43 protein-coding genes and 1 riboswitch (2 of these 44 running past the window's edge) are annotated in these 57,671 nt (G+C 27.8%); of the genes, 8 read left to right on the top strand and 35 right to left on the bottom strand.

Annotated elements, in window-relative coordinates; translation table 11 throughout:
• Positions 1–331: the 5' portion of a polyprenyl diphosphate synthase gene (gene uppS / locus JNUCC81_RS03120; protein WP_454095271.1), read on the bottom strand. 314 nt of this gene lie to the left of the window's left edge; the window shows 331 of its 645 coding nt (coding positions 1–331); its start codon is at positions 329–331; its stop codon lies beyond the left edge, outside the window.
• A 195-nt stretch (positions 332–526) separates the two neighbouring features.
• On the opposite strand from uppS, the gene JNUCC81_RS03115 reads away from it, so the two are divergent.
• The 4 genes from JNUCC81_RS03115 (at position 527) to JNUCC81_RS03100 (ending at position 4,309) form a co-directional block, all read left to right on the top strand.
• Entirely contained in the window at positions 527–991 is a 465-nt protein-coding gene (locus JNUCC81_RS03115; protein WP_454095270.1) for a DUF4358 domain-containing protein, read from the top strand.
• Between the two features lie 262 nt (positions 992–1,253).
• Positions 1,254–2,480: an MBOAT family O-acyltransferase gene (locus JNUCC81_RS03110; protein WP_454095269.1), complete on the top strand. Its 1,227-nt coding sequence runs from the start codon at positions 1,254–1,256 to the stop codon at positions 2,478–2,480.
• 17 nt (positions 2,481–2,497) lie between these two features.
• The gene (locus JNUCC81_RS03105) at positions 2,498–3,664 is read left to right on the top strand and encodes a DHHW family protein (protein WP_454095268.1); all 1,167 of its coding nucleotides are present in this window, start codon (positions 2,498–2,500) and stop codon (positions 3,662–3,664) included.
• 108 nt (positions 3,665–3,772) lie between these two features.
• Entirely contained in the window at positions 3,773–4,309 is a 537-nt protein-coding gene (locus tag JNUCC81_RS03100; protein ID WP_454095267.1) for a hypothetical protein, read from the top strand.
• 39 nt (positions 4,310–4,348) lie between these two features.
• On the opposite strand, the gene JNUCC81_RS03095 is transcribed toward JNUCC81_RS03100, so the two are convergent.
• The 3 genes from JNUCC81_RS03095 to JNUCC81_RS03085 all read right to left on the bottom strand — a co-directional run bounded on the left by JNUCC81_RS03095 (position 4,349) and on the right by JNUCC81_RS03085 (position 6,691).
• Complete coding sequence (locus JNUCC81_RS03095; RefSeq protein ID WP_454095266.1) at positions 4,349–5,140, bottom strand: HAD family hydrolase; 792 nt, start codon at positions 5,138–5,140, stop codon at positions 4,349–4,351.
• A 323-nt stretch (positions 5,141–5,463) separates the two neighbouring features.
• A complete protein-coding gene (locus tag JNUCC81_RS03090; protein WP_454095265.1) occupies positions 5,464–5,985 on the bottom strand; it encodes an amidase domain-containing protein in 522 nt (173 codons plus the stop codon).
• Between the two features lie 19 nt (positions 5,986–6,004).
• Positions 6,005–6,691 carry a PdaC/SigV domain-containing protein gene (locus JNUCC81_RS03085; RefSeq protein WP_454095264.1) on the bottom strand — a complete coding sequence of 229 codons (687 nt, stop codon included), beginning with the start codon at positions 6,689–6,691 and terminating at the stop codon, positions 6,005–6,007.
• A 205-nt stretch (positions 6,692–6,896) separates the two neighbouring features.
• Here JNUCC81_RS03085 and JNUCC81_RS03080 point away from each other — a divergent pair, with 205 nt between their 5' ends.
• The gene (locus tag JNUCC81_RS03080) at positions 6,897–7,892 is read left to right on the top strand and encodes an LCP family protein (RefSeq protein WP_454095263.1); all 996 of its coding nucleotides are present in this window, start codon (positions 6,897–6,899) and stop codon (positions 7,890–7,892) included.
• A 59-nt stretch (positions 7,893–7,951) separates the two neighbouring features.
• Here JNUCC81_RS03080 and JNUCC81_RS03075 read toward each other — a convergent pair whose 3' ends face one another.
• From JNUCC81_RS03075 to JNUCC81_RS03000, 16 genes are all read right to left on the bottom strand, one after another.
• On the bottom strand, positions 7,952–10,039 hold the full coding sequence (locus JNUCC81_RS03075) for a family 10 glycosylhydrolase (RefSeq protein ID WP_454095262.1): 2,088 nt from the start codon (positions 10,037–10,039) through the stop codon (positions 7,952–7,954).
• Between the two features lie 165 nt (positions 10,040–10,204).
• On the bottom strand, positions 10,205–10,957 hold the full coding sequence (locus JNUCC81_RS03070; RefSeq protein ID WP_454095261.1) for a C40 family peptidase: 753 nt from the start codon (positions 10,955–10,957) through the stop codon (positions 10,205–10,207).
• A gap of 261 nt (positions 10,958–11,218) precedes the next feature.
• The gene (locus JNUCC81_RS03065; RefSeq protein WP_454095260.1) at positions 11,219–12,514 is read right to left on the bottom strand and encodes a UDP-glucose dehydrogenase family protein; all 1,296 of its coding nucleotides are present in this window, start codon (positions 12,512–12,514) and stop codon (positions 11,219–11,221) included.
• A gap of 93 nt (positions 12,515–12,607) precedes the next feature.
• Positions 12,608–13,360 (bottom strand): glycosyltransferase family 2 protein, encoded by a 753-nt coding sequence (locus tag JNUCC81_RS03060; RefSeq protein WP_454095259.1) that lies wholly within the window; start codon positions 13,358–13,360, stop codon positions 12,608–12,610.
• Positions 13,361–13,405: 45 nt separating this feature from the next.
• Positions 13,406–14,308, bottom strand: a complete 903-nt coding sequence (locus JNUCC81_RS03055; protein ID WP_454095258.1) for a glycosyltransferase family A protein — start codon at positions 14,306–14,308, stop codon at positions 13,406–13,408.
• A 21-nt stretch (positions 14,309–14,329) separates the two neighbouring features.
• Positions 14,330–15,079: a glycosyltransferase family 2 protein gene (locus tag JNUCC81_RS03050; RefSeq protein ID WP_454095257.1), complete on the bottom strand. Its 750-nt coding sequence runs from the start codon at positions 15,077–15,079 to the stop codon at positions 14,330–14,332.
• Between the two features lie 22 nt (positions 15,080–15,101).
• Complete coding sequence (locus JNUCC81_RS03045) at positions 15,102–16,280, bottom strand: CDP-glycerol glycerophosphotransferase family protein (RefSeq protein ID WP_454095256.1); 1,179 nt, start codon at positions 16,278–16,280, stop codon at positions 15,102–15,104.
• 15 nt (positions 16,281–16,295) lie between these two features.
• Positions 16,296–17,135 carry a glycosyltransferase family 2 protein gene (locus JNUCC81_RS03040; RefSeq protein ID WP_454095255.1) on the bottom strand — a complete coding sequence of 280 codons (840 nt, stop codon included), beginning with the start codon at positions 17,133–17,135 and terminating at the stop codon, positions 16,296–16,298.
• Between the two features lie 2 nt (positions 17,136–17,137).
• Positions 17,138–18,289 (bottom strand): polysaccharide polymerase, encoded by a 1,152-nt coding sequence (locus tag JNUCC81_RS03035; RefSeq protein WP_454095254.1) that lies wholly within the window; start codon positions 18,287–18,289, stop codon positions 17,138–17,140.
• Between the two features lies 1 nt (position 18,290).
• On the bottom strand, positions 18,291–19,025 hold the full coding sequence (locus JNUCC81_RS03030; protein WP_454095253.1) for a glycosyltransferase: 735 nt from the start codon (positions 19,023–19,025) through the stop codon (positions 18,291–18,293).
• Positions 19,026–19,048: 23 nt separating this feature from the next.
• The gene (locus JNUCC81_RS03025) at positions 19,049–20,122 is read right to left on the bottom strand and encodes a mannose-1-phosphate guanylyltransferase (protein WP_454095252.1); all 1,074 of its coding nucleotides are present in this window, start codon (positions 20,120–20,122) and stop codon (positions 19,049–19,051) included.
• A gap of 21 nt (positions 20,123–20,143) precedes the next feature.
• Positions 20,144–21,847 carry a phospho-sugar mutase gene (locus JNUCC81_RS03020; protein WP_454095251.1) on the bottom strand — a complete coding sequence of 568 codons (1,704 nt, stop codon included), beginning with the start codon at positions 21,845–21,847 and terminating at the stop codon, positions 20,144–20,146.
• A 21-nt stretch (positions 21,848–21,868) separates the two neighbouring features.
• Positions 21,869–23,419, bottom strand: a complete 1,551-nt coding sequence (gene murJ / locus JNUCC81_RS03015; RefSeq protein ID WP_454095250.1) for a murein biosynthesis integral membrane protein MurJ — start codon at positions 23,417–23,419, stop codon at positions 21,869–21,871.
• 66 nt (positions 23,420–23,485) lie between these two features.
• Positions 23,486–24,547: a cell wall-binding repeat-containing protein gene (locus tag JNUCC81_RS03010; RefSeq protein WP_454095249.1), complete on the bottom strand. Its 1,062-nt coding sequence runs from the start codon at positions 24,545–24,547 to the stop codon at positions 23,486–23,488.
• Between the two features lie 92 nt (positions 24,548–24,639).
• Positions 24,640–25,302 (bottom strand): sugar transferase, encoded by a 663-nt coding sequence (locus JNUCC81_RS03005; protein ID WP_042271300.1) that lies wholly within the window; start codon positions 25,300–25,302, stop codon positions 24,640–24,642.
• A gap of 156 nt (positions 25,303–25,458) precedes the next feature.
• Positions 25,459–27,444 carry a cell wall-binding repeat-containing protein gene (locus tag JNUCC81_RS03000; protein WP_454095248.1) on the bottom strand — a complete coding sequence of 662 codons (1,986 nt, stop codon included), beginning with the start codon at positions 27,442–27,444 and terminating at the stop codon, positions 25,459–25,461.
• A gap of 228 nt (positions 27,445–27,672) precedes the next feature.
• Between JNUCC81_RS03000 and JNUCC81_RS02995 the strand changes: the two genes are divergently transcribed.
• Together JNUCC81_RS02995 and JNUCC81_RS02990 are read left to right on the top strand one after the other, a co-directional pair.
• On the top strand, positions 27,673–28,278 hold the full coding sequence (locus JNUCC81_RS02995; protein WP_454095247.1) for a superoxide dismutase: 606 nt from the start codon (positions 27,673–27,675) through the stop codon (positions 28,276–28,278).
• 223 nt (positions 28,279–28,501) lie between these two features.
• Positions 28,502–29,698 carry a S41 family peptidase gene (locus tag JNUCC81_RS02990; RefSeq protein ID WP_454095246.1) on the top strand — a complete coding sequence of 399 codons (1,197 nt, stop codon included), beginning with the start codon at positions 28,502–28,504 and terminating at the stop codon, positions 29,696–29,698.
• Between the two features lie 106 nt (positions 29,699–29,804).
• Here the strand turns inward: JNUCC81_RS02990 and JNUCC81_RS02985 are convergent, their stop codons facing one another.
• The 10 genes from JNUCC81_RS02985 to JNUCC81_RS02940 form a co-directional block, all read right to left on the bottom strand.
• On the bottom strand, positions 29,805–30,908 hold the full coding sequence (locus JNUCC81_RS02985) for an acyltransferase family protein (protein ID WP_454095245.1): 1,104 nt from the start codon (positions 30,906–30,908) through the stop codon (positions 29,805–29,807).
• A gap of 275 nt (positions 30,909–31,183) precedes the next feature.
• Positions 31,184–33,616, bottom strand: a complete 2,433-nt coding sequence (locus JNUCC81_RS02980; protein WP_454095244.1) for a cell wall-binding repeat-containing protein — start codon at positions 33,614–33,616, stop codon at positions 31,184–31,186.
• Positions 33,617–33,686: 70 nt separating this feature from the next.
• Positions 33,687–33,770: riboswitch (cyclic di-GMP riboswitch) on the bottom strand.
• A 391-nt stretch (positions 33,771–34,161) separates the two neighbouring features.
• Positions 34,162–36,381, bottom strand: a complete 2,220-nt coding sequence (locus JNUCC81_RS02975; RefSeq protein WP_454095243.1) for a cell wall-binding repeat-containing protein — start codon at positions 36,379–36,381, stop codon at positions 34,162–34,164.
• 161 nt (positions 36,382–36,542) lie between these two features.
• Positions 36,543–38,765 carry a cell wall-binding repeat-containing protein gene (locus tag JNUCC81_RS02970; protein WP_454095242.1) on the bottom strand — a complete coding sequence of 741 codons (2,223 nt, stop codon included), beginning with the start codon at positions 38,763–38,765 and terminating at the stop codon, positions 36,543–36,545.
• A 135-nt stretch (positions 38,766–38,900) separates the two neighbouring features.
• Positions 38,901–41,117, bottom strand: a complete 2,217-nt coding sequence (locus tag JNUCC81_RS02965) for a cell wall-binding repeat-containing protein (protein WP_454095241.1) — start codon at positions 41,115–41,117, stop codon at positions 38,901–38,903.
• Positions 41,118–41,460: 343 nt separating this feature from the next.
• Entirely contained in the window at positions 41,461–43,803 is a 2,343-nt protein-coding gene (secA, locus tag JNUCC81_RS02960; protein ID WP_454095240.1) for a preprotein translocase subunit SecA, read from the bottom strand.
• A 201-nt stretch (positions 43,804–44,004) separates the two neighbouring features.
• Positions 44,005–45,543, bottom strand: a complete 1,539-nt coding sequence (gene murJ, locus JNUCC81_RS02955) for a murein biosynthesis integral membrane protein MurJ (protein ID WP_454095239.1) — start codon at positions 45,541–45,543, stop codon at positions 44,005–44,007.
• Positions 45,536–46,741, bottom strand: a complete 1,206-nt coding sequence (locus JNUCC81_RS02950; protein ID WP_454095238.1) for a glycosyltransferase — start codon at positions 46,739–46,741, stop codon at positions 45,536–45,538. Before JNUCC81_RS02950 ends, murJ (JNUCC81_RS02955) begins: the two co-directional genes overlap by 8 nt.
• A gap of 4 nt (positions 46,742–46,745) precedes the next feature.
• A complete protein-coding gene (locus JNUCC81_RS02945) occupies positions 46,746–47,870 on the bottom strand; it encodes a glycosyltransferase family 4 protein (RefSeq protein WP_454095237.1) in 1,125 nt (374 codons plus the stop codon).
• An 11-nt stretch (positions 47,871–47,881) separates the two neighbouring features.
• Positions 47,882–49,192, bottom strand: coding sequence for a nucleotide sugar dehydrogenase (locus JNUCC81_RS02940; protein ID WP_454095236.1), 1,311 nt, complete (start codon positions 49,190–49,192; stop codon positions 47,882–47,884).
• A 293-nt stretch (positions 49,193–49,485) separates the two neighbouring features.
• On the opposite strand from JNUCC81_RS02940, the gene JNUCC81_RS02935 reads away from it, so the two are divergent.
• Entirely contained in the window at positions 49,486–49,902 is a 417-nt protein-coding gene (locus JNUCC81_RS02935; protein ID WP_454095235.1) for a YrvL family regulatory protein, read from the top strand.
• A gap of 78 nt (positions 49,903–49,980) precedes the next feature.
• Here JNUCC81_RS02935 and JNUCC81_RS02930 read toward each other — a convergent pair whose 3' ends face one another.
• The 5 genes from JNUCC81_RS02930 to JNUCC81_RS02910 all read right to left on the bottom strand — a co-directional run.
• Complete coding sequence (locus tag JNUCC81_RS02930; protein WP_454095234.1) at positions 49,981–51,357, bottom strand: cell wall-binding repeat-containing protein; 1,377 nt, start codon at positions 51,355–51,357, stop codon at positions 49,981–49,983.
• 164 nt (positions 51,358–51,521) lie between these two features.
• Positions 51,522–52,928: a YfcC family protein gene (locus JNUCC81_RS02925; RefSeq protein WP_454095233.1), complete on the bottom strand. Its 1,407-nt coding sequence runs from the start codon at positions 52,926–52,928 to the stop codon at positions 51,522–51,524.
• Positions 52,929–53,180: 252 nt separating this feature from the next.
• Entirely contained in the window at positions 53,181–55,820 is a 2,640-nt protein-coding gene (locus JNUCC81_RS02920) for a cell wall-binding repeat-containing protein (RefSeq protein ID WP_454096367.1), read from the bottom strand.
• The gene (locus tag JNUCC81_RS02915) at positions 55,821–56,105 is read right to left on the bottom strand and encodes a cell wall-binding repeat-containing protein (RefSeq protein WP_454095232.1); all 285 of its coding nucleotides are present in this window, start codon (positions 56,103–56,105) and stop codon (positions 55,821–55,823) included.
• Between the two features lie 342 nt (positions 56,106–56,447).
• Positions 56,448–57,671, bottom strand: partial view of a cell wall-binding repeat-containing protein gene (locus JNUCC81_RS02910; RefSeq protein ID WP_454095231.1) — the 3' portion only. It continues 657 nt past the right edge of the window; 1,224 of the gene's 1,881 nt are visible here — the last part of the coding sequence; its start codon lies off the right edge, out of view — the gene reads right to left on this strand; the stop codon is at positions 56,448–56,450.

The raw sequence follows: 57,671 nt of genomic DNA, 5'->3' as shown, positions 1-57,671 counted from the left end.
TACGTTTTGTGTAAGGCAACAATTCTTTTGGAAACATAGGAGATTTAGTATTTCCCATTACCAAAAGGGCCGCTCCTTCATTTACTAGCATATTTGCTGCATCTACACAAGCTTTAGTAAAAGCCTCTGTCTGATAAGATGGTCTTTTAGTATTATCTGTTGTAAATCCATAGAATGTAACTTCATCAACCCCCATATCCCTACATGCTCTATATGCATCTAGTCCTGGGTCTAAACCATTATCATATCCCATTTCCTTAGTCATTCCCTGATTTTGTGCCCATCTACGATTTCCATCAGGTATTATACCTACGTGCTTTGGTATTCTCATATATATACACCTCTTTCACTAGGAATTATTTACATTTTTTAGGAATAATACTCTTATTTTATCAAATAATATGTATAGTTCTTATTTTCACATTGATTTTTATATTATTTAATAGTAGACTATTATGTAAATTATTGTAATTATATTCATTTAAAAAATTGCATATAATATAAAATCTTACTAGGAGGTAGAATTATGAAAAAATTGTTAGTTTTATTTTCAGTTTTATTATCAATTGGATTAGTTGGATGTTCTTCTAAGTCTGATGTTAAAGATATTCCTGTTGAAGACATAAAAAAAGCTGTCAATAATGAAACTCTTTTACCTATCACACCAGTTTCAGATACTGATGCTAAAGAATTTCATGCTTTTGAAAATGTAAAAGATAATATTAAAGAAGGTTTTGCACTACAAGCTATGATAAATGTAAAATTACAAGATGTATTTGTAGTTAAGACTGATGATGTTGAAAAAATAAAATCAGCTATTGAGGACTATAAAGAAAATTCTTTAAGAATGTTTGCCGATGGATACGGTGGAGAGGAAAATTCTAAAGCCGTTTCTAATTCTATACTAGAAAGCAAAGGTAACTATGTTTACTTTATAGCTACTTCTAATGCAAAGGATATTGAAGCAAAAATACTTGAAGTAATAGAATAATTATATATGAAAAATTAAATTATTAGTTTTTCATTATCAACAAATTTTAAAAGACCTTTTATTAAAAAGGTCTTTTACTATATATTAAATAAAATTGAAAGTTGGTGATATATTGGTTTTTAGCAGTATAACATTTTTATTTTATTTTTTACCATTAGTAATAATTTGCTATTTTTTATCTCCTTATAAATTTAAAAATCTTGTTCTTCTAATTTTTAGTTTAATTTTTTACTCTTATGGAGAACCAATTTATATATTTATTATGATATTTTCGTGTATCTCAGATTATATACATGCTTTGATAATAGATAAAAACAGAAAAAAATTTAAAGCTAAGCTTGCTTTAATTTCATCTATTATTATAAATTTAAGTTTACTTGGATTTTTCAAGTACAGCGATTTTATTATATCAATCTTAAACAGCACTTTAAATACAAATATACCTTTACTTCAAATAACTCTCCCTATTGGAATAAGCTTTTATACATTTCAGACTATGTCCTATACTATAGATGTTTATAGAAATGATGCACCCGTTCAGAAAAGTATTATTTCTCTAGGTACTTTTGTTACATTATTTCCTCAGCTTGTGGCAGGTCCAATAGTTAGATACTTTGATATATGTAAAGATTTAAATAACAGGACTCATAATATAGATAAAGTTTATGAAGGTATCTATAGGTTTATAATCGGTCTATCTAAAAAAATAATACTTGCTAATAACCTTGGATTTATTTGGACTAGTATAAAAACTACTCCTTTTAGTTCACTTTCAAACTTAACTGCTTGGCTTGGAATTATATGTTTTACACTTCAGATATACTTTGACTTTTCTGGGTACTCTGATATGGCAATAGGTCTTGGTAAAATTTTTGGATTTGATTTTTTAGACAACTTTAATTTCCCCTATGTATCAAAATCAATTACAGAGTTTTGGAGAAGATGGCATATTTCTTTAGGAGTATGGTTTAAAGACTATGTTTATGTTCCTCTTGGTGGAAATAGATGCAAAAAATCTAAGTGGTTTTTTAATATTTTTGTTGTATGGTTTTTAACTGGACTTTGGCATGGAGCTAGCTTTAATTTCATTTTATGGGGGCTTTATTTTGGATTTATTTTAGTTTTGGAAAAGTTGTTTTTACTTAAGGTACTTGATAATATTCCTAAACTATTAAGACATTTATATGTTTTATTTTTAGTAATAGTTAGCTTTGTTATATTTGATATTCCTAATTTTAAGGATATTTTTAATTATTTAAATGCTATGTTTAATATAAACAATAGTTTTGTTGATAAACATTTTTATTATTACTTAGTTCCTAATATATTACTTTTAATACTTTCTATAATAGCTTCAACACCTATTATAAAAAATGTATTAGATAAAAATATATATATTAGATCCATAGTTTTAATATTTGGTTTTACTATTTCTTGTGCATTTTTAGTGGATTCTTCATTTAATCCATTTTTATATTTTAGATTTTAAAGAAAGGATAGTAACTTATGAATAAAAAATTAGCTTTTAACAGCTCATTATCAAAAAATTTCAAATCTAATATTTTAAAATATATTACTATTATATTTTTCTTTGTCTCTATTTTTATAGTTCCTATTATTACTCTATCTACTCCTGATAAAAAAATAAATGAAATTGAAAATAAAGTACTAACTCAGTTCCCTGAGTTTTCTCTTCCTAGCATAAAAAGTAAAAGATTTATGAAAAACTTTGATAATTATACTTCAGATCAATTTCCATTTAGGACAGATTTTATTAAATTAAAGAATATGTACAATTATACTATTGGAAATCGTGAATTTCGAGATATTTATATAGGTAAAAATGGTCGTCTTATGGAAAAGTTTATCTTTAATAAAGATATTATAGATAAAAATATTTCCCAGACAATAAATATATCTAAATATCTTTATGATAATTATAATATTAACTCTAAATTAATGGTAATACCTACATCAATAGCTTTTTATGAAGATTTACTTCCTTCTTGGTCATATACTGATAATCAAAAATCTTCACTTAATTATATTGAAGAAAATATAAATTCTAATTTATCAAAACTTAGTTTTTATACTCCTTACAATATATTGAGTAAAAATAAAGATAAATATATATACTTTAATACGGACCATCACTGGACACAACTTGGTGCTAAAATAACTTATGATGATATGTATAATAATAATTTAGATAATAAATTATATAGCAATTATTATAAAGTTGCAGATAATTTTTATGGAACCTATTATTCAAAAGCAATACTACCTCAAATAAAAGGTGATTCTATATCTGCTTATAAAGACTATAATAACTTTAAAATGAGTATGGATTTTAGTAAAAATTTTAACACTCTTTATGATGAAGATAAATTAAATTGTAAAAATAAGTATCAATATTTCCTTCATGGTGATCCAGGCTTTGCAGTTATTGAAGGAAACTCAAGTAAGCTTAGCGAGATACTAATTTTTAAAGATTCTTATGCTCATAGCTTTATACCTTTTTTAACAAATGATTATAGTAAAATTCATGTTGTAGATCCAAGGTATTATAATTTAAATCTTGAAGATTATTTAAATAATAATAAAAATATTAGAGAAGTACTCTTTATTAATAATTTACAAACTTTTAATTCCTATAAATTGTATAAAAAGTAAAATAATACAAATACTATATGATATTAATGAAATTTTTACAAATGAAATAGAAAAAATACTATAGATTAATAGTTAATATTATTTATTCTATTAGGTAAAGGAGAACAAATGAAAAAATTTAGTAAAATTATTTTATGCTTATGTACTATTATATTTTTTACAACGGGATGCTCAAAATCCAATGAAAAATTAGAAAAAATTAATATAAATGATATTAAAAATAATGAAAAAATGACTTCTGATATGATGTATAATATAAGTTATATAATTAAAAATCCATCCCATGATAAGTATACATTTAAATTCAGCCTAGAATCTGATAATGGTAGCTTAGATTTAGGAGAGCTATATAGCCCTGAACAAGATGCTAAAATAAAAGAAGATATTTTTATAACTTTAAGTATATCTAAAAATGAAAATGATGGTTATGTAATTACTAGAGGTGTCTCAACGATTAAAGATAATAAATTAATTGATGAAAGTATAGCTACTAGTGATTTTAGTGCTCTTGGAGTTAATAATGCTAGTTTTGAAGATATAAAATTAGAAAATAAAGAAATAGCTAGTAAAAAAATTCCTATTGTTAATATAAAATCTAAGGGCAGTAAAAATCTTGGAAAAATAAATGTACAAATCGAAAAATAATAGAAGAACCTACTTTTAGTATAAAGTAGGTTCTTTTCATTATAATGATAATTCAAATACTTCTCTTATTTTATCGATTACTCCATCTTCAGTATTTCTCTTAGCTCTAAATCTTGCTACTTTCTTTAAGTCATCATGAGCATTTTCCATAGCATAACTATGATATGCACTTCCCATCATTTCTAAGTCATTTAAATAATCTCCAAATACCATTGTTTCTTCATGTGCTATATTTAAAAGTTCTTGAAGTTTATTTATAGCTACTCCTTTATTTACTCCTTTTGCCATTATATCTAACCAAATAGCTCCAGAAATACTTACTTGTAATTTATCTCTATAATCTTTGTAATAATTGTGACTATTAGTTTCAGAACCTAGAAAATCACATATTGCTATTTTTAATATATCATCTTCTACTTTAGTTAAATCATCTACGATTTTATATTCTTCATAATACTTTTCTGTTTCTTCTATAAACCTTTCATCAGTACTTTCTATATATGCCGATTTTTTACCACATAATATAACATATGCACCCTCTATGGTTCTTCCTATTTTTATAAGCTCTCTTGCTACTTCTTTATCTAACGCATTTAGTAACAATTCTTCTCCTTTATACATTACGAAAGTTCCATTTTCAGCGATAAACATCATATCATCAGCTACATCTTCAAATCTTTTTAATAGATTATAATATTGCCTTCCACTTGCAGCTGCAAATATTACATCCTTCTTTTTTAATTCTTCAAACACTTTATAAAAATCTTTGCTTATTTCATTTTTATCATTTAATAAAGTTCCATCCATATCTGTGGCTATTAATTTTATCATGATTTTCACTCCTGATTTTTGTTAGTTTAAATTTTACTCTCCCTTATTATATACTATTTTAATTATTTTAGCTAAAATTGAAAAAGGCTATTAATTAAATATTTAATTAATAGCCTTTAAAAGTTAATTTTGAGCGACGAAATAATCTGAGCGAAGGTAAGCGTCATATTGCTACCAACATGAATAAATCTAATCTTGAGCAACGGATGTGGCCGAGCGAAGTCGAAATGACTCGCCAATACATTGCTCAAGTTCCATATCCTTGGCGACACGAGCAAAGCGAATCTTTGAGCCACGTGTGGGCGACACAAGCAACGCTAGTTTTACCAATTATAATATCCTAATATTTTTATATATCTTCTTTCTCCTTCTTTTAAACTTAATGGATAATTAAGTAAATCATATGTGTGTTGGCTTATAAGATAATCAATTAAATACTCTCCTTCTAAAATTATATCTGTAACTATCATAGTATGATATGCTCTTCCTTCATATACAAGCTGAACTATATCTCCTAGCTCAAGCTCATTATAATTAGCTAGCCTTGCATATATACCAAAGTTTTGAGTATTTTCATTGTTATTTCCTATTATATATTTGTAAAATGGTTCTGCTGCTGTCCATGTAGGCGTCCTTGAATATTCACTATACCAGTACCATTTTTTTAGCACATCAGTTCCATCATTATCAAATGGTATGTTTCCAGCTTTTATAGCCTGAGATATAAAATTTGTACAGTCGCCCCCATAATTCTCGTAATTTGCATATGCTGGATTATGTGATAATGCCCACCTTTGAGCATATTCTACTGCTTTTTCTCTATCATACCTTTGTAATTCTTTCATATATATCCCCTCTCTTAAATTAATTTGTTTTGCATATATTATTTATTGTATATTCACTTAAATAATCTTTGTATTCTTCAAATAAAATTTTAAATTCTGTAAAATAAGAACATCTTTTACTCATTTCATAACTAGAAAATGAAACTGTAATTCCATCTTCTTCAATATAAAACACTTGATTATTATCGATACCTAAAAAATCGTCATAGCTATAGAGTGATTCACCATCATTTTCATAGCTATAAACAATTTCATTATCATCTATACTTTCACAAGCTTCTTCTGTATTTTCAATAATTTCTAATATTTTATTATTAATTAAATCTATATAATTAACATCTTGTTTAAATATATCTCTTAATTTAATTTCTTTTTCTAAACTTATATCATAATTATAAGAATTTACATAAGTTATATCGTATAATCCTATTAATTGTGAGAATTCTATAGGTATACTAATAATATTATTTTGATTAAAAGTTACTCTATATTCAGTAATTGCATGAAATATATGGTCGCTAATTCTAAATATACAATTATCTATTTCATAACGCATTATGTCTTTAAAAGCTTTTATATCTTCATGTATTGCTTGATTTATATGTTTAATAATATTATTTTCTTCATATTTAATAACTGGATAGTTTATGTTGTACCTAACCAATTTACCTTCGTCTTCTATCACATATTTATTTATGGATAGCATAAGCATCCTCCTATTCATAGTTAATGTTATTTTAGATACATCACTAAATTTAATTTTGTGTATATTATTTAATATGAATAGTGCAAAGTTTTTGTTATATATTCATTGTATTTTTTTTGTAATACATATTCTATTGAATATATTTGTATATTTTAATATAATAAAATGTATATCATTGAAAAAAAACAAGAAAGAAGGGATTAATTTGTCGAAAAAAAGCAATAAAGGGTTAAAAAGGCTTGTTATACTTTTAATCGTTTTAGTATTAGCCTTCCCTGCTGCCGCTTTTGGATATGTTTATTTTAAATTAAATTCTATACATGACTCTAGTGCAGATCAATCTATATTAGATAATTTAAACTTTAAAAATGAAAAAGGTATAACTAACATATTATTAGCTGGAACAGATGGTAGACCTGGAGAAAAAAACTCAAGATCTGATGCTATGATGATACTTACGGTAGACAATAAAAATAAAAGTCTTAAGCTTACATCATTAGCCCGTGATTCTTATGTTGATATACCAGGACATGGAAAGCAAAAACTTACTCATGCCTACGTATATGGAGGAATAAACTTATTAACTGAGACTATAGAAAAAAACTTTGATTTAGATATACAAAACTATGCTGTAGTTGACTTTTTCTCTTTCATGGATATAGTTGATGCATTAGGCGGAGTTAGCGTCGAAGTTAAGAAAGATGAATTAAAAGAGTTAAACAAATTTATACCTGAGACATATGCTTGGAATGAAAGTTCTGACAAAGGTTCTATAGAATATGTAAATAGTGCTGGAAAACAAACTTTAAATGGATATCAAACTTTAGCATTCTCTCGTATTAGAAAAAATGATACTGCAATGGAAAGAGATAGAAGACAAAGAGAAGTTATTGAAGGTTTAATAAGTGGAGTTAATGATTTACCTATTACTAAATATCCTAATTTAGTTGATACAATACTTCCATATGTTAAAACTAATATGAAACCAACTCAAATACTTGCTCTTGGTGGAAAAGTTTTAAATATAGGGGATCTTAGTGTAAAACAAATGGAATTCCCTATTGATGATGATGTTCATAGTAAAGGCCACATACTAGGCAAAGCTGGTTGGGTTTTAGAATTTAAGCCAGAAACACTAGACGTACTTCACGATTTTATATTTAAAAACATAATGCCTAAAGACAATGAAAAATTAAAATAAATATTAAAAGGTATGAAATAGAATTTGACTTCTAATTTCATACCTTTTTTAATTATAAATTATTTTAATAAGTTTAAAATACTATTAAATGTATTTTGGTTAATGCCTCCACCAACTTGATATACTAAGTTCGTAGATTTTGGTTCTAAAACTGCCTTTTGAGTTGAATTAATGCTATTTCCTCCTAATACTATTGGAGATTTAAGTTTTGCTGCTAAAGGTCCAGCAGCTAATGCATCTACTAATATATCACCTTTTGTTACAAGTACTGAATTATAATTATTATTTGTATAGAATTTTTGCATTACTTTAGCATTAGTTTCATATCTATTTTGTCCATAAATTCTATTGTTTACTATGTTGTTAGTAGTTATAGAGTTTATTTTATTTACAACAGAATTTCCTAAAACTGTTTCTCCACCTATAAAGTAAGCATCTTGTAAGTGATTACTTTTTAACCATTCATAAGTGTCATTATTTAAACTATCTTTATTTGATAATATTATTGGTTGCTTATCTTCACCAGCTTTAGAAGCAATTGATAATGCATCAGCTTCTCCTATTCCACCAGCTATGTATACTTTGTTTATATCCTGAGTTTTACTTATTTCTTTAGCTACATTAAGTGATGTTTCATATCTATTTAATCCACCTACTCTATTTACATTAGCACTTGGGAGTGTACTTTTAACTTCACTTACTATATTATTATTAACTACAGCATTTCCGCCTATTACTATTATATTATTAGGCTTTAATCTAAGTAGTTCAGCTTTAGTAGATTCATGTACATTGTTCTTATCTACTAGTAATATTGGTGCATTTTTAGTAGTTGCAAGTGGTGTTGCAGTTACCCCATCAACTAAAGAGTATGCACTTGTAAGAACTACAGTATCTGAACCATCATTCCATCCTTCTTTACTTATTTTAACTGCTGTATCAAATCTTCTTTCTCCTTCAAGTTTTTTAACTGGAACAGAAGGTATTGGATTATTTATGTATAAATTTTTCATATCTTCTTGTAGTTTAGTATTTCTTATAATATCTCTTGCTGAGAAATATATACTACCTTTTACTTCACTATATTTTCTATTTAAATTTATTTGATCTTTTACTTCTGCCGCTATGTTTTGGTTAGAGTTACTTGCTTCTCCTTGCTTATATACTCCTTGACCTATGTATAAATCAACATTGGTTCCTTTTACTTCATTAGCCCACCAAGGAATTAACTTTGAATAATCAGCAGCTTTTGTTCCTATTGGCCAATATACCTGAGGAGTAATATAATCAACTAAACCTTGTCTTATCCAAGCTCTTGTATCTGCATAATCATATGAGTAACTTTCAGCTCCACTAGTATCTGAACCTGTTGAATCATTTCCTTTATTTCTCCATATACCTCTTGGACTAACTCCAAACCTTACATTTGACTTTATACTTTTAATAGATGACTTAACTTCTCTTAATAAAGTATTTACATTTTCTCTTCTCCAGTCACCTCTGTCTTTTCCATTTCCATATCTATTATATGCATCATCATCGTTTATTCCACCTGTATAGAAATAGTCATCAAAATGTACTCCATCTACATTATACTTTTTTACTACTTCAGATACAGTGTCTACTACATGTTTTCTAACTTCTGGTAATCCTGGATTATATATTAATGATTTTCCATTGTTTAATACCCAACCTGGATTTAATCTTGCTGGATGGTTTGAAGCTAATTTACTTGTGTCAGTACCTGATGTTGTTATTCTATATGGATTGAACCATGCATGAAACTCCATACCTCTTTTATGAGCTTCATCTATTAGAAATGGTAATGGATCATATCCTGGATTTTTGCCTTGCGTTCCAGTTAATACATCTGACCATGGATTTATACTTGATTGGTATAAGGCATCTGCCTTTGGTCTTACTTGCACTACTACTGCATTTATTCCCGTACTCTTTAACTTATCTAATAAATCTGTATACTCTTTCTTTTGCTGAGTTTGATTATTCTTTGTCTTAGGCCAGTCCATATTGTAAACTGTAGATACCCAAGCAGCTCTCATCTCTTCATTAGTTGCTGCAAATGCATCTAAACTAAGTGTTGTAAATACCATAACTAGCGATAACATTAATATTTTTAATTTCCTCATTGCTTCCCCCCATCAAATTTCTTATATTTTCTACAAAGTGTTACAATATAGAGTATACATAAACAAAATATTCTAGTCAAATGATAAAAGTTGATAAATATTTGATACAATTTGAAATTAATAAAATATAAAAAGCAGTAGATAATAAATCTACTGCTTCATATATTATAATATACGTTTTGCGCTTACATATGTTCTTGAATAGTATCCTGAGTTAATCTTATCGATTTTAACATTTTCACCAGGTCTTGGAGAGTGTACCATCTTAGAATCTCCTATATAAATGCCCACGTGATTTATACCATTTCCTGCAGATGAGAAGAATAGTAAGTCTCCAGCTTTTAAGTCTTTTTTACTAACTGACTTGCCAACTTTAGCTTGCTCTCTTGACGATCTTGGTAACTTTACATTTGCTCCATTTTTATATGCATATGAAGTAAGTCCTGAACAATCAAATGCACTAGGTCCTCCAGCTCCCCATTTATACGGTTTGCCCATTTGTTTTTTTGCTATATCTATAGTCTTATCTACTTTAGATATGATTGTATTAGTGTTACTAGTAGAATTTTGAATATTTATGTATGAACCACTAGCCCATCCTACTACTCCATTTGATAGCTTTATTTTATACCATCCATTACTGCCTTTTTCTAATATATTTACAGTTTCATTAGTGTACGCTTTTCCTACAACAGAATGTTTAGTACTTGCTCCACTTCTAATATTTAAATAATCGCATGGCTTGATTTTACCTGTTTGAGTGTTAGATCTTGTATAAGACTGTGATAAAACAGTTTCTTTAGGAAGTGCATAAGATGTTTCTAAATTTTGCCCTATATAAATAAAACTTGAAAGCATTGTTATAGTAATTACTTTAGGTAATACATTTTTAGTAAATTGCCTCTTTTTTATTCCCATAATTCCCCCCTTAAAATTCTAGATAATATAATTTTAGTATATTTTTACATTTTTTTCAATATTTTAATCATATTATATAATTTCAAGACTAAATTTAAATAAAATTATTTTATTCGAATATTCAAAATATGTTACTTTTTTGTAACTGATTAACATGCTGTATTATCTTACATTTAAACTTATTCTACTTTTATTATTTAATAAATAAAGCTTAGCTAATAAGTTTAAGTTTTATTAACTAAGCTTTATTTTAAATCATTATTATCTACCTATAGAATAATATTCAATTCCTAAATTTTTCATTTTATCTAATCTATAGCAGTTTCTTCCATCAAATAATAACGCTCTTTTCATTTTATCCTTATATTTAGATAAGTCATAATCTACTATATCTTTCCATTCTGTCATTATAAAGCAAATTTCAGCACCTTCTATTGCTTCGTCTATGCTTTCTGTATAAGATATAGTATCTTTAAAAATCTTTTTAGTATTTTCTATACCTATAGGATCATATGCTACTACATTAGCTCCTCTTTCTATTAAATACTTAATATTAGGTATAGAAGGCGCTTCTCTTAAATCGTCAGTTCCTGGCTTAAATGTAAGTCCTAGTATTGCTACTTTTACTCCATCAAAGCTATCAATTAGCTTAGACGCTTGTCTTACTAATTTAAGTTTTTGAGCCTCATTTACTTCTATTGCAGCTTTTACAGTTTTAAGCTCATATCCATTGTAGTTTGATAACCAATGAAGTGCTTTTGTGTCTTTAGGGAAACATGAGCCTCCATATCCAATACCTGCTTTTAAGAATTTATCTCCGATTCTCTCATCATAACTCATACCTTTTGCTACATCTTCAATATTTGCTCCAACTATTTCACAAAGGTTCGCTATATCATTCATAAAAGATATTTTAAGGGCTAAAAAATCGTTTGATGCATACTTTATCATTTCTGCACTATTTCTATTAGTAACCACTATTGGTTGATTAAATGGTGCATATATTTCTTCTAATATATCTTTTGCCCATTCACTTTCAACACCTATTACTATTCTAGATGCATATAAAGTGTCTTTTACAGCAGTTCCTTGTGATAAAAACTCTGGATTTGATGCAAGTTCAACTACTACATTATGTACTAGATTTTTTCTTATATATTTTTCAATTTCATCATTAGTTCCAATAGGTACAGTTGATTTAATTACTACTAAAGTATCTTTAGTTATAGTTTGTGCTACTTGTTTAGCTACTTGCTTTATATAATCTAAATTAGCTGAACCATCACTTCTTTCAGGGGTTCCAACTGCTATCATTATAACATCTGCATCTTCATAAGCACTTTTATAATTCGTTGTATAGTCTATTTTACCAAGCTCATAATTTTTAATCATAAGCTCCTCTAAACCTTCTTCATATATAGGTGATATTCCCGATTTCATACGTTCGATTTTTTTTTCATCTATATCAACACATACTACATTGGGATTTCCTACTTCAGCCAAACACACCCCTGTTACTAGGCCTACATATCCCGTTCCAGCTATAGCAATTTTCATGCCTATCTCCTCCAAAAACTCATATTCATTCGTTTTAAGCCACTGTGTGTGCGATAAACTTTTCGCCAACGAGCATGCTTCTTATTCGTAAACCTACATTCTTTTCTTTATTGCATTAAATACATAAAAACAAAATACATATGAACTTTTTACTATTCCTAAATTCTCTACATTTCTATATGTATTCCAAGTTCTTTTTAATGCTTTTATTTTATTACTAGATAAAGAGTCTCCTACTAATCTATAATTAACTAAATCCTGTTCTATTCCATAGGCATATTTTTCTTTTCTAAGTAACTTTAACCATGTTGCAGTATCTTGTCCTCTTCTAACTAGAGGCATATCAAAATCTCCAACAATATGTCGATCTACAACTACTGTAGAACATCCTATTATAGTATTTTTAAGTAAACCTTCATAGTTTATTTTATATGGAGCCTTTGCTATTTTATTAGTTTTTGCTCCATCCTCTCTCATATATCTATATGATGTAAATGTAAATCCTCTATTTTCTTTTAACATATAATTTACTTGAACCTCTAATTTATTCGGTTCCCATAAATCATCACTATCTACAAAAGCTATAAATCTACCTTTTGCATTTTTTATCCCTGTATTTCTACTTACAGATGCACCGGAGTTTTTTTCAAGCTTTATATATTTTATTCTATCATCATTTTTTTGAAATTCTTTTATAATATTAGCAGAATTATCTTTAGAACAGTCATCTACTAATAAAAGCTCCCAATTTTTATATGATTGTTTTTTTATTGACGTTATTGTCTCAGATAAAAATCTCTCAGCATTATATACAGGAGTAATTATCGATACTAAATATTCATTCATAATTTGTACTCTCCTTATATAGTATAAGTACCATACTAACAAGTTTTATTTAGATACTAAATCCTTTTGTTTTATATATTTATAGTATCCTAATGGGAATAATAAAAAACACATCATTTTATCAGATAATCTTTTTACTTCTCCATAATAATTACTCTCTGATAATAAAGAATATCTTGTTAAGTTTATATAATTCTTAATCCACATATATGGATATTTTTTTATTGGATAGGTATTTTGATTTATTAGATATAAGTACTCCACTGATCTACCTCTTAAAGAGCTTTTACTTAACACATTATTTGTTAGTCCATCTTCTAAATATTCTCTTATTATCATGTGTTTATTTATACATGTCACTTTATATGATTTAGATATTTCATTCCATACTATACTCTCTGGTATAAACTTTACATCTTTTCTATCTGGGAATGGATAATCCTTTAGTACATCTGTTAAAAATACTATTGTCTTATCTCCTTTTACACCAAACTTATAATATAAATCTGCAAAATGACATATCTTTTTATCCTCAGGCATTTTTGTTCCTAATGTTGTTTTATCCGGATTGGCGCAAAGACCTACTACTCCACAAAATCCTGTTTTATCTTTAACTTCATTCCACTCTCTATCAACGACCTCTATTGAATCTTTTATTAATCCATCATCGCTATCCACTATAAAGAATAATTCACCGTGTGCATTTTTAACACCTGTATTTATAGCAGTATGTTTTCCACCATTTTTTTTATATATATATCTTATATTTATTTTATTTTCAGCTATAAATTTATCTACTAATTTTTTTGTATTATCAGTACTCCCATCATCTACAATTAGCCACTCAAAATCTTTAAATGTTTGATTTTTTAAATCGTTATATAAATTAGTTAATATATAATCTCTATTGTATGTTGGAGTAAATATAGTAAATCTATATTTATACATTTATTAAGTCGTCCTTTCCTACTAGCTTTTTTTGATTCCATTAATGCCATAGTTTATAAAGTAATATATAGATTTGTGTAGTGGTATTTTTTCAACATTTCTATATATGTTCCACGTCCACATAGCAGATTTTACCTTATTTCCACTAAGTGAGGTACTAGATTTTCTGTATAAAGCTAAAACTTCATTTAAACCATAGGCAACATGACCACTCTTTAAGATAGCTAACCATAATACATAATCTTCATGTCTTACGCCACTCATTTTAACTTCAAAGTTTAACTTTGATTTATCTATTATTACTGTAAGGCATCCTAATACATTTCCTTTTAGTAAAGTGTTATAATCAACACTTTTAGGAACGTTTATTACTTTATCTAACCTATCATTATTTTCATCTATAAGCTCATATGCAGTAAAAGTTATTACATAATTATTTTTATCCATAAAGCTTATTTGCTTCTTAAGTTTATCTTTATCCCATATATCATCACTATCTAAAAAGGCTAAAAATTGTCCCTCTGCATTTTTTAGCGCTATATTACGAGCATGTGAAACACCTTGATTATTCTTAGTCTTTATATATTTTATCCTACTATCATTTTGTGCATATGATTTTGCTATGTCTGAACTATTGTCAGTTGAACAGTCATCAACTATTAGCATTTCCCAATTTTCATATGTTTGATTTAGTACTGATTCTATGGTTTTTTCGATAAATTTTTCAGAATTATACATGGGAGTAATTATAGATACTAAATTCTTCTTCATATTATCTTCCTCATCATTTATATTATTTATTAATTTTATTTACTATCGCGCTGTATATTCTATCACAGTTCTTATTATCATTGTATCTGAAAAACTTATTTCTTTCATTTTTTTGACTTTCTAAAATTTCAAAATCATTATCAATAATTTCTATAAGCTTATCTACAGCCTCATCCTTAGTATAAGCTAGAGAACCAAACATTTCATTATCTAAATCTATATATGAATCTATTTTTTCTTTATACTCATCTATATCAAATTGATAAAAAAGTATTGGTCTATTCATATATAAAAAATCTATAGCTACGCTTGAGTAATCAGTTATGTTTACAGATGATTTTCTTATTTCATCAGCTAAAGTTACACCTTTATCTAAAAATATAATTCTTTTTCCAGTTATATTCTCTCTTATATCATCTATAAATTCATGCATAAGATGATGTAGGTAAAACTTTATATTAACATCTTTTTCTTCTAAAATTTTATTTAACTTTTCATCATTTAAAAAGTTCATTATATTTATAAAATAATCGCTTTTTGTAAAATTATCACCATCAAACTTTATCCAGTCTCTCCAAGTTGGAGTATATAATATATCTCTAGTTTGCGCGACTTCATTAGTTGGAAGATTATCATATCTAGCATTTCCTACTATGCATACATTATCTTTATTCATACCCCATTCATTAACCATAACATTTTCTTCAAACTCTGAACTTGCAGTTACTACATCGTAGCTTTTTAAAAGATTATCTATAATATTTTTTAATCTACCGTCCATAGGTTTTCTCTTTTTAAAACTTATTGTCCCATGGTTTAAATAGACTTTAACTGTAGTTTTGTGGAAATTATTAAGTACTGGAACAACAAAATTATAAGGTGCAATGTCTGCTGAGGGTGCATGAGAAAATACTATAGCTTTTGAGTTATAATAGTATAAATAATTCTCAACGCTTCCTCTTATTAATTTCTTTCCTGGTATTTTATCTAATACCTTACTTTCTTTATTTATAACCCAATATATATCTACATCTTTGTGATTTTTTAACATATATTCATAAAAGAATTTTGAGTTGTCATTATATATGTCTCCTGCATGTCCACCTATAAGCCAAATATTTTTATCTCTAAATTTATTTTTCTTAAATGGATATAATACAAATGCAACTACCATATTTATTAAAAATTTAATTTTGTCCATAAAATATTTTCCTCACTATTTCTTATACGCTCTAAATCCATTTAATCTACCTTTTATAGTAGCACTATGATAATCTCTATTTGAGCTTAGTACAAATCCACCTACATTTCTTACTAATTTAGATGTCATTACTTTTAAAAACTTATAGTCTTTTCTATATACTATTTGCTTTTTACATAATGCACCAAACCCTCTACCATAATTGAAATCTCTTTGGTATTTTTCTTTTGATTTAGAGTGCTTCTTTGCTGGATGATAAATTATATCATCACCAAAATACCTTCCTTTAAATCCCTTGCTTATTAAATCTAGTATATAATCTATCTCTTCTCCAGATCCAAACTCTCCTCCTACACCTAGTTTTTCATCAAACCTAGTGTATTTAAAATCATTAAAGTTAATAAAGAAAGTTATTGAAGTTATAGTGTCTAATACATTTAAACTATTTATGTCACAAGTTCCATCATACATTTTCTTAAATGCATCAATTTTATTTGCATCCATAGTTTTGCAACTGTATATTTTATAATCTTTATTTTCATTAAAGAAGTTTATAACCTTTTCTAAGGTATCATATTCATAAACACAGTCATCATCAGGGAAACCTATAATTTGCCCTTTAGCCTTGTCTATACCTACATTTCTGTTATAACTTAATCCTATCTTATCGCTTTTTATATACTTTATATCTAACTTATCAACGTATTTATCAACTATCTCCTTAACTTTGTTATTATCATTTTGGTCTACTACTATAAGTTCAAAGTTTTTGTAAGTTTGATTTTCTAAGCTGTCCATAAGTAAGTATATATCATCATATCTATTTAATGTTGGCATTATTAATGATATTAACATTACTACCTCCTACTTTTTCTTTTCCACAATTCTATCTCTCTTTTATCATTTAATATCACTTCTTTTATTAGTAATACTATTGCAAAACTAAATGAAGCCTCTAATAATAAATTTTCTGCAAAAGAATATATTAAAAATATAAATAAAACTACTAAATACGCTTTTTTATCTTTCTCTATAAAACTTTCTATACCTTTATACATCAAATACATAAATAGTACGCAAGCAATTACTCCTAGCACACTAATTATATATACATAAGAACTGTCTAATGGATTAGTTGCTTTTATAGCGGGGCTATATGAATTTCCAAAAGGTTTGATAAAATTCCCCTCTTGAGCTAAGTATACATTCCAAAACTTAGGTCTACTTGCTAATAATCTATTTAATGCATTACTTTTATAAAACATCGTACCGATAATTACACTAGATAAAGTAAGTATTATCGGTGATGTCTTTATAAGTATTGATAGTCCTTTTATTTTTTTTATGTCTATCAATCTTATTATTTCTACAAATATTAATCCTGATAATATAGTTAAAAAACCAGTTCTACTATATGTAGTTTGATAAACAAAAAATGCAGATCCAAATAAAATTATTCTATCCCATTTATTATAGTTTTTATATCTTAAGAATATATATGCTGCATATATAGTAACCATATGATAAAATACTGCATTTGGATTACCAAGTCCAAAATCCATTCTTGGAACAAGCACATCTATTTTTTTTATATATCTATAGTGGACTTCCTGATTAAATTCTAATGAAGGAAATAAATTAAATAATAATATAGCTCCTATTAAAAAACATGCAGATATTATTAAATAATTTTTAACTATATATTTATCATCTATTTGCTTAGCTGATACAGCTAATAAAACAATTAATAATATAGCTCCTTCTCTATTTAATATATAAAGTAAGACACAAGCTCCAACTAGCACCATTTCTGTTATACTTTTTCTCTTATCAAATAAAAAAAGTAGCATTAGTATTCCTATTGAAGAATAAAATAACGCTGATTTAATTGTCCCTATATCCATATCTGGGTCAATAAATGATATCATATATTTTCTTAAGATAATAAAAAATAGTGCTGTAATAAAAGCTATTTTTCTCACATTTACCTTTTGTGATAAATCCATCATTTTATTTTCTCCCTTTTAGTCTTAATAAAGTGTTACTTGCAAATATTTTTGAACATTTTACGGTTTTATCTATCCCTTTTAGATGTTTACTTTCTAAGAAATAGCTTCTTTTCTTAGCCCAACTTTTTCCCCACCAATGTATTCCATAAGTATTTTCTGTTATACAATCTGGATAAAAGTCTTCTTTATAACTAAATGGATAAAAATACTCTTCATCATAAATTTTTATAGATTCACTGTAATTATTTCTATCTATTTTTTTATATTTTGTTTCTATCATATAAGTTATAACTTTAGGTATCGTATAAATATCCATACTTAATATATCACTTTCATAGAAATCTAATAAGTCTTTAAGTAATTTATGATTTTTCACAGAACCTATTATAGCTCCATTTGCATACTTCTCATCTTCATAACCGAAAAATATTTCACTTTCTGATAAAATCGGAGTTATATCTTTAAGTATTTGCATATCTGTATCCATATACACTCCACCGTCTTCATAAAGAACCTTTATTCTTATATAGTCAGATATAAATGCCCATAACTTTTTCTTATAGCATTCTTCTAAAAAAACTTTACCTTTTATTTCTTTTTCTATATCAAAGTTTTTTTCATTCCATTCAACTATCTCATACTCTGGTAACTTTTCTTTCCAAGAGTTAATGCATATATTTTCTATATTCCCTTTAGGTCCACCTATCCATACGTAATGAATTTTTTTAGGTATCAAAGTAATCCCTCCTTTATTTAAAACTAAATATATTCGTGTCTATTTTTTTCTTTTAATTGATCTACTATCTTTTTAACATCTTGAGCTCTATCTTTTCTACATACCATAACAGCATCATTAGTAGAAACTACTATTAAGTCGTTTATTCCAACTGTAGCTATTAATTTATCATCAGAGTATATTATAGAGTTTGATGTATCTATAGTAACAAAATCTCCTCTTTTAATGTTTCCTTCACTATCAGTAGGATATATTGCACCTAATGAATCCCAAGATCCAACATCGTTCCATCCAAAATCTCCAGGTACAACTACAACATCGTTACTTCTTTCCATTACGCCATAGTCTATAGATATAGAAGGGATAGTAGGATATATTCTTTTTATAGCTTCAGCTTCTTTTTCAGTTCCTAAGTACTTAGATAATTCTTCTAATTTATCATATACTTTTGGTAGATATCTTTTAAAGTCTTCTAATATTTTAGAAACCTTCCATACAAACATACCACTATTCCATACATATTTATTAGAAGCTACGTAACTTTTAGCTACTTCAAAATTTGGCTTTTCAACAAACTCTATTACTTCATAGGCATCCTTTCCTATGCAATTTTCCTTATCAAAATTTATATATCCATATCCAGTTGATGGGAAAGTAGGAGTTATACCTATTGTAACTAATTTATCATTGTCTTTAGCCACATCTATAGCCTTTTTAAGTACATTTTCAAAACCTTGTTCATCTTTTATATAATGGTCAGCAGGATATACACACATTACTCCATCTCCATGCTTTTTCATTATATTAAAAGCTGCAAATCCTATCGCTGCTGCCGTGTTTCTTGCAGAAGGTTCTGGTAATATATTTTCAAAGTTACATTTATCATTTACTATATGTTTAAGTGCATCTACTTGCTTTTCATTAGTAACTATAAATAAATCTTCTTTTTTAGCTAATGAATCTATTCTATTTATAGTTTCATTTATTAATGCATCTTCACCACTTAAGTTAATAAGTTGTTTAGGAACTTCTTGTCTACTTAAAGGCCAAAAGCGAGTTCCGCCTCCGCCAGCCATTATAACGTTATATACCTTCATAATCTTACCTCTTTTCTGTATCTATATAGAATCAACTATTTCTGTCATAGAAGTCATTAATTTAGATAGTTTTAAGTTAACACTGTCTAAATTTTCACTATTAGTTCCAAAATAGAATTTAATCTTTGGCTCTGTTCCTGATGGTCTTACAGCTATCCAAGAACCATCTTCTAATAAGAATTTAAGTACATCAGATTTAGGTAGTTCATCTACACCCTTTTTATAATCTAGCACATCTTTAATCTTTATATCTGCTATTTTATCCATTTTAGAATTTCTAAAATAATTCATTATTTCTTTTATTTTTTCTATACCTTCTATACCCTTTAGCGTTATAGATTTTAAATCTTCCTTATAATACCCAAACTTTTCATAAGTGTCTATTAAACCTTCGTATAAACTTAGGCCTTTTGATTTATAATAAGCTGCCATTTCACATATTAAAAGTGATGAAACAACACCATCTTTATCTCTTGCGTGAGTTCCTATTAGGTATCCATAACTTTCTTCATATCCCATTATGAAAGACTTTTCTTGACTCATTTCAAAGTTATTTATTTTTTCACCTATAAACTTAAATCCTGTTAAAGTATTTAAAGTTTCTACTCCATAATGTTTTGCAATTTCTGCTCCAAGTTCTGATGTAACTATAGTTTTTACTATCACTGGATTTTTAGGTGATTTATTTTTATTAGCTAAACTTTCAAGTACGTATCTAACTAAAAGTGAACCTACTTGATTCCCATTTAATACTATATACTCTCCATTAGAGTTTTTAACAACAACTCCAACTCTATCACAATCTGGGTCAGTTCCTATTATTAAATCTGCATTATCTTCTTTTGCCAAATCTATTGCTATACTAAATACAGATTTTTCTTCTGGATTTGGATAAATAACAGTCGAGAAATTAGGGTCTGGATTTTCTTGTTCTTTAACAACCTTAACATTTTCAAATCCAGTTTCTTTTAGAGCACGTCTTATAGATTTGTTCCCTGTTCCATGGATAGGTGTAAATATAACCTTTAAATCTTTTCCGTATTCATCTATTATATCTTGATTTATTATTTGAGACTTAACTGCATCTATAAATTCTTTATCAACGTCTTCATCTAATGTTATTATCATTTTTTCATTAACTGCTTTATCAAAATCAACAGTTTTTATAGTACTATAATCTTCTATTTTATTAACTTCAGATATTATTTCATTTGCCATATCTATGCAAACTTGTCCACCGTCACTACCATACACTTTATATCCATTATATTCTTTTGGATTGTGGCTTGCTGTAATTACAATTCCCATAGCACAATTTAAGTATCTAACTGCAAAAGATAACTCTGGAGTTGGTCTTAATTCATCAAATATGTATGCCTTAATACCAGAAGCTGCTAAAGTTTTAGCTGCCTCTATACAAAATTCTCTAGACATATTTCTACTATCATAAGCTATTACAACACCTTTATCTTTTCCAACCTGTCCCATAGCTTTTTCTATGTAATTGCAAACACCTAAAGTAGCACGTCTAATTGTGTATATATTTATTCTATTAGTACCTGCACCTATTATACCTCTTAGTCCACCTGTTCCAAACTCTAAGTTCTTATAAAATCTTTCTTGAATTTCTTTTTCATTATTTTCTATACTTAATAACTCATTCTTTGTGTTTTCATCAAAATAAGAAGATTCTACCCATGCCTTATATTCCTTTTTATAATCCATAATCTTATCCTTCCTAAACAATTATCTTTTTAATATTTTATTTTTAGTTTTATTTATAATATCAAATACTAAATTTACTTCTTCAACCTTAAAAATCATAATTAATAGTCCATATACACCTGCCCCTACTATAACAGAACATGTAACTGAAATTATATCATTTAATTTTCCAGGTTCCATTACACTATATAGGCTTTTATATGCAAATATTGTTACAACTCCCATTACAATAGCTGCTACTAAACTCTTAATACCTGTAATTATTATTTTATCTCCTCCAAAGTAACCCGTTTTCTTTTTAAGAGATATAAATAAAAGTATAATAGTAATAATAGAAGCAATACTTGTAGATATTGCAATACCTATATATCCTAATGGTTTTATAAGTATTAAATTTAAAATAATATTCATTACTAAAGCAATACTTCCATTTATCATAGGCGTTTTAGTGTCAGATAAAGAGTAAAATACTCTAGTTAGTATATCTCTTACTCCCATAGCTACTAAACCAAGTGAGTAAAATCTTAATGCAGTATATGTCATATAAGTTGATTCTGCATCAAAGGCTTTTCTTTGAAATAGTAGCCTAACTATTGGTTCAGCTAGTACAATGGCTCCTACTGTAATCGGTAGTACTAATAAAACAATGCAGTTTGATGATCTTACTATAGTGCTTATAAAATCATCCTTATTCTCTGAACTAGTCATTTGAGCTAACTTTGGATAGATAACAGTTACTATTGATGTAACAAATAAAGCCATAACAAAATCATTTAATTTACTAGCATAATTTAAAGCTGATAATGGCCCATTACCTAAACCTGAAGCTAACGCTTTATCAACAGTTGTATTTATCTGACCTATAGCTACACCTATAAGCATCGGTAGCATAAGAATTATCGCATTTTTTATATTTTCATCATTTATATTTAAATAAGTCTTATACTTATAACCTTTCTTAATGACAAATGGTAACTGGAATAACATTTGACTTGCCATACCTAAAAGTGCACCCATTGCCATTACAATAGGATTAGTTTTAGTACTTATAGCAATCGCTGATATTATAAAAATATTATATGGTATACCAATTAAACTTGGCACTGTAAAGCTTTCATTAACTTGTAAAAATGTGCTTAATATTTTACTAATACTTAAGAATATTACTCCTACTATCATAATTTTAGTAAAGTTAACAGCAAGGGTAAATTTATCACCTTCAAATCCACCTGCAAATATATTTATAAGTTGATCTGTAAATAAAAGCCCAAGTGTTGCAATTACTATAGATAATATTGCTACGATATTTAGCATATTATTAGTAAATTTAAGAGCCCCTTCTTCACCAAGTTTTTCTTTTGTATCAAAATATATTGGTACATATATTGTAGCTATTGCCGAACCTACAACTGCAATAATAAGACCCGGTATATTTAACGTTAATATAAATACGTCAGAATATGCTCCCGTTCCATAAAAGCTAGCAAGTGCAACTTCTCTAAAGAAACCTAGTACTTTAGATAGCATCGTTGCAATCATAATCCAAAGCGCTGCCTTAGCTGTTTTTGACATGTCTTTTTCTCCTTATATAATAAACTTTTTTTGAATAGCACAAAAAAGCTTTTTGAAAAAAGCTTTTTAAGATTGATATTTAAATGCTCTTACAACTATTATTACTAATAATACTATTAATATCATAGCTGATATAAAATTTTTACTCATTAGGGTATTAAATATACTATATTTACTAACTTCAGATCCAACTTGTATTATATCTTTTACATTAGATTTCTCTATGAATTTTTCTTGAGGATGAGTAAAAGAATCACTTGTAATTAATATTGGTATATTTTGTTTAGCCGCTACTACACCTAAAGATATATATTTTGATGAATCAGAACGATTTCCATATTCAACACTCGCAGTGTATAACTTATTTATATCACCTTTATGTAAATCTTTTATTGTATCAATATTAGTGTCAAATTTATTAATATCTTTTACAGCATCAATGTCAGCTTTAATTTTAGCTTTACTATTTTCAACTTCATAAACAAATTTTTCTGAGTCACCTACAACATAGACCTTTTTAATTTTGTATTTTCTAATAAAAAATTTAGTATCTTTAAAATCTCCATCGTTAAACCATAAAATTGGAGTATTTTGTTTAGCTGCTTTATCATATATAGACAATGCATTTTCAAGACCTGCTCTAGAGTTTATTAAGTATATTTCTGATACATTATTAATTTTATTAAGTTCCGAAGCAATTTCCGTAGCAGTTTCAAATCTATTTGTTCCGCTAATTCTTTCTACTTCTATCCCCATATCAGTTAATTTTTTCTCAGAAGTTTTGGACACAGCTTTTAAACCACCAATTATAGTGATTTTTTTTACACCTAAATCCTTTATATAGTCTATTGTCTTTTTATCTATCTTTTTCCATTCAGTAGTTATTATAGGTGCATCCTTTGCATAGGCAAGAGGTGTAGCACTAATACCATCTACTAAAGATTTTTCATTTATAAGTATTGCTTCATCAGCTTTTTTAAATACAGATTTATTTAGCTTCATAGATATTTCACGTGTTTTACCTTCTATAAGCTCTTTTTTATAGTTACTATCTGCAAAAATATTTAATGTTGATGATGTAAAAATTAATAAACTTAGCGATACTGCCGATATAGTTTTCTTTATCATCTATGCTCATATCCTTCTTTTTAAATTTTTTACTTCAATATAAAAGGGCTCTTTATAAGAGCCCTTTATAGTCAATAATCTAATTTTTAAAATTATCTAGCTCCATCTCCTGTTAATACTACAGCTACTGTTTTGAATAGTATCTTAAAATCTAGAGAAACACTCCTATTTCTTATATAATACATATCTTCTATAAGTTTTTCCTCAGGAGTAATCTCATATCCACCATTTACTTGAGCCCATCCAGTAAGCCCAGGTTTAACAGCTAGTCTATTAATAAATCCAGGTATTTCTTCATTAAATTGAGCCGTAAATGACGGTCTTTCAGGTCTTGGTCCGATTACACTCATATCTCCCTTTAAAATATTAAATAACTGTGGGAGTTCATCGATTCTTGTTTTTCTGATAAACTTTCCAACTTTAGTAATCCTTGGGTCATCTTTTTCAGCCCATTGAGCACCAAATTTTTCTGCATCGGTTCTCATAGATCTTAACTTGTATATATAAAATTTCTTTCCATTTTTACCTAGTCTTTCTTGTTTATAAGTTATTGGCCCATTATCTTCTATTTTTATAAGAATTCCAAATATAAGTATTAAAGGCACTCCAATTATAAGGCCGATTAATGAAAGTACTATATCTAATATTCTTTGATATGCATCAAACATCCAATTTCCTTTAACTTCACTAGAATCAATAGCATTTTTATATTGCAAGTAATTAAATTCATAACCTTCACCAGTATATCCAGTCATAATTACCTCCATTTTAGCATGTTAAATCTTATAATAACATTTTTTGACTTATTTCTATATTATACTCAATTATTATAAGTTTATCAATATAGTAAATATTATTGTAATAATATAGTAATTGTTATTATAATGATAAAACAAACTAGAATCTGTGCACTAATTTAATGTCTTTTCTATACCTTTACCAATTTGTGTTCCCATTAGTTGTCTTTCATGAAGTTCATCAACTAATTGTTGATCTTTTGGACTATCTATAAATGAACATTCAACTAATACTGAATCAGCATCTGTTTCTCTTAATACATGTAAATAATCTCTTCCATCTTCAAGAGTTCTAGTTTTAAGACCTCTTTTAGTTAAGTTAAATTTTTCTAATATACTGTTGTAAATATTATTTGCTAATGTTTTAGTTGGTCCACCATTTTTATCTTTATTTTTGTAGTATACTTCAAGTCCATTAGCCTCTCCATTGAATGAGTTAAAATGTATACTTGTAAATAAATTTGGCTTTACTCTATTTGATAAATCAGTTCTTTCTCTTAAACTCATAGTTACATCTTTATCTCTAGTCATAACTACATTTACATTATTTTTTCTTAAATAATCAGCTGTAGCTAATGATACATCTAGAGTATAATTCTTTTCTACTATTGATTTGTCTACTTTATTTGGTGCACCAGTATCACTTCCACCATGACCCGGATCTAAAACTACAGTTTTTGTTCCACTATTATGAAGTGATAATTTATATGCAATATCACCTATTACACCATCTTTAACTCCTCCACCAACTTGATAAACTACATCAGCAGTTTTATTACTTAAATTAGTATTGTGATAACTTGGTATGCTATCAGTCTTAGTTATAAGTATTGGAGAGCCTAATTTAGCAGCTAAAGGACCTGCTGTTAATGCATCAACTAAAATATCTCCTTTAGCTACTAAAACTGAATTTAATTTTTCGTTTGGATAAAACTTTGCCATTACTTTTGCATTAGTTTCATATCTATCTTTTCCATATACTCTATTATTATATACACTTTGCCCACTAGCTGGAGTAGTTATTCCTGCAACTTGATGTATAACATCTGTAGTCAAGTTATTCTCTCCACCTATGAAATATGCATTTTTTAAATTTTCATTTTTTAACCAATTATAAGTTATCTCTGGTAATTTAGTTTTTTCACTTAATATTATTGGTTGTTTATCTTCACCAGCTTTTGCAGCTATTGTAAGTGCATCTACTTCACCTTGATAACCATTAGCTATAAATATCTTTTCTACATCATGATAATCATCTATCTCTTTAGCTATTTTTAAAGAAGTTTCATATCTATTTTTACCTGCAATACGAAGTACATTTGAAGCTGTAATAGTCTTTAACTCGTTTTCTACATTATTAGAAACAACACTTTCTCCACCTATTATTATTATGTCTTTAGGATTTAAACGTGCTAGTTCATCTTTTGTATTTTGTGGTATACCGCCATTATTTGTTAAAAGTATTGGTGCATTCATTGTAGTTGCAAGTGGTGTTGCAGTTATTCCATCTGCTATAGCATTTCCATTTACTAAAATCACTTTATCTGCTCCATCTTTCCATCCTTCTTGGCTTATTTTAGCTGCTGTATGAGATCTATTGTCACCAATAAGTTTTTTTACTGGAGCTGACGTTTTTTCAACATATGAACTGAAATATTTCTTATTAGTTATTATGTACTCTTGAACTATATTATACTCTTGTAAGTTCAGTCCTAATTCTTCTAATTTTTGCTTATCTAATATTTGTTTATTTTCTCCATTTATGGTGATATTTTCTATTTGCCATACATTTAAGTATTCTGGGTCTTTATTAAATTCTATTATTCCTTCATATGAGTTTGTTTCAGGATTGAATTTTAAATTAGCTGAAAGTGGCATATCATAACATAAGAAGTTTATTGTTATCGAATCTGCATTTAGATTTTCTTTGAATTTTATACTTATTTTTGACGTATCTCCCAATACTACAGTTGTTTTTTCTAAATTTATATTAATATTTTCATTATTTTCTAAGTTAGCACTAGTTGCAAATGATACTGTTGGTGCAACTAATGATGTGGCTATTAATCCTGCAGCCATCATTTTTATTGTCCTTTTCATAAATTACCCCCTATTTTTCGTTAATCGTCTTAATTATAACATAATAGGAAATCATTGGACACCATTATACAGAAATTTTACATCTTGATTTTATAAAAATAGACAATACTTTTTATATTATCTGTCTTGTGTAATTGTTACAATAAAAATATATTTAACTAAATTGGTTTACTTAAGGAATGTAATGGGAATATATAGAATATACTAATAAAAAAAGAGGTGCTTAAAATGTATGATAAAATAGTATTACCCTATGAATTTAATGAATTAGAACCTTATATAGATGCTCAAACTATAGAAACACATTATAGTAAACATCTACAAACTTACGTAAATAATCTAAATAATCTTTTAAAAGGTTATGAAGAGTTTACTGAAGGAAAAACTTTAGAAGAACTTCTAAAAAATGTATCTGAGTTACCAGAACAAATTAGACAAGGTGTTATAAATCAAGGTGGTGGAGTTTATAACCATAACTTATACTTCTCTATTTTATCTCCAAGTGCTTGTACTACTCCAAAAGGAGACTTACTTGAAAAAATAAATCAAACTTTTGAAAGCCTAGAGAATTTAAAAGATGAACTAAGTAAAAAAGCTATTGCTCAATTTGGTTCAGGATATGCATCTTTAGTTATGGATAAAAACAAAGACTTATTTATAAAAGCAACATCAAATCAAGATACTACTCTTCAAGATGGATTAGTTCCTATACTTACAATTGACGTTTGGGAACATGCTTATTATTTAAAATATAAAAACCTTAGACCTGATTATGTTAAAAACATATGGAACGTAATAGACTGGGATAAAGTAAACGAATTATATAACAAGTAAAATAATTGTAATACTTTTAAATAAAAGAGTTTATATAAAGTGTATCATCATTTTATATAAACTCTTTTTCTATTAATAGATAATATTAATTGCCTTCTAAATTAGATGATAATACTATATTCAAAGTTATAATTATAAATATATATTATTCAGTAAACTAGATTTTACTGTAAAGTGATGTTACAATGTTTAAGATTATTAGAACAATAAGGGTGTGAATATAATGAAAAGAAAAGTATTATTTACAATAATTATTTTTATATTTGTAATTTTTCTAGGTACTCGCTTTTATAATAAATCTGATCAACTATCTACTAAAGAAAAGGTAAGCGATTTTAAATATGTGTACAATATCATAAAAGATGGATATCCTTATTTAGATGTAAATATGAGACGTAATAATATAAATTGGTTAGATAATAAAGATAAATATCTAAAAAGAATTAAAGATACTAAAAATGATGAAGAATTTATAGAAGAACTATCATCTATATTGTCTGACTTAGGTAATAGACATACTGAAGTCATAGATAATAAAAACCGATATGAACTTTTTAAAAAATCATATTCAAATAATAATTGGTATGATTTTCTTGATGATAAAAAAGTTGTAGATAGATACAATTCTATAAGACCTAAAATTAAAATATCTAAAGATATTTTCTTAAAAAAAGAGCTAACTTTAAAAGATATAGTTAAAGATGAAGTTGGATACATATATTTGCCATCAATGGCATCAAGAAATGGATCTACAGATAAAGATTTAAATATGATTGGGGACTATATCAATGCATCACGCAAATATAAAGCCTTAATCATCGATATAAGAGGTAATTTAGGAGGAAGTGATAGCTATTGGCAGGGAATAGTTTCTAGGCTTATAAAAAATGATACTATCATAAATGGCTATAGAGTCTATAGAAATAATAGTAAAATAGTTAAGAAATATACCAATGTAAGAAATATCGGCCTAAAACCTATTGAAAAGTTGCCTCAAAGTATATTAATTAACGCACCACAGGAAATTTTTAATGATTTTAGTGACTTTGAAGAAGCATCCTATACTATAAAAGCTAAAGATAATTTAAATTTTGAAGGAAATATATACTTACTTATAGATGATAAAGTATATTCATCATCAGAGTCATTTTCTATGTTTTGTAAAGAAACTAATTTTGCAACTTTGATAGGAAAAACTACTGGCGGAGATGGCAGAGGACTAGATCCTATTTTATTTAAACTAAAAAATAGTGGTTTAATAGTTAGAATGGCAAGTGGTATGTATTTAAATAAAGATGGAATATGTGATGAAGAATTTAAAACAACTCCAGATTTTAAAGTTAAAAATTGTGAAAGAACTAGAGATTTCAAAGATGATAACTGTATAAAAAAGGTATTAGAGCTTGAAAATATTAGCTAATGCCGATTTATCTCTTATCAACAGTCTATTACTGTATACTTACATTTAACTCATCCTATGGTGGAGTAATGTAAGTATACAAATTCATTAACCAAAATACTCTTGCTTAAATTTTTATAAATTTATTTTTTCTATACATATAAAGCATTATAATAATCCAAATTACAGCATATAAGCTTGAAAATATTATAGAATCGTAAAAATCACCTGCCCAAGGTGTTATAAACTCATATGTTACCCATGCTCTAAATCCAACAACTTCATTATTAAAATCACTTAATATATTTACCTTCCATAAGGTTTTGCTAATAATTTCAAGCATCATATAAGTAAATATAGGGCTACTACCAAGTGCTATAATGGGAACAAGTGTCTTATACTTTTTCTTCATATCGCATATATAATAAAATACTGAAAGTATAATACTAAAAACTCCACCAGTTAATAATACAAATGAACTTGACCATAATCTTTTATTAAATGGAAAATATTTATTAAATATAAATGCACCTATACTAAGAGCAATTCCTAATAATATCATTCTAGTTAATTTATCTTTTTCTAATTTTTCTTTATCCGTAATTATACACCCTATAACACTTCCCATAAGTACTGAAGATATGGATACTATTGTTGTAAGTATTCCTTCAGGATCAAAATTTTGCTTATATAAATTCCCATTAAGTAAATTAATATCTACTATTTGAGCTAGGCTACCTTCCATTTCAAACCCATATGTTTTTGCTATTATGTAGTATAGAAATATTATTGATAATGATATACTTAATAATATTGATACTATGTTATTATTTTTGTTATTTAATTTTCTTATTCCTAAATAAATTATACCACCCATTAGATAAGTTATTCCTAGTCTTTGTAAAACGCCCATTATTCTAATGCTGTTAACATCAGAATTTGATAAGTAGTTTAAAAACAGTCCAAATAGTACCATTATTATGGATCTTTTTATTATGTCTGTTATTATTTTACTATTTGAAACTTTCTTTTTTATTTTATTGTTTATTGATATCGGTATTGATACTCCCATGCATATTATGAAAAATGGAAATCCAAAATCAGCAAGTGTTACTCCATTCCACATTGCATGTTCTAATTGTATGTATCCTCTTTTTACTCCTGGATTGTTTACAATTATCATAAGTAATATTGCTAGTCCCCTAACTACGTCTATTGATTTTATTCTCATTCTAATCCCCCTAAGATTTTGATTATGGCTTTTTTATTATATACCTTTATCTGTTCTTAGGCTATTTATTTAATTTAGTTTTTTAATTTGATTAATTAAAGTAACTATATGATATCGATGATATAAGTATCATATTTTCAGATAAATTAAAAAGATTATCGAGTTTTATAATATAAACTCGATAATCATTTATTACTTTACTTTGTCTACTCCAAAGTTAGTTTATATATTTTTTAGATAGCATTCCTACAGTATGCTATTTCTCTTTTTACACCTTAATTATTTATTTTTTCAAGCGTCTCTAATGTTGAATTATTATCTATTTTTATAGTAATTTTTTCTTCTGTTGTTCCATCCCAACTTATTTTTAATGTATCAGTTTGCCCTGGTCTTAGTACTTGTTGGCGATATACTAAGTAATCTGTTTCATCAAATATCTCTTTTGGGTATTTTTTACCATTTTTAATTAGATATGCATCATCTGTAACTGTTTTATTCTCTGGAGCTATTATTTTAACTTCCACATAATTTCCTGGTGTTCTAACACCGTCTTTGAAGTATGGTATTACTCCACTAAATGTATTAATTTCAGGATCAAAGTTTAAACCTTGACTACTTGCTACAAAGTCTCCTTTTTCTACTCTTAATAATTTATCTACTTTATTTGACCATCTTATACATGTTTTTTCATCATCTTCAACCACTTCTTTAAGATATCCATCTGCTACTACCCAATCCAAGTCTAGTGTTGCTTTATCTGATTGAATTTGTACATCTTCTCTAAATTCGCAACCTTCTCCTACTTTAAATAAAACTTCTCTTTCTTCATTAGCTTGACCTTTATCTACATTAACTCCATACCATGCATTTCCTTCTGTTACTAAGTTTGTAGCATTTACCGTTGATCCATTCACTAATAATCCACCCTTAGCTGAGTTCTTTATTGTTACATTTGATAAACTTCCTGTTGAATTATAGTATTGTATACCAAATCCTTTTGCATTCTCTATTGTTAGATCTGATATCTCAACATCTTCTTTGCCTGCTACTTGTAGTGCATGATCTGTAGTAGTGCTATCTACTGTTATCTTTTTCCCTCTTCCATCTAAGCTAGTTGTTATATCTATAGTATCATTTAATATTATTGTTTTTATATCCGAATTATCAATAGCTTTAATTAACTCAGCTTCATTAGATGCATTAGCAGTTGTAACTACAGTTGAACCTCCAGATGAGCTTCCTCCACCCGTTGATCCACCTGGTCTATTTCCGTCTAAACTTGGATTTTGACTTCCCGTTGGATTGTTAGTTATAGTACCACTATTACTTATAATAGTGCCTGATGCATCATTTTTTATATTAGTTACTGTACCATCATTTACTATTTCTACCTTACTAGCACTTCCTTGAATTTCTATATTAGAAATAGTTGCCCCACTAGCATTTTCAACTTTTCCTCCTACAGAATCTTTTACTACTAGTTTAGATATAGTTCCTTTATTTACTATTTTCGCATTTGGTGCACTTACAGTTATCGTGTTTTCGTAGTTTCCTGATAAGTTTATGGCTATTTTTTTAGTAGTTGTTATAACTATTTCTTCATTTATATCAGCTCTTGTAACTAGATTCATATCTATAACATCATTCGCATCAGCTTTAGCCAAAGACTCATTTAACTGTACTACAGTTTTTACATTGTATGTAGTAACCTCTTGCATAGATCTTAATTGATCAAATCCAGCTTTATTACTTCCTCCTCCAACTTGAGTTATAGTCTTAAAAGATTTAGTATTAGTTACATCTTTTTGTTTTTGATTTAATCCGTTTCTAACTAGTACAACTGGTGAATCATTCTTAGCAGCAAGTACACCTACAGCTAATCCATCTATTAATTCTGATTCTTTAGCCATACCATCTTTAGCTACATAAGCATTCTTTAATTCTTTTTCTGTATAGAATGTTTCTATAACTTTTGCATTAGTTTCATTTCTATTTGCGCCATCTAATCTTTTAGCGTTTGGAAATTTATTACCTATTTCATTTGATACCGCACTTGTTCCCCCTATTATATAAGAAGTTTTTATATCTTCTCCTTTTATAAATTCATCAGATACTTGTGTTCCTTTACTTGGGTGAGAAAGTATTACTGGCATATCTTTATCAGCTGCAACTGGCGCAACACTTATTGCATCTACTAAACCTTTATCTCCATTTACTACAGCTATTTCAGATACATCTTTTGTACTATCTAATCTCTTTGCTATTTCTAGAGAGGTTTCATATCTAGTATTTCCCCAAATTCTATCTACTGATAATTTTTCAGCTTTTAGAGCATCTTCTACTGATTTTTTTAATACATTTGTTCCACCTATTAAATAAACTTTTTGTACACCTAATCTCTTTAACTCAGCTTTTATTCTTTCATCTAATTTATTATTTTGAGTTAAAAGCATTGGAGCATCTTTGGCTTCTGCAAAAGGTGTTGCAGTTAATGCATCTGCTAATGCACTATCATTTACAATTACTGCTTCTTTAGCGCTAGACCACCCCTTTTTACTTATTTCTATTGCTGTTTCCCATCTACCTTTTCCTACTAAAGTTTCGCTAGCTGCACCTTGTGCTGCATCCACAGTTGTTAAGTTTCCTAATCCACTTCCTGCTACTAATGTCACAGTAAGAAGTGATGCTATTTTCTTTGGTAATTTCATTATATTTCCCCCTTAGTTTTATATAAAAAGATACCAGCTTAAATAAAAAATATAGATATCTATATTTTTTATTTAAATTAGTCTATTTCACTACTAACTCCATATAACCCAAGTGACCACATACAGATTATACTTCTCAGTTCCTAAATTTTATTTTTATAATATAAAACATCTTTATTTCACTTTAAATTTATTTTATTATATTATGATTTTATATTTTAACATTTTCCTTTTCAATCTAATTTATTCTATTTTTTACGACATATCTATATAGGTTTTTATTTATTATTACAATGATAAATTCTCAATTAAATTTTCATCACTGTAACAAAGTTTAAATTCGAAAAAACTTCTAATTTTGTCGTCTTTTATTTACTTTTTTAGTTAGCTTTCTAATTTTACTATTTTTATTTAATTAATTTTATAAAATTTACGTTTTAACTTATTTTTTATTTTTATTCTATAATAATTTTAAGTCAAAAATAACTCAAGCAAATGGAATACCTATTTGCTTGAGTTAATAAATTTCACATTATATTTTTAAATCATCTTATAGATGATATTACATTTGAGTTTATATTTCCACCTACTTCTATTATGTTTTTATATCCACTTTGTTTAATAGCTTTAACCTGAGATGCAGTCAATTTATTAGTTCCTATTACTATAGGTGCATTTTTCATACCAGCTAAATTCCCTACTGATAATGCATCTATAAGCTCATCTGATTTAGTTATTATTATAGTATCTATATTTTTATGGAATTTTTCAACTACTTTTGCATTAGTTTCTTGTCTATTTGCTCCATATATCCTATTACTTTCTAAACTATTTCCAGCTATGTTTTCTAAACTACTTATAATATTTATCGTCATAACTTGCTCTCCACCTATTATATAGATATCTTTTTTTCCAAAATTAATTATCCATTTAGTAATCTCTTCATTTAACTTATTTCCATTAGTTATAACTATAGGTTGTTTATCTTTACAAGCTTTCGATAATATACTCATAGCATCGGCTTCACCTTTATATCCATTAACTAAATATAAACTCTTTATATCACTTATATTTTGTATATACTTAGCTATTTGTAGTGAAGTTTCTTCTCTATTATCTCCAGCTATTCTTACTATATTTTCTTTAGATATATTTGTAGTATTTGATATTTCATTTACCACACTTTCTTGTATAGCATTAGGTCCACCTATTATATAAATTTTAGATGGTTTTAATCTTTTTAGTTCATTTTTTGTCTCATTTGGTAATTTATCTTTACGAGTTAGTAAAGTTGAAGAATTGGTTACTGACGATAATGGTCCTGATGAAAGTCCATCAGAATAGCTACTTCCATTGACTAAAACTACTGAATCTGTTTTATTTTGAAATGCTTCTTGGCTAATTTTTGCCGCTGTATCATATCGATTAGTTCCTATTATTTTTTTAACTGGTATATTTCCAATATTACTAGTATCAACATAAGCTATATCTTGGCCTTTATTTTCAGGTATTTTTATATCTTTATCGATTGAAGGATGTAGTACTACACAACCTCCACCTCTTAAATCTGTTCCTTTACCAGCATATATTCTTGGTACTATATCATTAAATCCATCTTCATTTTTAAATCCATATTTTCCACTTGGTTCATTCAACACTAAAGCTACTCTAAAGTTTGTCATAAACTCTCCAAATGTCATATTGGGATCAATATATTTTTGAATAATTGATTCTACCGATTTATAATTACTTTGTGGGCTATTTAATATTTCTTTATATATATAATCTCCTTGTCCTACTTGTATTCTTAGATATTCCATGAATAAATAGGATAATGCATAATTTGATACTGTATCTCCATTATAATCCCAGTATAATAATGAGTGACCATTGGCTATTGATTTTGATTTGTTATAATAATTTATTCTATTTTCTCTTGGCTTTTTTAGATAAACTTGTTCCGCTGCCAATGATAAACCTTCATCTAGCCAAGTTTCCATATCTTGTTTATTTCTTTTTAATACATTTTCATTATAATTTACCATATGTTGAAATTCATGAGCTAAAACTGGATATATTTTTGAAAGGTCTTTTTTATTACCTGTACCCATAGCTGGATAAGTATCAATATAAAACATTTCACAATGATTAGAATTTTCTACATCATATAAATCTTTGGGACTAAAATATCCTTGTGTATATACATTAGTTTCTGCAAAGTTATCTACTATATCGTAACAAAGTATATTTATCTTTGAGTCATTATCTACATCGCTTTCGTATCCAAAGTTATTTCTTATAGTGTTATAAATATTATTTTCAAACTCTTTACCTATACTTATTGCTTCGTCTCTAGTAATGCTATCTTTATATACCCATACATTGACTTTATATCCTGCATACTCTAAGTTTGCAGTTATTTTATATTCACTTCCATTTCTAAAATTGGTTACATTAAATTCTTTAGTATCTTCTACCATAAACATAGATTTAGATTTATTTAATGGTATTTTATCAGGAGTAATAAGAGATGTATTGGATTCATAAAATGGTATCACAGTGTCTATAGGGTGCATTCCGTCTAGGTCTCCATCTTCTTCACCTGCATAGTCATTTTCATTTATTGTCCCTGTATTTTGCAGTTTTTCTATATTCGTTGATTCGTTATTTATTATAATGTATCTATCTTCACTGCTTGTACTAGCATAAATCATAGAAGAACCTAGAGCCATAATTAATATTATAGATATGACGATTTTTTTCACTTCAATTCCTCCATTTTGGCCACTTTTAGTCTAGCCATTTATTTTAGGTTCTAGTGTATATTATGATTGCTCGACATTTTAGGAATCTACCATAAAAGGAATATTTTAATATTATGACTTCTAGAATTCTATGTTTGTTTTATATATCTCTATATTTTAAATTATCTTATAGATGATATTACCTTTGGGTTTATATTTCCACCCACTTCTATTACATTTTTATAGCCACTTTCTTTAATAGCCTTAATTTGAGATTCAGTTAATCTATTTGTTCCTATAACTATAGGCGCATTTTTAATACCTGCTAAAACCCCAACTGATAATGCATCTATAAGCTCATCTGATTTAGTTATTATTACTGTATCTACATTTTTATAGAATTTATTAAATACCTTAGCATTAGTTTCTTGTCTATTTGCACCGTATATTCTATTTTGTTTTAAATTTGTACCTACTACTTTTCCAACATTATTTATAAAACTTGGAGACATAACTAAATCTCCACCTATTATATAGATATCTTTAGCTCCTATATTTTTTATCCATTTTAAATTTTCATCTTTTAACTTATTACCATTAGTTATTATTATAGGTTGTCTATCTTTACTTGCCTTTGATAATATACTCATGGCATCGGCTTCACCTTTATATCCATTAACTAAATATAGAGTATTTACATCACTAATATTTTGCATATATCTAGCTACTTGAATTGAAGTATCTTCTCTATTATTTCCTGCTATTCTTACTATATTTGATTTAGATATTTTAGTAATATTAGATATTTCATTTATTACGCTATCTTTTATAGCATTTTCTCCACCTATTATATAAACTTTAGATGGCTTTAATCTTAACAGCTCATTTTTTGTTTCATTCAGTAATCTATCTTCACGAGTTAGTAAGGTAGAAGAATTAGTTAATGATGCTAATGGCCCTGATGAAAGACCGTCAGAGTAGCTACTTCCATTTACTAAAACTACTGAATTTGCTCTATCTTTAAATGTTTCTTGACTAATTTTTGCTGCTGTATCATATCTATTATTTCCTATTATCTTTTTAAGTTGAATATCTGACATATTATCAGTATCAACATAAGCTAAATTATTGCCTATGAAATTATCTACTTCTACGTTTTTACCTTTAGAAGCATCTAATACTATAGATCCTCCACCTCTTAAATTTACTCCGCTTCCATAATATATACGAGGTATTATTTGATTAAATCCATTTTCGCCTTTAAATCCATATTTACCAGTTGATTCATTAATTGCTAAAGCCACTCTAAAGTTTGTCATAAATTTTCCAAATTGAATATTTGGGTCAATATATTTTTGTATAACTGATTCTATTGCTTTGTAATTATTTTGAGGATTTTCTATTATTTCTTTATATATAGAATTTCCGTGATCTGCCTGTATTCTTAAATATTCCATAAATAAGTATGATAATGAATAGTTAGCTAGTGTGTCACCATTATAATCCCAGTATAATAATGAGTGACCATTAACTATTGCTTTTGATGTGTTATAATAATCTATTCTATTTAATATTGGTTCTTTTAGGTATATCTGTTCTGCTGCTAATGATAAACCTTCATTCATCCAAACATCCATGTCTTGTCCATTTTCTTTTAATACATTCTCGTTATAATTAACCATATGTTGAAATTCATGAGCTAAAACTGAATATACCTCAGAAACATCTTTTTTGCTTCCCATACCCATAGATGGATAAGTATCTATATAAAACATTTCACATTTATTAGAGTTTTTTACATTATACAAATCCTTTGGACTAAAATATCCTTGAGTATATGCACCAGTTGCTTCAAAGTTATCTATTATATCATAACAAAGTATGTTTATCTTTGAATCACCATCTACATCACTTTCATTTCCAAAGTTATTTCTGACAAGGTTATAAATATTATTTTCAAATTCTTTACCAATACTTGTCGCTTCACCTTTGGTAATACTATCTTTATATACCCATACATTAACTTTATATCCAGAGTATTCTAAATTCGCACTTATTTTATATTCATTATTATTTTTAAAATTGGTTACATTAAATTCTTTAATATCCCCTACTATAGACATGTTATTAGACGCTTTAGATTCTAATATCTTCTCAGGAGTGACAAGAGGTGCATTGGTATTGTCAAATGGTATAACTTTATCTATAGGATGCATACCACCTAAGCCACCATATTCATCTTTTGAATAATTGATTTCATTTACCGGACCAGTACTTTGATAATTTCTTGAATCTGTTGATTCGTTATTTATTATGATATATCTATTTTGGTTATTTGTATTAGCATATATCATAGAAGTACTTAGAGCCATAACTAACATTATGGATATAGCTATTTTCTTCAATTTAACCCCTCCATTTATGCACATTAACGAACTAGTCATTTTTAGTTCTCATTTATCCTATGATTACTAGACAATATGTGACACATGTTTTAGGTTAACATTTTAAGTTATAGACTCTAAGATTCTATTTTAAAATTATCTTATAGATGAAATTACACTTGGATTTATATTTCCACCTACTTCTATTATATTTTTATAACTACTTTCTTTAATAGATTTTATTTGAGATTCCGTTAATCTATTTGTTCCTATAACTATAGGTGCATTTTTCATACCTGCTAAAACACCTACTGATAGTGCATCTATAAGTTCATCTGATCTAGTTACTATTACTGTATCTACATTTTTATAGAACTTATTAAATATTTTTGCATTGGTCTCTTGTCTATTTGCACCATATATTCTATTTGCTTCTAGATTTGTACCAACTACTTTTCCAACATTACTTATAAAACTTGGTGACATAACTAAGTTTCCACCTATTGTATAAATATCTTTAGTTCCTGCATTGTTTATCCATTTTAAATTCTCATCTTTTAACTTATTACCATTAGTTATTATTATAGGTTGTTTATCTTTACTTGCCTTTGATAATATACTCATTGCATCGGCTTCACCGTTATATCCATTAACTAAATATAATTGATTTACACTTCCTATATTTTGCATATATCTAGCTATTTGAATTGAAGTGTCTTCTCTATTACTTCCAGCTATTCTTACTATATTGGATTTAGATATTTTTGTAGTATTGGATATTTCATTTATTACACTATCTTTTATAGCATTTTCTCCACCTATTATATAAACCTTAGATGGTTTTAATCTTAATAATTCATTTTTTGTTTCATTTGGTAGTCTATCTTCACGAGTTAGTAAGGTAGAAGAATTAGTTAATGATGCTAATGGGCCTGATGAAAGTCCATCAGAGTAACTACTTCCATTTACTAAAACTACTGAGTCTGCTCTATCTTTAAAAGTTTCTTGGCTAATTTTTGCTGCTGTATCGTATCTATTATTTCCTATTATTCTTTTAAGTTGAATTTCTCTCATATTACCAGTATCCACATAAGATAAGCCACTACCTCTAAAATTAGCTACTTCTAAGTTTTTACCTTCAGAAGCATCTAGTACGATAGAACCTCCTCCTCTTAAGTCCGCTCCACTTCCAGCATATATACGAGGTATTATTTGATCAAATCCATCTTCCCCTTTAAATCCATATTTACCTGTACTTTCATTTAGTACTAGTGCTACTCTAAAATTTGTCATAAATTTTCCAAAAGTCATATTTGGGTCTATGTATTTTTTTATAACAGATTCTATTGCTTTGTAGTTATTCTCTGGATTATCTATTATTTCTTTATATATAGAGTTACCTTGACCTGCTTGTATTTTTAAGTACTCCATAAATAAATATGATAATGAATAGTTAGCTAGTGTATCTCCACTATAATCCCAATATAATAACGAATGACCCTTAGCTATTGATCTTGATCTATTATAATAGTTTATTCTATTTAATCTCGGTTCTTTTAGATATATTTGTTCCGCTGCTAATGATAAACCTTCATTCATCCAAACATCCATATCTTTTCCGCCTTCTTTTAACACATTTTCATTATAATTTACCATATGTTGAAACTCATGTGCTAAAACTGGGTATACCTCAGAAATATCTTTTACACCACCTGTGCCCATAGATGGATATGTATCTATATAAAACATTTCTCCGTTATTAGAGTTTTCTACATTATATAGGTCTTTTGGGCTAAAGTATCCTTGTGTATAAGCGTTAGTAGTCTCAAAATTATCTATTATATCGTAACAAAGTATACTTACTTTTGAATTTTTATCTACATCACTTTCATTACCAAAATTATTTCTAATAGTATTATAAATATTATTTTCAAACTCCTCACCTATACTTGTTGCTTCTTTTTCTGTAATACTATTATCGTGTACCCATACATCAACTTTGTCTCCTGAGTACTTTAAATTTGCAGTTATCTTATAGTCACTTCCCGTTTTAAAATTAGTAACATTAAATGATTTACTATTTCCTGAAGTAGACATACTTCTAAGCATATGTTTTGATGCATCATTAGGTGTAGCAAGAGGTGCATTAGTATTATCAAATGGTATAACTTTATCTATAGGATGGATTTCATCCAAGCTACCATATTTTTCATTTGCATACTCAATATCATTTATTGGTCCTGTGCTTTGATAATTTCTTGTATCTGTTGATTCATTATTTATTATAATGTATCTACCACTTGCTGCACTGGCATATATGGTAGATGAACTTATAAATAGTGCTAACATTATAGATATAGCTTTCTTTTTCATGTCAATTCCCCCAATCTGAGCCAATTTTTGAAACTCATTTTTAGTTATATTTTCCTAAATATAATTATTCGACTTAATTCATCATATATTTATATTTATTGACTTATAATTTTATTTCCATTGATATTTTGACTTTCATAACGGTTACAAACTTGTAATTTTTTTCATTTTTGTGTTCTACATCCACTCGACTTTTTCATATGCTTATAGTATAATCAAATTAAGGAATTAAGAAATTTCTAACATCTCTTATTCCGTATTTCTCACATTAAAAGGCCTTGGACTTTGTCCGAGGCCTTTTGCTTTCCTAAAATTAAATTTAGCAACGTATTGGAGAATTACCTTAGCTAAATTTATATAGATACTTAACTGTTTCTTTTCTTATAGTATCATTTAATTCTTCAAACATATCATATCCTTGGATAGTATATTCTTTAACTGGATCTTTTTGACCTATAGCAGCAAGACCTATGCATTGTCTTAGTTGATCCATAGCATCTATATGATCTATCCAATGAGTATCTACTACTTCTAATAATACTTTCTTTTCTAATGTTTTAAGTTCATCCATACCTACTACAATTTTTTTGAAATCATATACTCTCTTTGATAGGTCATAAGTGTATTCTATAATTTCTTCCACACTTTTTTTATCCATATCTGGAATTAATAAAGTATTCTCTGGCATAAAAGTACTATATAAACTCTTTAGATATCCATAGTAATCCTTTTGCTTAACTAAGTATCTATTTGCAGTTTCTTCTATAACTTTTCTAACCATATTTTGTATTTCATCTTCAACACTTTCATCATCTAAAACTTTATTTCTTTCAGCATAGATAACTTTTCTTTGTTCATTTATTGTATCATCGTATTTTATTACATTCTTTCTTATTTCAAAGTTACGTCCTTCTATTCCTCTTTGTGCTCTTTCTACAGCTTTTAGTAGATTTCTATTTTCTAGTGGTTGTCCATATTCAGATTTAATTCTCTTAGCAATTTTTTCTATACTACTTCCACCATAAAGTTTTATAACTTCATCTTCTAAACTTACAAAGAATCTTGATGTTCCAGGGTCTCCTTGACGTCCAGAACGTCCTCTTAGCTGATTATCAATTCTTCTCGTTTCATGTTTTTCAGTACCTATTACATATAATCCACCAAGTTCTTTTACCTCATCTTCTTCAACAAGGTCTCCATCACCTAAAGATATATCAGTACCTCTACCTGCCATATTAGTAGCTATTGTTACAGCTCCTAATTTACCAGCTTTTTTAACTATATCTGCTTCTTTTTCGTGGTTTTTAGCATTTAATACTTCATGCTTTATACCTTTTTTACTTAATAAACCTGATAAATATTCAGACTTATCTATAGAAACCGTTCCAACAAGTACAGGTTGCTTAGTAGCATGTATCTTTGCTATTTCATTTACAACTGCTTCATACTTTTCTTCTTCAGTTCTAAATACTAAATCATTTAAGTCTGCTCTTAAAATTGGCTTATTAGTTGGTATTGTAACAACGTTTATATTATACGTAGATTGAAACTCTGCTTCTTCAGTTTTAGCAGTACCAGTCATTCCTGATAATTTCTTATACATTCTAAAGAAGTTTTGGAAAGTTACTGTAGCTAAAGTTTTTGATTCTCTTTTAATCTCAACTCTTTCTTTAGCTTCTATTGCCTGGTGAAGACCATCTGAGTATCTTCTTCCATCCATTATTCTTCCTGTAAATTCATCTACTATCATTATTTCATTATTTTTTACTACATAGTCTACATCTTTTTCCATTAATTTATTAGCTCTTAAAGCTTGATTTATATGGTGATATATTTCTATGTTTTCTATATTAGTTATATTATCGATTCCAAAGAAACTTTCAGATTTTTTAAGTCCACTTTCTGTAAGTGCTATTGTATTATCTTTTTCTTCGATTTCATAATCTTCTTCGATTAAACTTTCAACAAAAGCATTTGCTATATCATATAATTTAGTACTTTCTTCTCCAGTACCAGATATTATAAGAGGTGTTCTAGCTTCATCTATAAGTATAGAGTCAACCTCATCTACTATTGCAAAGTTTAATTCTCTTTGAACTTTATCTTCATTTCTAGTTACCATATTATCTCTTAGGTAATCAAATCCATATTCATTGTTAGTTCCATATATTATGTCACAGTCATATTGTGCTTTTCTCTCAATTGGGTCTTGGCCATGTATTATAACTCCTACAGACATTCCTAAGAATTCATATACTGGTTGCATTATTTCTTTATCACGTTTTGCTAAGTAATCATTTACTGTTACAACGTGTACACCTTTTTCTGATAAAGCATTTAAATAAACAGGAGCTACTGCCACTAGTGTTTTACCTTCACCAGTTCTCATCTCAGCTATTTTTCCTTGATGCAATACGATTCCACCTATAAGTTGTACTCTGTATTGTCTCATACCTAGTACTCTTCTACATGCTTCTCTTACTGCTGCAAAAGCTTCTACTAAAATATCATCTAAAGTTTCCCCTTTTTTTAATCTTTCTTTAAATGTATTTGTCATATTTTTTAATTCATCATCATTAAGACTTTGAATTTTAGCTTCTTTATCATCAATAGCATCTACTATTTTATTTAATATTTTTATCTCGGCTTCATCTGCTTTGTTAATTATTTTGTCTAAAACTGACATATCTTACTCCTCCTTAAATATACTACAGTTTATATTATACATTAATTATAGGAATAATTGTCCCATTTTCGATTTTTAGTAGACATTTTTTGCAATATAGGGTACAATTAAAAGTACTTAAAATAGAAAACATCTCTTTTTTAAGTATTTCTCACACAAAAAGCATCATTCGTACTTGTACGAATGATGCTTTTTAATTTTTTATCTTTTTAACCTTTTTCTTATTAAATCAGTTATTATTTTTACTTCCTCAACCTTTAATATTACAACTAGTATTGCATACACTATTACTCCAACAAATATTGCTCCAAATAGGCTTACTACATTAGATACAAAACCTGCTCCTAATAAAGAAGCCAGTATTTTATTAGTTATTAATGCAGCTAATCCCATAATAATTGATGCAATAAGCGACTTAATAGTAGACTTAATTATTTTATCTTGTCCAAAATAACCTATTCTTTTTTTCAAGCTATTAAATAATAAGAAAGTACATATAAGTGCTGATATACTTGTTGCAAAAGCAAGTCCTGCATGACCCATAAATTTTACTATTATTAAGTTAAGTACTATATTCATAATCATTGCAATTGCTCCATTTATCATAGGAGTTTTTGTATCTTGAAGTGAATAAAATACTTTACCTAATATATCTCTAAGACCAAATGCAACCATACCTATTGAATAAAATACAAGAGCTATTGAAGTCATAGCAGTCGCTCTTTCGTCAAATGCTCCTCTTTCAAATAAGAGCTTAACAATAGGCGTTGAAAGAACCATCGCTCCCACAGATATAGGAACTACTAATAAAACAACACTATTTACACTACTTACCACTGACTCTGTAAACTTTTCATTATCTTTTTGTGATGATAATTTAGAAAGCATAGGATATATAACAGCCCCTAAAGTTGCTATAAATAATCCCATAACAAATCCATTTAATCTATTTGCATAGTTAAGTGCAGATATACTACCTTCTACTAATGTTGATGCTAGAGTTCTATCTACTACAGCATTCATCTGATTAACAAACACTCCAATAAATACCGGACCTACTAGCCATATCATCTTTTTAACATATTCATCTTTTAAATTAAGTATCGGTTTATATTTATAACCTTTTTTATATGCAAAAGGTATTTGGAATAAAAACTGACTAGCCATAGCTAGCAGAGTACCTATTGCTAATACATATATATTAGTTTTTATACTTATTATTATAGACGCTATAATTATTATATTAAAAGGTATACCGACAAGACCTGGTATAATAAAATCTTCTTTTATTTGAAGATATGAAGTCATAATTTTTGTAATAGCTAAAAATAGTCCTCCAAACATCATTATTCTAGTAAACTCCACTGCTAGCCTAAATTGTTCTGCTTCAAATCCAATTGCAAATAATTTAACCAATGGTTCAGTAAATATCATTCCAAGTATTGCCATAAAACTTCCTAATGCTAAGACTATATTTAAAGTGTTATTAATAAACTTTATCCCTTTTTCTTCTCCACCTAATGTTCTATTTTCATAATACAAAGGTATAAAAGTTGTTGCAAGGCCTGTCCCTATTACTGAAAATAGAGTTATAGGTATATTCATAGCAGTTATATAAACATCACTATAAGAAGTTGCTCCATAAGTAGCACCTAAAACCAACTCTCTACCAAATCCTAGACATTTAGATAGCATTGTAACTACCATAAGTCCAATTGTTGCTTTAGCTACTTTACTCATGTAATCCTCCCTTGTAGATGTCAGTTTCATCCTTTGCAATATTTTCCCAAGAGAAATTATTTGCAACATATTCTACTAATTTAGCTTTAATATAATCCTCATCTAAAGTATTGCATACTTTTTGAGCAAATCTCATCTCAAAATTCTCTCCATCATCTACAAGATATTCTTCACTTTCTATAGCTTCACAAATTCCACCTACATTACTAGCTACAACTCGGATTCCACAAGCATTTGCCTCTACTATAACTAAACCAAATCCTTCATTTCTACTTGGAGTCACCATAATATCCATTACATTCATATAGTTTCTAACTTCATCTACACTAGCATTTCCAGTAAAAACAACATCTATATTTTTTTCTTTAGATTTATTCATCATAGATGACTTTAATTCACCATCACCTACAACTAAAAAGCTTATATCTAACTCATTTTTATTATTTCTTATATTTTCAAATATTTCTATCAACTTATCTGCTCTTTTAATTTTATTTAAATTACCAACAAAACCTATTACAGTCTTCTTTAAATTTAATTTTTCTTTTATAATATCTTTTTCTTTTCTATCTATTGGATAGAATTTATCTATATTTACTCCATTTTTAGTTATAATGTAGTTTTCTTTTTCATATCCAAGGTTTTTGGCATCTAAGTATAGTTTATTACTTACAAATATATTTTTATAAGCATTATTCATTACTTCTAATACTTGATTTTTTATATGAGGATTTTTAACTGGCATAGTATGCACATCACTACCATGATAAGTTACTATATATGGCTTATTAAATAGCTTATTTATAAAATAAGCTATTCTACCATGGGGATAACCCCAGTGAGCACTTACTAAGTCGTATTTTTTAATATCATATTTATTTCTCATAAGCATTGGTAAGTAATTAAACTTATCTAAATTAATTTTTTCAATAAACTTATTTATTAATCCTACCTTTATATAAATCTTTTTATATATTAAACCTTCATGAATAAATTCATCTGCTCCCATAGTTCTTATTTCTCTATTTTTAAGTTTTTTTAGTAACTTCATAAGACCTGAATCTACAAACTGTATGCAGTAGATTTCGTAATCTTTTACTTCATCACTTTTTACAATTTCTTTTAGCTTTTCATGGGTTGCAGTAAATAATCCTTTTCTATTATTTTCATTCATATTTACTAAATATAAAACCTTCATAAACTTACCTTCCCGAATATATCTCATAGTACGTTTTAGCAATATTTTCCCATACAAATGACTGTCTTATTTCACCTTCTAAGTTTTCTAAATTAATTTTAGAATCTATTATAACTTTAACTTTTTCAACTATCTCATCTACATCATCGTACTTAACACTAAAACCTACTTCACCCTCTTTAAAATATCCATCAAATCCTTGATTTCTTGTATATATAACAGGCAATCCTTGACTTATAGCTTCTATATAGACAAGACCAAAAGTCTCATACTTTGAAGGCATTATAAATATATCACTATTTCTATATAAATTTATTATTTCTTCTTTATTCATAAACCCATGTAGCTTAATCATATCTTTGTACTCATTATTTGATGCTTCTTTTATTCTATCTAACTCCGGCCCATTTCCTACTATATCTAAAGTAGATTTATGCCCTAATTCATTTAGCTTTTTGACAACTTTCATAGATGTATCTAAATTTTTATTTTTATCTAATTTTCCTACATATATTAACTTTATATCATCTTTATTTATAGGTTTAGATTTCATATTTAGATTATCAAACCAAAACTTATCTATACCATTTGGAATTACTACTGATTTTTCTTCTATAGATTTTTTTAGTTCCTCTGGAATATATGTATTAATTACATGTTCTTTATATCTTGATGAAATAAAGATAACTTGTTTAGCATTTTCAAGAATTTTTACACCTATTCTTCTTAAATGTGGCATCTTCTTAAAAAACGTATTAACATCAGTATTTCTTACTGCAACTATATAATCAACATTTTTTTCCTTCTTTAATTTATACGAAACATATCCATTTACAAATAAAGAATGGGCATGTGATATATCTATACTATCTAAATATATTTTATTTTGTATATCATTATATATTTTCTTATTCTTTAATCTAAAACTTACTCTATCAATTTTGTTAAAACATTTAGAGTAAATATATTTTGTCTCATCACTATTAGTTCCACTAAATTTATTAACTAAATCATCAGAATTAACTGGTATATAAACATCTTGTTTAATTCCCAGTTCTTCTAAGTTCTCTACTAAATTTCTATATAACTTAGAAGTTATATAATAGGAACATACATGTAATACTTTCATATCTTACCTCACTATAATCTCCAGTATATTAATCCTCTGTTTTGAGCTTCTTTTTTATCATACATTCCTTTTATATCTATTAATACTTTGCTTCCCTCAGTAAACATAGACTCTATATTATCTAAAGTAATGCTTTTAAGCTCATTATGAGAAACAGCTGTAACTACTGCATCTACATCTTTTAATTCTTCTTTAGAATTAAGCTCTATACCATAATGTTCAAATGCTTCTTTTTCATCAGCTACAGGATCATATACTAAGATTTCTATTCCGTATTCTTTTAATTCTTCTATTATATCTATAACCTTTGTATTTCTAGTATCTGGACAGTTTTCTTTAAAAGTTAGTCCCATTATAGCAACCTTCGCACCTTTTATTTGTTTTTCAGCTTTTATAAGGCTTTTGATAGTATTTTCAGCTACATACTTAGCCATACCATCATTTATTTTTCTCCCTGCTAATATTATTTGAGAATGATACCCTAATTCCTCAGCTTTATATATAAAATAATATGGGTCAACTCCTATACAATGTCCTCCAACTAAACCTGGAGTAAAGTTTAAGAAGTTCCATTTTGTCCCAGCTGCTTTAAGCACTGCCTTAGTATCTATATCCATTTTGTTAAATACCATTGCTAATTCATTCATAAAAGCTATATTTATATCTCTTTGAGAGTTTTCTATAACCTTAGCAGCTTCAGCAACCTTTATACTTTCAGCTCTATATACACCAGCTTCTATAATTATTTCATAAACTTTTGCTACTGTATCTAAAGTTTCATCATCACAACCTGAAACTATCTTTACTATTGTAGTTAATCTATTTACTTTATCTCCTGGATTTATTCTCTCTGGAGAGTATCCTATCTTAAAGTCTTGTCCATATTTTAAACCTGATATTTTTTCAAGTATTGGAATACATATATCTTCAGTTGTACCTGGATAAACTGTTGATTCATATACTATTACAGATCCCTTTATAAGATTTCTAGCTACAGTTTCAGTCGCTCCTATAACTGGCTTTAAATCTGGAGTCTTATCACTATTTATCGGAGTTGGGACAGCTACTATATGAAACTTAGCTTCCTTTAATTTAGACTCATCACTTGTAAATTCAACAGTCGTATTTTTTAATGCTTCATCTCCAGCTTCTTTTGTTACATCAATACCATTTATATATGAATTAACCTTTTCTTCATTTATATCAAATCCTATCACATTAACATGTTTTGCAAATTCAACAGCTAATGGTATACCAACGTAACCTAGACCAACTACTGAAATTTTTTCATCCCTTTTTAATATATCATTATATAAATTCATGTTACTCCTCCAACGCTTTATGTTCTATTTATATATTATACCACTGTACAAATAAATTAGAATATTTCTTTAGAAATTAGTTGAAAACTGTAGATTTAACTTATCTAATACTATATAAGTATAAGCACTAGAAAAGCTTATATATTATCAAAAGGGGTATTTAAAATGGATTTAGTAATAACTAAAAATCCGTCAGGATTAAAAATGGCTGATAAATTTATCAGCCATTTTTATTTCTCTCATTTAAATTCCTATAAATATATTATATAATAGTTCCGTATGGGAGGAATTTTATGGGAAGCTTTAAAAAGACAAAAGACATTTTAGGTATAATTTTCGTTGGATTTATATTTCTAGCAATAATATTTGTGTTAACATTTATCTTTGGAGGGATACTTCTATCATTATTAGGATTTGAATATGATAGTTTAGCATCACTAGCTAAATTTTTTATTATATATGTTATTATAGGTTTACCATTAGATTTAGTAATAGAATGCTTTTTTAGAGTTTTACAAGATGTAAAAGGACTTACAAATGCTCAACATGATGCACTCTATTTTACTATAGATGTGCCTTTAAATATGATAGTAATCGGGATATTAGAATATACTATGGACGGTATTTCTTGTTCCATATTAACGGCATTTTTATTTTCAGCAATATTTTATTTATTCGGATTTTTCTTAGATAAAAAATTAAGAGATTAATAAAAGACAGTATAAACCTATACTGCCTTTTTGTTTTAAATTTCTTTATTTCCCTATTTCTACTATCTATTTAACATACTATCTAATTATTTTTTTTATTGATTCCCATACTTTAGAATTTACTCCGTATCCAATTTGTACTTTATTACGAATAAATTTATCATCAATTGAATTTAATGCTTCCTCTTGAGTTATATGTAATTCATCTGTAGCTAACACTATTGGTGATTCATCCATAGCAGCAATAACCCCAGCTGATAATGCATCTACTAATCCTTTATCATCAGACTTTGCAACAAATATAGAACGTGGACTCATCTTTGTTCCTCCGTAGAATTCTTTTATAACCTTAGCATTAGTTTCTTGTCTCCTTTGACCTGCTATTCTCTTAAATTCTCCTGTTAGTGCATCTTTTAATTGTTCTTCTACATTTAAAGAAACTTTAGCTTCTCCTCCAACTATAACAGCATCTTGTGCATTTTCAAGCTCTAACCATTCAGTTTGAGCATCAGTTAAACCATTGTTACCAGCTAATATTATTGGATCTACTTGATTTCCATCAATATCATAATCTCCATCTTGTGCTGCAACTCCTGCTACAGACATAGCATCAGCTTCAGCATGGCCTCCTGTGACAAATACTCTATCTATTGAGTTATAATTAGCTATTTTTTTAGCTATTTTCAAAGAAGTTTCTTGTCTATTAGAACCAGCTATTCTTTCATTACTTATAAACTTAGCATCTAACTGCGCTTCTATATTTTTAGATAATACACTTTCTCCTCCAACTAAGTAAACTGTACCTTCATTATCCATAACCCTCTCTATTTCATCCATAACTTCTTTAGATATACCATTTTTATCAGTCAATAATACAGGAGCTTTTATAGCATTAGCAAATGGAGTAGCCGTTAATCCATCAGCTATAGCATAATCAGATACTAATACAACATTTTTAGCTTTAGTATCCCTACCAAAATGGCTAAAAACTAGATTACTTACCTCTATAGCAGTCTCTCTTCTATTCATACCAGCTAAAGTGAATATCTCTGGAACATCTGCTCGTAATGAACCTATTCTAATACCTGTCACACCAATTAATATTTTACCTAATGTCTCTATTTCTGATTCTGATCCTTTCACTACTAAAGTTGTAGCTTCTTCACTTGGAAATTTAATAGTTAAGCTTAAACCATCAGCAGACATATCAATTTCTATGTTATTAGGACCATTCTCAACTGTATTATATCTATTTATAAATTTAATCAGTTCATTACCATATCCTGTAAATGTAGCTGCTTTTGGATTATATAAGTCAGAAGCTTTAAACTCATTTTCAACCCCCGAACTTATTGTTCTTCCATATAATTTAATACCTTCAGCAAAAGCTGGTGTAACTGAAGTCGCAACTGTAAAAGCTGCAATTGTCATTGCTATATTCTTTTTATTTAACATGATTCGTTACCTTCCTAACTATTTAATAAAATTTTTCTTATATATTTCACAAATTAATATTATTATATATAAAATATTTTTTCAACAATTTTCTATATTTTTCGACTTTTTTCTCACAAAAAAAGACTTGGCCATTTTACCAAGTCTTTTTACTCTATTTTATATTATTTTAAAAGCATCATACCTATTGAAAGTATTATAGCCGATGATATAAATATACATACTGCTATTTTAGTTACAAATTTTACCCAAGTACTATACTCTACCTTAGCAATTGTAAGTCCTCCCATAATAACACCTGATGTTGGAGTTATTAAATTTACTAAACCACTACCTGCACTTAATATAGATATAACTATTTCAGGAGAGAAGCCTAAACTCTTAGCTAATGGTCCAAATATTGGTATAGATAAACTAGCTAATCCTGAAGTTGAAGGAATTAAAAATGCTAAAGCAATATATATTAAAAATGCCATATTAGTAAATAGTATAGGTGACATGCCACTTAAAGTTTGAGATGCATGATTTAGTACATACGCATCAAGACCTGTATTTGACATTATAACAGATACACCTCTTGATATACCTATTATAAGTGCAACACCAACCATTTCAGATGCACCTTCTAAAATTCCAGATACTATTTCTTTTTCTTTAAGTCCATACACAATACCAATTATAATAGCCATTATAGTAAACCAAACAGCAAGTTCAGAAAACCACCAACTACCAAGAGGGCTTCCTGTTAATATATCTGTATTTTTAAATATGTCTATTCCAAATCTTTCCCATGGTATAACTCCAAATATCATAACTACAAAAGATAATCCAAATAACCATAATACAACTCTTCTTCTTGGAGTAAATTCTAATGTATCTTCTTTATTGTCCATAAACATTTTTTCAGCTTCTTCATATTCTCTATTTGATAATATAGATGACGCTTTATTATTTTTAACCTTCTTAGCGTATCTAACTACAAAGTACATAGATATAAATAACGATGATAACCATAAAGCAACTCCAATACCTATAACTACAGCTTGATTTACAACAATTCCTGAAGTCTTTAGAGAATCTATACTAGTTGATATTAAAAATGGATTTACTGTAGAACCAAGTACCCCAGTACCTGCTCCAAGTAATATTGTAGCTACTGCTGTTAGTGAATCAAATCCTGCTGCCATCATCGTTGCAGTAATTAGTGCGTAAAATGCTAGAGTTTCTTCACTCATTCCGTAACTTGTGCCACCTAATGAGAAAACTATCATAAGTATAGGAATTAATAGAAGTTCTTTTCCATTAAGCTTTTTTACAATTGAACCTATACCAGCATCTAAGGCTCCTGTTTTGTTTACAACGCCTAAAAAACCACCCATTAAAAGTACGTATAAAGATATGTCTATTGCATCTTTTAGACCATTTATAGGTGACATTACTACGTCTGATAATGTTGCTGGCTTTACGTCTGGTAGAAATTGCGTCGCTATTGCTATTACAATTGTTATTAGTAGCAATATGCTATATGCTGTTGGGAGTGTAACGCTTTTTTTCTTAGTTTGTTTTTCCATGCTGTCCTCCATCTTCCTAAATTTGTTTGTATAGTTATATCACAAATTTTTCAAATTTTAAATATTTTTGTAATATTTACTAATTTTGTGATGTTTTTAGTTATTTTTTATAGCATAATTAGTATCTATAAGTTTAATATGTGCAAATTATAGAAAAATAAATAATAAAAATCCTAAGTAATTGAATTTTATAAAATCAATTACTTAGGATTTTTTAATTATTATATAAAACTTGATATATTTTTTAACTTATTACATATTAACTGTTCCAGTTTTTGGTTTCATATCACTATTAATACCTCTATTAAGCACATTATTTTTTATACTAATATCTTTTAATAAACCTGATTTTAAGCTTATATTTACATAACTTTGCTTTACTATATCTAACCAGTTAGATTTATCTGAACTTGATGGATGAGCTATATATATTATAAGCTTATTATTTTCTATCTCGCACTTAATAGAATCATAATTCTTTATTGATTCATCATCCGTAGTTCCATAGTTATATATCTTATTTAAAGATGACGTAGATGTACCTGCTTTTATTTCAATTTTATCCTTTATATCTTCCATAGAAGTAGCATCTAATATACTTGCATTATCTTCTATATTCTCATCAAAACTTAAGACAAACTTACTAGCATTAGATCCTTTTATTAATTCTGAAGATATTAATTCAGGTTCACTATTATCAGTTAAAGATACTGTAGTATTTAATTGATTTACAATATTACCAGATTCAAAAGTTAGACTACTAGTAACAAGACTTATTCCATCTTTAGTTACTTTAACAGTATCTGTTGGTAAAAGTGTTATAGTTATCTTATTTTTATCTAGTTCTATACTAGTTCTAGGATCTAATGATTTCCCATCAACTCTAAAGTTTGTATATGACTTACTACTTTGTATAAAAGTTTCTCCTACTGGAGCTACTATATTGAATTTATTTGCAATCTTTTCATCATTAGTTTGCTGAACATCTAAATTCTTACCCTCTCCCCTTACCAATAAAGAACTTGTAGTTATAAGATTATTGTTTATTCCATTTAAATCTGAAAATGCGCCTGATTCAAAACGTATCTTATACGAACCTAATTTTAGCTTTCCATCAAATATAGCACTACTATCATTGCTTGTCACAGTAAAACTTTTTCCATCTGAACTTAAAGCACCCATTATAGATGAACTTAACTTTATATCATCTTTAAATATTGAAACATTAGCAGAGTTCGGAGATGATTTTATTACTTCACTTAAAGTAACTTCTATCTTACTTCTATCTGTAGATAATCTAGTAGATGAAACTGTAGGAGCTGTTTTATCTTTTGTCATAGTTAAAGTTTTATAATTTTTTGATGATGATAGTTTAGTTGATGATCCCGTTTCGTCAACAAAAGCATAGTTTGAATTAAGGGTTAATTTTATATTTTGATTAGCTCCATTATTATACTTTAGCCCACTTAATTTTATATCATAAACATTACCATTAGCATTTACCTCTTTAGGGGCATTAGATATACTTAATACATTTATTCCTGTATTGGAAGTCGTTGTTGTATTATCTATCGTTACTATATTAGTAGCACTTCCTCCACTTGGAGTAAATCTATTTGATTTAAATTCAGAGTCATTTTTTAATTTTTTATTAAAAGTTAGACGTACAGTATCATCTAGAACATAATTTAAATTAGAAATAGCTAAATCTCCTACCTTGTGAACTTTTACAGATTTTGTAGTCTTTACCATTATATTTCCAACACTATCTTTTATATCTGCTATTTTAATACTTGCCGTAGAATCTATCGAAACTCCTGTAGCAGAGCGAGGGACTTCAAATTTATTTATAACTTTATTAGCATTTTGACTTGCTCCTATAGCATATCCATCAAATAGTATGTTTGATTTAGATATTTGAACACTTCCTATATTAAGAGCAATATTAGCATCTATAGTCTTAGCATCTATAGGTTCAGATAATTCAAATTCAAATCTATCAGTAGTAGAATTATATGCAACATTTACTGTAGGCGCCGTTCTATCATTGGCAACAAGTGTACCATTATAAGGTTTTAAAGCTACAGAGTTACTTGATATTCCATTTATATCTATAAGATAATTTCCTCTCATAGAATTATTAACTCCAAGAGTTATAGTTAATGTAGTTCTAGAACTATCTAATTTAGCATTAGCCCCATTTAAATTTACAGCATTACTTCCAGTTCCATTAGTTAAGCTAATTTTAGGCTTCAGGGTTCCATCTGAATTAATAATAGAGTCCTTATCTATAGAAGTATTAAATTTAATTTCTAAATTCTTAGCATTAGTAATCTTAACACTTGAAACAGTATTTAATTCATCAATATTTTTTTGAATCTCTTGTAATTCTTTAACTGGATTTGAGCTAACTTGACCTCCAACTTGTATTAAAGTATCAAACCTTTTTTTAGAAAATACTTCTTTTTGAGTATTACTTAGTTTATTTCCTACTATAGCAACTGGAGCATTATTCTTTGCAGCAACTGGCCCAACTGCCAAAGCGTCTATAAGCTTATTTCCATCTCTATGAGATATGCTGTCATTAGCAATATAAACTGTTTTTAAATTTTCAGAAGTATAAAACTTCTCTATTACTTTTGCATTTGTATCATTTCTATTATTTCCATATATTCTTTCATTGTTTGGTAGTTTATCTTTGATAGTGTCAGATATAACTGTCGTTCCACCTATAACATAAGATTTGTTTATATATTGTGATTTTATCCATGCATCTATTGTTTTTGGTATGCTTGTCCCTAGTGTAAATATTATTGGCATTTCATTTTTAGCTGCTGCTGCTCCTACAGATACTGCATCTGCTAAGCCTTTTTCTCCATTAACTACAGCTATTTAAGATACTCCATAAATTGAATCTATCTTTTGCGCTACTTTTAGAGAAGTTTCATATCTTGTATCCCCTTTTATCCTCTCTACGCTTATACTATTGGATTCTAGTTGCTTTTTTACATTATCACTAACAACAGCCTCTCCTCCAACTATATAAACTTTTTGTACTCCTAACCTTCTAAGTTCTGCTTTTGTGTCATAATTTAAATTATCTTTTTCAGTTAATAGTATTGGTGCATTTTTTAAATATACAAATGGTGTAGCAGATAAGGCATCTGGTATAGCCATTACGCTTATAAGAATTGCTTCTCTTGAATATGGCCATGACGATTTGCTAACTTCAATTGCCGTTTGGTATCATACAAAGTCTTATTAGTTGTAACTGCTGCATTTGATATTGGCATCATTCCAAATGATATTGCTACAGCAGTTAGGAATGCTATACTTGTATATCTTTTTTCATAAGTATCTTTTCCCCTTTTTTTAGTAATTATATGCTGTTAATTCATAATTAAATTGTATATTATCTTATACTCTATATCAATTTCTATATAGTTACAAAATAAGAGGCTATCTCTTATTTGAGATAGCCTCTTTAAAAATTATTTATTCAAATAATTTATTTATATCTTATAATCCTAAAGTTTTAGCTAATTTTTCTACTAATGATAACTTCACTCCGTTACCTAATTGAGTTACTTTAGCCCCAAATCTTACATTTTCTTCTACTACAGTTTCTTGTGCTGCTGATAATTTATCAGTAGCTAATAATATTGGTCCTTTTCCTGCTGCTAATGGTCCTGCTGCTAATGCATCAACTAATTGATCTTTCTTAGCCATACCATCTTTAGCTATGTATAAATTATTTATACCTTTTCCGTAGTATGTTTTTACAACGTTAGCATTAGTTTCAAATCTGTTAGTACCTTTAGTTCTAACAACTTCTTCATCAGAATCTAATTCTACTAATTTCTTTTCTAGGTCTGCAGGTACAGCAGTTTCTCCACCTATTATATCTATATTAGTATTTTTTACAAAATCTAAAGCGTCTTGAGAGAATCCATTGAATCCGTTTACTATTATTGGGGCAGTTCTATCAGCTGCATGAGCTGCTATACTCATAGCATCAGCTTCACCAGTTGCACCAACTACGAAAGTTCTATCTACAGAACCTTTATTTAAACCTTTAGCATCAAATATGTATTTAGCTACTGCTAAAGATGTTTCATGTCTATTTTCTCCAGATATTCTTGTTACATTGTCTTTATCCATTAATTTAGATAATTCAGTTTCTATAGACTTAGATATAACACTTTCTCCACCTACTAAGTAAACTTTTGGAGTTTTTCCAGCTTCTATCATTTCTTTTATTTGATCTAAAGTTGCTTGAGGTAAAGAACCTTTATCTGTTAATAATATAGAAGCTTCTGCTGCTTTAGCTAATGGAGTAGCTGCTAAACCATCAACTAATGCACTTGAGTTTACTAAAACTATATTATCTTTATTATTTTGTTTTGCTATTTCAACTGCAGTAGAGTATCTAGTGTTACCTGCTACTGTAGCTATTTTAGCATCACCGTTTAAAGCAGTCGCAAGTGAATCCATTTCTTTCTTTGTTTTATTTGTAACTTTTACTTCTCTTAAAGTTCCTTTTTCATCATTATATCTAACTTTAACTTGGTATAATTTAGTTGTTGGATCTTGTGCAACTGCAACTACATCTTTAGTTCCTGGAACAGTTTCTTCTAATCCATTTCTAACTACGTTACCTTGAGCTGTTAATCTATGTCCATCAAATAAGTCTGCTATTTTAGCAGTTTCAGCTATAGCATCTTTTACAGTAACTTTTGCAAC

It is taken from the genome of Faecalimicrobium sp. JNUCC 81, assembly GCF_053667625.1.
The sequence above is the reverse complement of the archived record's forward strand: the minus strand, read 5'-3'. Positions and strand labels throughout refer to the sequence as shown.

Coding starts and splice junctions, on each gene's coding strand:
- JNUCC81_RS03115 (WP_454095270.1), top strand. CDS start 527: ATGAAAAAATTGTTAGTTTTATTTTCAGTTTTATTATCAATTGGATTA.
- JNUCC81_RS03110 (WP_454095269.1), top strand. CDS start 1,254: ATGATATTTTCGTGTATCTCAGATTATATACATGCTTTGATAATAGAT.
- JNUCC81_RS03105 (WP_454095268.1), top strand. CDS start 2,498: ATGAATAAAAAATTAGCTTTTAACAGCTCATTATCAAAAAATTTCAAA.
- JNUCC81_RS03100 (WP_454095267.1), top strand. CDS start 3,773: ATGAAAAAATTTAGTAAAATTATTTTATGCTTATGTACTATTATATTT.
- JNUCC81_RS03095 (WP_454095266.1), bottom strand. CDS start 5,140: ATGATAAAATTAATAGCCACAGATATGGATGGAACTTTATTAAATGAT.
- JNUCC81_RS03090 (WP_454095265.1), bottom strand. CDS start 5,985: ATGAAAGAATTACAAAGGTATGATAGAGAAAAAGCAGTAGAATATGCT.
- JNUCC81_RS03085 (WP_454095264.1), bottom strand. CDS start 6,691: ATGCTATCCATAAATAAATATGTGATAGAAGACGAAGGTAAATTGGTT.
- JNUCC81_RS03075 (WP_454095262.1), bottom strand. CDS start 10,039: ATGAGGAAATTAAAAATATTAATGTTATCGCTAGTTATGGTATTTACA.
- JNUCC81_RS03070 (WP_454095261.1), bottom strand. CDS start 10,957: ATGGGAATAAAAAAGAGGCAATTTACTAAAAATGTATTACCTAAAGTA.
- JNUCC81_RS03065 (WP_454095260.1), bottom strand. CDS start 12,514: ATGAAAATTGCTATAGCTGGAACGGGATATGTAGGCCTAGTAACAGGG.
- JNUCC81_RS03060 (WP_454095259.1), bottom strand. CDS start 13,360: ATGAATGAATATTTAGTATCGATAATTACTCCTGTATATAATGCTGAG.
- JNUCC81_RS03055 (WP_454095258.1), bottom strand. CDS start 14,308: ATGTATAAATATAGATTTACTATATTTACTCCAACATACAATAGAGAT.
- JNUCC81_RS03050 (WP_454095257.1), bottom strand. CDS start 15,079: ATGAAGAAGAATTTAGTATCTATAATTACTCCCATGTATAATTCTGAA.
- JNUCC81_RS03045 (WP_454095256.1), bottom strand. CDS start 16,280: ATGGACAAAATTAAATTTTTAATAAATATGGTAGTTGCATTTGTATTA.
- JNUCC81_RS03040 (WP_454095255.1), bottom strand. CDS start 17,135: ATGTTAATATCATTAATAATGCCAACATTAAATAGATATGATGATATA.
- JNUCC81_RS03035 (WP_454095254.1), bottom strand. CDS start 18,289: ATGATGGATTTATCACAAAAGGTAAATGTGAGAAAAATAGCTTTTATT.
- JNUCC81_RS03025 (WP_454095252.1), bottom strand. CDS start 20,122: ATGAAGGTATATAACGTTATAATGGCTGGCGGAGGCGGAACTCGCTTT.
- JNUCC81_RS03020 (WP_454095251.1), bottom strand. CDS start 21,847: ATGGATTATAAAAAGGAATATAAGGCATGGGTAGAATCTTCTTATTTT.
- murJ (WP_454095250.1), bottom strand. CDS start 23,419: ATGTCAAAAACAGCTAAGGCAGCGCTTTGGATTATGATTGCAACGATG.
- JNUCC81_RS03010 (WP_454095249.1), bottom strand. CDS start 24,547: ATGATAAAGAAAACTATATCGGCAGTATCGCTAAGTTTATTAATTTTT.
- JNUCC81_RS03005 (WP_042271300.1), bottom strand. CDS start 25,302: ATGACTGGATATACTGGTGAAGGTTATGAATTTAATTACTTGCAATAT.
- JNUCC81_RS03000 (WP_454095248.1), bottom strand. CDS start 27,444: ATGAAAAGGACAATAAAAATGATGGCTGCAGGATTAATAGCCACATCA.
- JNUCC81_RS02995 (WP_454095247.1), top strand. CDS start 27,673: ATGTATGATAAAATAGTATTACCCTATGAATTTAATGAATTAGAACCT.
- JNUCC81_RS02990 (WP_454095246.1), top strand. CDS start 28,502: ATGAAAAGAAAAGTATTATTTACAATAATTATTTTTATATTTGTAATT.
- JNUCC81_RS02985 (WP_454095245.1), bottom strand. CDS start 30,908: ATGAGAATAAAATCAATAGACGTAGTTAGGGGACTAGCAATATTACTT.
- JNUCC81_RS02980 (WP_454095244.1), bottom strand. CDS start 33,616: ATGAAATTACCAAAGAAAATAGCATCACTTCTTACTGTGACATTAGTA.
- JNUCC81_RS02965 (WP_454095241.1), bottom strand. CDS start 41,117: ATGAAAAAGAAAGCTATATCTATAATGTTAGCACTATTTATAAGTTCA.
- secA (WP_454095240.1), bottom strand. CDS start 43,803: ATGTCAGTTTTAGACAAAATAATTAACAAAGCAGATGAAGCCGAGATA.
- murJ (WP_454095239.1), bottom strand. CDS start 45,543: ATGAGTAAAGTAGCTAAAGCAACAATTGGACTTATGGTAGTTACAATG.
- JNUCC81_RS02950 (WP_454095238.1), bottom strand. CDS start 46,741: ATGAAGGTTTTATATTTAGTAAATATGAATGAAAATAATAGAAAAGGA.
- JNUCC81_RS02945 (WP_454095237.1), bottom strand. CDS start 47,870: ATGAAAGTATTACATGTATGTTCCTATTATATAACTTCTAAGTTATAT.
- JNUCC81_RS02940 (WP_454095236.1), bottom strand. CDS start 49,192: ATGAATTTATATAATGATATATTAAAAAGGGATGAAAAAATTTCAGTA.
- JNUCC81_RS02935 (WP_454095235.1), top strand. CDS start 49,486: ATGGGAAGCTTTAAAAAGACAAAAGACATTTTAGGTATAATTTTCGTT.
- JNUCC81_RS02930 (WP_454095234.1), bottom strand. CDS start 51,357: ATGTTAAATAAAAAGAATATAGCAATGACAATTGCAGCTTTTACAGTT.
- JNUCC81_RS02925 (WP_454095233.1), bottom strand. CDS start 52,928: ATGGAAAAACAAACTAAGAAAAAAAGCGTTACACTCCCAACAGCATAT.
- JNUCC81_RS02915 (WP_454095232.1), bottom strand. CDS start 56,105: ATGGCTATACCAGATGCCTTATCTGCTACACCATTTGTATATTTAAAA.